Origin of the sequence: Companilactobacillus miaonis (genome assembly GCF_036913615.1) — a bacterium.
Classification (GTDB): domain Bacteria; phylum Bacillota; class Bacilli; order Lactobacillales; family Lactobacillaceae; genus Companilactobacillus.
Genome location: NZ_JAYKTX010000010.1, coordinates 57,672 through 115,342, shown reverse-complemented (window position 1 = coordinate 115,342; position 57,671 = coordinate 57,672). Strand labels below are relative to the sequence as shown.

Annotated in this window: 56 protein-coding genes (1 of these 56 only partly in view); 37 read left to right on the top strand and 19 right to left on the bottom strand. The window is 35.6% G+C overall.

Translation table 11 applies throughout. The annotated features are described in order from the left end of the window. The first annotated feature begins 154 nt into the window (after positions 1-154). From U8521_RS09800 to U8521_RS09775, 6 genes are all read left to right on the top strand, one after another. Entirely contained in the window at positions 155-1,231 is a 1,077-nt protein-coding gene (locus tag U8521_RS09800) for a HigA family addiction module antitoxin (protein WP_334333468.1), read from the top strand. Positions 1,232-1,504: 273 nt separating this feature from the next. Next, on the top strand, positions 1,505-2,383 hold the full coding sequence (locus U8521_RS09795; protein ID WP_334352600.1) for a hypothetical protein: 879 nt from the start codon (positions 1,505-1,507) through the stop codon (positions 2,381-2,383). Between the two features lie 22 nt (positions 2,384-2,405). After that, entirely contained in the window at positions 2,406-3,008 is a 603-nt protein-coding gene (locus U8521_RS09790) for a PASTA domain-containing protein (RefSeq protein ID WP_334352599.1), read from the top strand. 135 nt (positions 3,009-3,143) lie between these two features. Further along, positions 3,144-3,434 (top strand): type II toxin-antitoxin system RelB/DinJ family antitoxin, encoded by a 291-nt coding sequence (locus tag U8521_RS09785; RefSeq protein WP_334352598.1) that lies wholly within the window; start codon positions 3,144-3,146, stop codon positions 3,432-3,434. Then, positions 3,412-3,774 (top strand): toxin-antitoxin system, toxin component, MazF family protein, encoded by a 363-nt coding sequence (locus U8521_RS09780; protein ID WP_334352597.1) that lies wholly within the window; start codon positions 3,412-3,414, stop codon positions 3,772-3,774. Before U8521_RS09785 ends, U8521_RS09780 begins: the two co-directional genes overlap by 23 nt. A gap of 387 nt (positions 3,775-4,161) precedes the next feature. After that, positions 4,162-5,079: a serine hydrolase gene (locus U8521_RS09775; protein ID WP_334333463.1), complete on the top strand. Its 918-nt coding sequence runs from the start codon at positions 4,162-4,164 to the stop codon at positions 5,077-5,079. Positions 5,080-5,099: 20 nt separating this feature from the next. On the opposite strand, the gene U8521_RS09770 is transcribed toward U8521_RS09775, so the two are convergent. Together U8521_RS09770 and U8521_RS09765 are read right to left on the bottom strand one after the other, a co-directional pair. Further along, positions 5,100-5,612, bottom strand: a complete 513-nt coding sequence (locus U8521_RS09770) for a hypothetical protein (protein WP_334333462.1) — start codon at positions 5,610-5,612, stop codon at positions 5,100-5,102. 56 nt (positions 5,613-5,668) lie between these two features. Then, positions 5,669-6,253: a TetR/AcrR family transcriptional regulator gene (locus U8521_RS09765; RefSeq protein ID WP_334352596.1), complete on the bottom strand. Its 585-nt coding sequence runs from the start codon at positions 6,251-6,253 to the stop codon at positions 5,669-5,671. A gap of 158 nt (positions 6,254-6,411) precedes the next feature. Here U8521_RS09765 and U8521_RS09760 point away from each other — a divergent pair, with 158 nt between their 5' ends. From U8521_RS09760 to U8521_RS09750, 3 genes are all read left to right on the top strand, one after another. Beyond that, positions 6,412-7,092, top strand: a complete 681-nt coding sequence (locus tag U8521_RS09760) for an SIR2 family NAD-dependent protein deacylase (protein WP_334352595.1) — start codon at positions 6,412-6,414, stop codon at positions 7,090-7,092. Between the two features lies 1 nt (position 7,093). After that, positions 7,094-8,071: an SIR2 family NAD-dependent protein deacylase gene (locus U8521_RS09755; RefSeq protein ID WP_334352594.1), complete on the top strand. Its 978-nt coding sequence runs from the start codon at positions 7,094-7,096 to the stop codon at positions 8,069-8,071. A gap of 132 nt (positions 8,072-8,203) precedes the next feature. Beyond that, entirely contained in the window at positions 8,204-9,196 is a 993-nt protein-coding gene (locus tag U8521_RS09750) for a CAP domain-containing protein (protein WP_334352593.1), read from the top strand. Between the two features lie 86 nt (positions 9,197-9,282). On the opposite strand, the gene U8521_RS09745 is transcribed toward U8521_RS09750, so the two are convergent. Beyond that, the gene (locus U8521_RS09745) at positions 9,283-10,482 is read right to left on the bottom strand and encodes an ROK family transcriptional regulator (RefSeq protein WP_334352592.1); all 1,200 of its coding nucleotides are present in this window, start codon (positions 10,480-10,482) and stop codon (positions 9,283-9,285) included. Between the two features lie 231 nt (positions 10,483-10,713). Here U8521_RS09745 and U8521_RS09740 point away from each other — a divergent pair, with 231 nt between their 5' ends. From U8521_RS09740 to U8521_RS09725, 4 genes are all read left to right on the top strand, one after another. Then, on the top strand, positions 10,714-12,057 hold the full coding sequence (locus tag U8521_RS09740; RefSeq protein WP_334333557.1) for a PTS sugar transporter subunit IIC: 1,344 nt from the start codon (positions 10,714-10,716) through the stop codon (positions 12,055-12,057). A 9-nt stretch (positions 12,058-12,066) separates the two neighbouring features. After that, positions 12,067-13,833 (top strand): glycoside hydrolase family 35 protein, encoded by a 1,767-nt coding sequence (locus U8521_RS09735; RefSeq protein ID WP_334352602.1) that lies wholly within the window; start codon positions 12,067-12,069, stop codon positions 13,831-13,833. A gap of 16 nt (positions 13,834-13,849) precedes the next feature. Next, positions 13,850-14,071 (top strand): hypothetical protein, encoded by a 222-nt coding sequence (locus tag U8521_RS09730; RefSeq protein WP_135373671.1) that lies wholly within the window; start codon positions 13,850-13,852, stop codon positions 14,069-14,071. Between the two features lie 558 nt (positions 14,072-14,629). Then, positions 14,630-16,186, top strand: coding sequence for an ATP-binding cassette domain-containing protein (locus U8521_RS09725; RefSeq protein ID WP_334352591.1), 1,557 nt, complete (start codon positions 14,630-14,632; stop codon positions 16,184-16,186). A gap of 142 nt (positions 16,187-16,328) precedes the next feature. Here the strand turns inward: U8521_RS09725 and U8521_RS09720 are convergent, their stop codons facing one another. Genes U8521_RS09720 through U8521_RS09705 form a run of 4 tightly spaced genes read right to left on the bottom strand, consistent with a single transcriptional unit; the run spans position 16,329 to position 18,337 of the window. Continuing rightward, positions 16,329-16,775 (bottom strand): Rgg family transcriptional regulator, encoded by a 447-nt coding sequence (locus U8521_RS09720; RefSeq protein WP_334352590.1) that lies wholly within the window; start codon positions 16,773-16,775, stop codon positions 16,329-16,331. A 6-nt stretch (positions 16,776-16,781) separates the two neighbouring features. After that, positions 16,782-17,165, bottom strand: coding sequence for a helix-turn-helix domain-containing protein (locus U8521_RS09715; protein WP_334352589.1), 384 nt, complete (start codon positions 17,163-17,165; stop codon positions 16,782-16,784). Then, positions 17,152-18,009, bottom strand: a complete 858-nt coding sequence (locus U8521_RS09710; protein ID WP_334352588.1) for a DUF1129 domain-containing protein — start codon at positions 18,007-18,009, stop codon at positions 17,152-17,154. Before U8521_RS09710 ends, U8521_RS09715 begins: the two co-directional genes overlap by 14 nt. Further along, positions 18,002-18,337 carry a PadR family transcriptional regulator gene (locus U8521_RS09705; protein ID WP_334352587.1) on the bottom strand — a complete coding sequence of 112 codons (336 nt, stop codon included), beginning with the start codon at positions 18,335-18,337 and terminating at the stop codon, positions 18,002-18,004. The genes U8521_RS09710 and U8521_RS09705 overlap by 8 nt, the downstream gene beginning before the upstream one ends. 115 nt (positions 18,338-18,452) lie before the next feature. Here U8521_RS09705 and U8521_RS09700 point away from each other — a divergent pair, with 115 nt between their 5' ends. After that, positions 18,453-19,682: a DUF389 domain-containing protein gene (locus U8521_RS09700; protein WP_334352586.1), complete on the top strand. Its 1,230-nt coding sequence runs from the start codon at positions 18,453-18,455 to the stop codon at positions 19,680-19,682. A gap of 131 nt (positions 19,683-19,813) precedes the next feature. On the opposite strand, the gene U8521_RS09695 is transcribed toward U8521_RS09700, so the two are convergent. After that, positions 19,814-20,686, bottom strand: a complete 873-nt coding sequence (locus U8521_RS09695) for an AraC family transcriptional regulator (RefSeq protein WP_334352585.1) — start codon at positions 20,684-20,686, stop codon at positions 19,814-19,816. Between the two features lie 99 nt (positions 20,687-20,785). Between U8521_RS09695 and U8521_RS09690 the strand changes: the two genes are divergently transcribed. After that, positions 20,786-21,526 (top strand): sulfite exporter TauE/SafE family protein, encoded by a 741-nt coding sequence (locus U8521_RS09690; RefSeq protein ID WP_334352584.1) that lies wholly within the window; start codon positions 20,786-20,788, stop codon positions 21,524-21,526. 48 nt (positions 21,527-21,574) lie between these two features. Here U8521_RS09690 and celB read toward each other — a convergent pair whose 3' ends face one another. Then, positions 21,575-22,924 carry a PTS cellobiose transporter subunit IIC gene (gene celB / locus U8521_RS09685; protein ID WP_334352583.1) on the bottom strand — a complete coding sequence of 450 codons (1,350 nt, stop codon included), beginning with the start codon at positions 22,922-22,924 and terminating at the stop codon, positions 21,575-21,577. A gap of 326 nt (positions 22,925-23,250) precedes the next feature. Between celB and U8521_RS09680 the strand changes: the two genes are divergently transcribed. The 3 genes from U8521_RS09680 (at position 23,251) to U8521_RS09670 (ending at position 33,486) form a co-directional block, all read left to right on the top strand. Next, the gene (locus tag U8521_RS09680) at positions 23,251-23,790 is read left to right on the top strand and encodes a dihydrofolate reductase family protein (RefSeq protein ID WP_334352582.1); all 540 of its coding nucleotides are present in this window, start codon (positions 23,251-23,253) and stop codon (positions 23,788-23,790) included. A gap of 206 nt (positions 23,791-23,996) precedes the next feature. Continuing rightward, the gene (locus tag U8521_RS09675) at positions 23,997-33,074 is read left to right on the top strand and encodes an RHS repeat domain-containing protein (protein ID WP_334352581.1); all 9,078 of its coding nucleotides are present in this window, start codon (positions 23,997-23,999) and stop codon (positions 33,072-33,074) included. A 127-nt stretch (positions 33,075-33,201) separates the two neighbouring features. After that, positions 33,202-33,486: a hypothetical protein gene (locus U8521_RS09670; protein WP_334352580.1), complete on the top strand. Its 285-nt coding sequence runs from the start codon at positions 33,202-33,204 to the stop codon at positions 33,484-33,486. A gap of 35 nt (positions 33,487-33,521) precedes the next feature. Here the strand turns inward: U8521_RS09670 and U8521_RS09665 are convergent, their stop codons facing one another. Further along, positions 33,522-34,853 (bottom strand): dihydrolipoyl dehydrogenase family protein, encoded by a 1,332-nt coding sequence (locus tag U8521_RS09665; protein WP_334352579.1) that lies wholly within the window; start codon positions 34,851-34,853, stop codon positions 33,522-33,524. Positions 34,854-34,998: 145 nt separating this feature from the next. On the opposite strand from U8521_RS09665, the gene U8521_RS09660 reads away from it, so the two are divergent. Further along, on the top strand, positions 34,999-35,748 hold the full coding sequence (locus U8521_RS09660) for an alpha/beta hydrolase (RefSeq protein ID WP_442886153.1): 750 nt from the start codon (positions 34,999-35,001) through the stop codon (positions 35,746-35,748). A 44-nt stretch (positions 35,749-35,792) separates the two neighbouring features. Here U8521_RS09660 and U8521_RS09655 read toward each other — a convergent pair whose 3' ends face one another. The 3 genes from U8521_RS09655 to U8521_RS09645 are packed head-to-tail and all read right to left on the bottom strand — an operon-like array spanning position 35,793 to position 37,594. Then, the gene (locus U8521_RS09655) at positions 35,793-36,443 is read right to left on the bottom strand and encodes a nitroreductase (RefSeq protein ID WP_334352577.1); all 651 of its coding nucleotides are present in this window, start codon (positions 36,441-36,443) and stop codon (positions 35,793-35,795) included. 31 nt (positions 36,444-36,474) lie between these two features. Next, positions 36,475-36,705 (bottom strand): type II toxin-antitoxin system Phd/YefM family antitoxin, encoded by a 231-nt coding sequence (locus U8521_RS09650; protein WP_334352576.1) that lies wholly within the window; start codon positions 36,703-36,705, stop codon positions 36,475-36,477. Positions 36,706-36,718: 13 nt separating this feature from the next. Continuing rightward, a complete protein-coding gene (locus U8521_RS09645; protein ID WP_334352575.1) occupies positions 36,719-37,594 on the bottom strand; it encodes a LysR family transcriptional regulator in 876 nt (291 codons plus the stop codon). Positions 37,595-37,725: 131 nt separating this feature from the next. Here U8521_RS09645 and U8521_RS09640 point away from each other — a divergent pair, with 131 nt between their 5' ends. The 8 genes from U8521_RS09640 to U8521_RS09605 all read left to right on the top strand — a co-directional run bounded on the left by U8521_RS09640 (position 37,726) and on the right by U8521_RS09605 (position 44,862). Further along, complete coding sequence (locus tag U8521_RS09640; RefSeq protein ID WP_334352574.1) at positions 37,726-38,277, top strand: DapH/DapD/GlmU-related protein; 552 nt, start codon at positions 37,726-37,728, stop codon at positions 38,275-38,277. A 15-nt stretch (positions 38,278-38,292) separates the two neighbouring features. Continuing rightward, positions 38,293-39,033, top strand: a complete 741-nt coding sequence (locus tag U8521_RS09635) for an SDR family oxidoreductase (protein ID WP_334352573.1) — start codon at positions 38,293-38,295, stop codon at positions 39,031-39,033. Between the two features lie 40 nt (positions 39,034-39,073). Further along, a complete protein-coding gene (locus U8521_RS09630; protein ID WP_334352572.1) occupies positions 39,074-39,940 on the top strand; it encodes an aldo/keto reductase in 867 nt (288 codons plus the stop codon). Between the two features lie 205 nt (positions 39,941-40,145). Next, complete coding sequence (locus U8521_RS09625) at positions 40,146-40,802, top strand: GNAT family N-acetyltransferase (RefSeq protein WP_334352571.1); 657 nt, start codon at positions 40,146-40,148, stop codon at positions 40,800-40,802. Between the two features lie 219 nt (positions 40,803-41,021). Further along, on the top strand, positions 41,022-42,356 hold the full coding sequence (locus U8521_RS09620; protein WP_334352570.1) for a hypothetical protein: 1,335 nt from the start codon (positions 41,022-41,024) through the stop codon (positions 42,354-42,356). Positions 42,357-42,454: 98 nt separating this feature from the next. After that, positions 42,455-43,321: an aldo/keto reductase gene (locus tag U8521_RS09615; RefSeq protein WP_334333438.1), complete on the top strand. Its 867-nt coding sequence runs from the start codon at positions 42,455-42,457 to the stop codon at positions 43,319-43,321. A 172-nt stretch (positions 43,322-43,493) separates the two neighbouring features. Continuing rightward, the gene (locus tag U8521_RS09610) at positions 43,494-43,997 is read left to right on the top strand and encodes a cyclophilin-like fold protein (RefSeq protein WP_334333437.1); all 504 of its coding nucleotides are present in this window, start codon (positions 43,494-43,496) and stop codon (positions 43,995-43,997) included. Further along, on the top strand, positions 43,975-44,862 hold the full coding sequence (locus U8521_RS09605) for an alpha/beta hydrolase (RefSeq protein WP_334352569.1): 888 nt from the start codon (positions 43,975-43,977) through the stop codon (positions 44,860-44,862). The genes U8521_RS09610 and U8521_RS09605 overlap by 23 nt, the downstream gene beginning before the upstream one ends. A gap of 113 nt (positions 44,863-44,975) precedes the next feature. On the opposite strand, the gene U8521_RS09600 is transcribed toward U8521_RS09605, so the two are convergent. Further along, positions 44,976-45,854, bottom strand: coding sequence for a LysR family transcriptional regulator (locus tag U8521_RS09600; protein ID WP_334333435.1), 879 nt, complete (start codon positions 45,852-45,854; stop codon positions 44,976-44,978). A 111-nt stretch (positions 45,855-45,965) separates the two neighbouring features. Between U8521_RS09600 and U8521_RS09595 the strand changes: the two genes are divergently transcribed. Continuing rightward, positions 45,966-46,823: an aldo/keto reductase gene (locus U8521_RS09595; RefSeq protein ID WP_334352568.1), complete on the top strand. Its 858-nt coding sequence runs from the start codon at positions 45,966-45,968 to the stop codon at positions 46,821-46,823. Positions 46,824-47,141: 318 nt separating this feature from the next. On the opposite strand, the gene U8521_RS09590 is transcribed toward U8521_RS09595, so the two are convergent. Continuing rightward, complete coding sequence (locus U8521_RS09590; RefSeq protein WP_334333433.1) at positions 47,142-47,534, bottom strand: tautomerase family protein; 393 nt, start codon at positions 47,532-47,534, stop codon at positions 47,142-47,144. 94 nt (positions 47,535-47,628) lie between these two features. Beyond that, the gene (locus tag U8521_RS09585; protein WP_334352567.1) at positions 47,629-48,465 is read right to left on the bottom strand and encodes a LysR family transcriptional regulator; all 837 of its coding nucleotides are present in this window, start codon (positions 48,463-48,465) and stop codon (positions 47,629-47,631) included. A 121-nt stretch (positions 48,466-48,586) separates the two neighbouring features. On the opposite strand from U8521_RS09585, the gene U8521_RS09580 reads away from it, so the two are divergent. The 5 genes from U8521_RS09580 (at position 48,587) to U8521_RS09560 (ending at position 51,840) form a co-directional block, all read left to right on the top strand. After that, entirely contained in the window at positions 48,587-49,426 is an 840-nt protein-coding gene (locus U8521_RS09580; RefSeq protein ID WP_334352566.1) for an alpha/beta fold hydrolase, read from the top strand. Between the two features lie 71 nt (positions 49,427-49,497). Then, positions 49,498-50,166: an SDR family NAD(P)-dependent oxidoreductase gene (locus tag U8521_RS09575; protein WP_334352565.1), complete on the top strand. Its 669-nt coding sequence runs from the start codon at positions 49,498-49,500 to the stop codon at positions 50,164-50,166. A 74-nt stretch (positions 50,167-50,240) separates the two neighbouring features. Continuing rightward, positions 50,241-50,474 (top strand): cytochrome b5 domain-containing protein, encoded by a 234-nt coding sequence (locus U8521_RS09570; protein WP_334333429.1) that lies wholly within the window; start codon positions 50,241-50,243, stop codon positions 50,472-50,474. Positions 50,475-50,665: 191 nt separating this feature from the next. Then, positions 50,666-50,863 (top strand): antitoxin of toxin-antitoxin stability system, encoded by a 198-nt coding sequence (locus tag U8521_RS09565; RefSeq protein WP_334352564.1) that lies wholly within the window; start codon positions 50,666-50,668, stop codon positions 50,861-50,863. A 467-nt stretch (positions 50,864-51,330) separates the two neighbouring features. Next, the gene (locus U8521_RS09560; protein WP_334352563.1) at positions 51,331-51,840 is read left to right on the top strand and encodes a DUF2798 domain-containing protein; all 510 of its coding nucleotides are present in this window, start codon (positions 51,331-51,333) and stop codon (positions 51,838-51,840) included. A 214-nt stretch (positions 51,841-52,054) separates the two neighbouring features. Here U8521_RS09560 and U8521_RS09555 read toward each other — a convergent pair whose 3' ends face one another. Together U8521_RS09555 and U8521_RS09550 are read right to left on the bottom strand one after the other, a co-directional pair. Further along, positions 52,055-52,735 (bottom strand): dihydrofolate reductase family protein, encoded by a 681-nt coding sequence (locus tag U8521_RS09555; protein WP_334352562.1) that lies wholly within the window; start codon positions 52,733-52,735, stop codon positions 52,055-52,057. 68 nt (positions 52,736-52,803) lie between these two features. Beyond that, complete coding sequence (locus tag U8521_RS09550) at positions 52,804-53,238, bottom strand: hypothetical protein (protein ID WP_334352561.1); 435 nt, start codon at positions 53,236-53,238, stop codon at positions 52,804-52,806. Between the two features lie 276 nt (positions 53,239-53,514). On the opposite strand from U8521_RS09550, the gene U8521_RS09545 reads away from it, so the two are divergent. The 3 genes from U8521_RS09545 to U8521_RS09535 all read left to right on the top strand — a co-directional run bounded on the left by U8521_RS09545 (position 53,515) and on the right by U8521_RS09535 (position 56,666). Then, on the top strand, positions 53,515-54,225 hold the full coding sequence (locus tag U8521_RS09545) for an SDR family NAD(P)-dependent oxidoreductase (RefSeq protein ID WP_334352560.1): 711 nt from the start codon (positions 53,515-53,517) through the stop codon (positions 54,223-54,225). A 236-nt stretch (positions 54,226-54,461) separates the two neighbouring features. Continuing rightward, the gene (locus U8521_RS09540) at positions 54,462-55,631 is read left to right on the top strand and encodes an RNA-guided endonuclease TnpB family protein (protein ID WP_334352559.1); all 1,170 of its coding nucleotides are present in this window, start codon (positions 54,462-54,464) and stop codon (positions 55,629-55,631) included. Positions 55,632-55,793: 162 nt separating this feature from the next. Beyond that, complete coding sequence (locus U8521_RS09535; protein WP_334333647.1) at positions 55,794-56,666, top strand: LysR family transcriptional regulator; 873 nt, start codon at positions 55,794-55,796, stop codon at positions 56,664-56,666. A gap of 27 nt (positions 56,667-56,693) precedes the next feature. Here U8521_RS09535 and U8521_RS09530 read toward each other — a convergent pair whose 3' ends face one another. Beyond that, a complete protein-coding gene (locus U8521_RS09530) occupies positions 56,694-57,152 on the bottom strand; it encodes a nitroreductase family protein (protein WP_334333646.1) in 459 nt (152 codons plus the stop codon). 82 nt (positions 57,153-57,234) lie between these two features. Between U8521_RS09530 and U8521_RS09525 the strand changes: the two genes are divergently transcribed. Then, positions 57,235-57,671 carry the 5' portion of a GNAT family N-acetyltransferase gene (locus U8521_RS09525; protein WP_334333645.1) on the top strand. Its footprint extends 52 nt past the window's final position, so 437 of the gene's 489 nt are visible here — the first part of the coding sequence; the start codon lies at positions 57,235-57,237; its stop codon lies beyond the right edge, outside the window.

Sequence of the window (57,671 nt, the reverse complement as noted above, 5' to 3'; positions counted from 1 at the left end):
AAAGGGGATAAAGAAGGACTTTATGCTTTAGATATAGATGGAAGAAAGAGCTCCTACAGATTGCTAGTCGCATTTGATGGTATGACTAGCGAATGTATATTTGAAGAAGCCATTTCAATTGTTTCGATACAAATCGAGGAGGTTAGTAAACATTATGAGTAAAGAAAACGTGTATGAAGATTTGATTGCATTTCATCCGGGATCATATGTCGAGGATATTGTTGACGAATTAAACATCACACAAGCTGAGTTTGCTGATCGATTGGGAGTATCCGCAAAAACGATTAGTAAAATAATAAATGGTGAAGATAGAATTAGTAATGATATTGCTAATAAATTAGCAAATCTCACGGGAATATCTATAAAGACATGGATGAATTTACAAGAAGCATATGATATTAAATTTCTTGAAATAGAAAATAAAAAAACTGTAGATAAAGAAGAAAATGTTTGTAGATTAATCGATTTTGGATATTTTAAAAAAAATCATCTTGTAAGAAGTAAAAAATATTCTATTAAGGATAAGGTCGATATATTACATCAGCTGTTAAATGTTTCAAGTTTATCTAATTTAGAAAGTTTTAATCCTGTAGTAAGTTATCGGAATACAAAAGGATTTGAAGAAAAATCCATTATCAATTCAAATGTAATGCTAGAACTGGCTATGAATGAGGCCCGAAATGTCACCGATGTCAAATATACAAAATCGAAATTAAACAAGATTTTACCAATCATAAGGGAAATGTCTTTAGACTCTCCTGAGGTATTCTATCCCAAACTAAAAGAACTTTTATTAGGCTGTGGCATAGTATTAGTTGGGTTGCCTAATCTAAAAAATGCATATTTAAATGGAGCTACAAAGAAATTTAAAAATGGCAGTGTTTTACTATTAATAACAGATAGAAACAAATATTCAGATGTTTTCTGGTTTTCTTTAGTTCATGAATTAGGCCATATTTATTTCAATGATTTTTATTCGAACTATGAAAATGAAGAGGAATATCAACAAAAGGAAGATCGTGCTGATAAGTTTGCTGCGGATTTCTTCATACCTCAGGATATGTATTCAGATTTTGTAAATGAAGGTAAATTTGATAAAAAATCAATTCTGAATTTTGCAAAAATACTAGGAATAAATCCGAGCATTATTGTAGGAAGATTGCAGAAAGAGAAGTTTATTGATTATAAGGATTTACAGGAATTAAAAACTAGTTACAGCATTGTGATGTAATTTTCTAGTGAAACTATTAATAACATAATTAAAGATTGAAAATTAAATGTTCTTTATAGGGTTGAGTCGTGGTATATAGATTTGGCTCTTTTTTATTACAATGTATTCTATTGAATTAAGCTGTCAAGGAAATTATATTTCAAAACCATAATAAAAATGTTCGAATTTAAGGGATAGATAAAAAAACATATAAGTCATTTCCCAAGCTAACCCGTATAATAGAATTACTAGAAGTTTTGCAGTTGAGAAAGTAAAATCATTGGAGGAATAGGCTTGAAATTTACACAAAGCAGTGAATGCAAAGTTTTATACAATTATCCAGAATCAATATTAAAAGGGACAGTTGAAGTGTTGGGCCATTTCGAATTGTTCCAACAATGGAATGAAGACAATATTTCACAATTTTTAGTAATATTAAGAAACGCTTCTGAATTCGGTGATAATCCAGAAGCAGATGGAGCTCTATTAACTGTATATAATGCTGTAAAAGCCTATTTTAACTATTTGGTAACTGAAAATGAATTAAACATGTCACGAGAAGACTTACAATATTTGTTAGAGAATTTTGAAAAAGATAATGAACTCTATGTTTTTCCAAAATTTAGCAGTCTGGACGAAGAATCGAAGGAGTGGAGTTGGCAAGTTGCTTATGAGATCGATCAAATGATTGATAAGTGGATTAATGGCTACGTTGAGGCATCCAAACATCCAGAACGTATCGAACAGGCTGAAATTTTCGATTATATGAGAAACCTATCAAAACAAATTTATGATCGCAATCGACTGACTCCTAATAATTGGAATCGTGAAGCCATTGAGACGACGATAGTTATTAATGGTACCCAACTACCCATGAAAAAAGATTATTACCTAGCTAGAAATAAAGAAGTCGCTAGCTTATTGGGATACGTTGTTGGTCAGCATTGGATGAAGGGCAATCAAGCTGCTATTATTAATCAAAGTCTTAAAGCAAGCGTAGAAACTGCCAGTAAAGTACTGAGATATTTTGATGAACCTGGACCAGAAGAGAATTACGCGAATAAGTTTCGTAATTTCACTATTACAGATGAAAGCTTTGTCTTGAGACTTTTGTACGAAGTTGATAAATTTGCTGGAGTGGATGAAGACATGAATGATTTATTGCTATTTTAATTAGTGGAAAGGAGCGGGCTTTATGTCAGACAAAGAAAGCAAAACGGATAAGCTTTTTAAAGTAATCGACAAATTAGATAGTTCCAAGCTGGGTAAAGTTTTGGATGTTACGGGCAATTTGATTCAATCTGGAGCGGATGTGGTTAATCATCAGTTAGATGAGCACAATAAGCGCCATAGTGATGATGTCAGAGTACCCGATATTATCGATTTAAATTTGAATCAAACTAAAGATCTGTTAAATGACTTAAAGATAAAACATGATTTTGTAGTGATTGACCCTAGCCCTAAATTAGCAGCACATAAAGTTGATACGGTAATTAAAACCGTTCCTAAAGCTAAAACAGTTTTGCCAGCAAATGGATTCATTAAAATTTACTATATAAATAATGAAGCACTAGACCAAAGTAAGGAACTTTTAAAGGAAATTAATGCACGTAAGCAATCTCGAAAAGATTCCGCAAAGGCTTTGGCTAATAAAATTGGTCAGGAAACTAAGTCAGGTATCAGTGGAGCCGTGGAAGCATCTAAAAAATTGGTGCCACATTCTAAGAGAAAGAAAGCCAAAAAGATAAAAGCGACTATTATTGAGATTCCCAAAGAGTCTGATGATTCTAATGAATAGTAAGGTTGTATTTAGTTAATAAAAAGATTTTCCTAATTTAGAACAGTATGGCGTAATTAGAAATATTTTCGGAAACATTATACTCGTAATATACTCCTCTTATAAGTATAATAATGAATATAAAGAGGTGCGATTATGCAGATGAAAAGTAATGAGAAGAAGAAATTAAATGTCAATATTGATAGAAATTTAGCTGATGAAACGCAATCCATTCTAAATGAATTGGGCCTTAATCAAACTACAGCAATAACAATGTTTTATAAGCAAATCGTTGCTAGGGGAGAAATACCGTTCTCTGTTGGATTGACAGAGAAACAAAAAGCTTTACGGAAGCTTCATAAGAATATAAAGAATATACCAGTAGAAAAACTTGAGAACAAAAAACAAATAGAGGACTGGTTTAATGATGAATCGCAAGATTATTAAATCAGATGATATATTAATACTCTATGTTAGTTTTATTAACTCAATCGGAGGAAAGAAAAGACCTGTTTTAGTTTTAGGGTCTGATAAAACATCTCTTTCCTTTTTCTCGTTGACCTCTAGATACGAGAATAAGTCAGAAAGAATAAAGAAACAGTATTACAAGATTAAAAATTGGAAAACTGCAGGCTTAGTAAAACAGACGTATATTGATGTTGGTAAAGTTAGGGAAATTCAATTAGATACTGACGTTGGATTTTATCGAATAGGTCAATTAGACTTAGAGGACATAAACGGATTGAATGATTTCTTAGAAAAATTCGGGTACAATAATTTAAAATAAATGGAAAAAACATTTCTAGTTCAAGTCACGATACTTGATTAGAAATGTTTTTTGATATTATGGTTTCCCATATTCAGAGTCGTTAATGATTTTTTGATAATGTTGAGCATAATCTGTTAGTTCATCTTTGTTTAAATAAAATGTACCACTTAAACTTTAACGTTAGGTTAAAGTCAATGATAAATTATTATTTGCCTTAATTCAAAATTCCAATCACACAATCCTTAAAGAAATATTAAAAAAAATAACCATTAGTGAATAATACTAAACTGTAAGAATAATGTAATAGAAATGTATAAATCTTTTTCTGTGGAGACACTTATAATTGTGTTAATAAATTATTTGTAATCACGGAATGAGGGTAATCACATTAAGAACAAACGAGGGATGTATAAAAAAATTCTTATCAATATTTTGGTTATTAGTGCGCTTATCGTAGGATTAAGCTACTATTTCCATAATAATTCACAAGCCTCGACGGATAGTGAGGATAGTCCGAAAAAAGTTTTGACGATCAAAAAGAAACAGTCGATCATCAAAACTAATTTGACCAATTATTTGAAAACAGTCACTAAAGACGGTACTGCCAGTGTCAGTTTTTATAATTTGGGAAATGATGGATCTTCTAATAATCAGTACGCCAAGGTTCATCAAAAAGGCGCTTTGGAAGTTGAGTCTAATGCCACGGCTGTCATGACTGCTGCTAGTACTTATAAACTATATCTCACGGCGTTTTTAATGCACCAAAAACAAAATGGTGATTTTTCCTGGACTAGTGAGAACGAAACAGGTTTCACCAAAATGATTGTTAATAGTGAAAATGATTTTGCGGAAGAGCAAATCCTCAATAACGGTGCCGATACAATCAGCTCGTTCATTGCTAGCCAAGGTTGGTATCCAAAGGTTTTCCAAACTGATGAAGCTGCTCAGACAACAAGTTACAGCCTACAACTATTGTTGGAAAGTTTAGAAGCTGGAACTGGAGTTTTCCAAGATCCGTTTGATCAGTCGATGATTTTGAATTTGATGGGCAAACAGATTTATCGAAGCGGAATTCCAGCCGGAGCCGCTGCCGCAGAAACAGGTACGACTGTTCAGGATAAAGTCGGTTTCTTGGAAGATACGAATAACGATGCCGGAATCGTAACCCTACCCAATGGACAAAAGTATATTCTAGTAATTATGACGAATGGCCATAACCAAAGTGGTCTAAGTGGTTTTTCGCGAATAGCTAAAATCACTAAAAACGTTCAAAAAATTGTTTACGGATCTCATGCTGGAGAAAAACTGGTTAACTACTCTTAAACAAAAGTTCGGATTTCATGTTAGATGGAGTCTGAACTTTTTTTGATTTGTTGAAAATCGCCATACGGCGGTAGAACACCTCGTTTAACATAATGATCTTGGTAAATAGAATATATGTGATTACATATTTCGTGATTCTCCTCCTCCCAAGGCGTTCTTATTTGTTTGGTTACTAACGTAATTTTTGAAGGATGAAATATTCTGTAATCATCTTTTAAATTTTGAATGATTTCCGGACAATATCCCTGATAATCGGTTTTGTATTTATATAATTTACTATTGAATTGTACTTTGTCACCTGTCTTTAATATACCGAGACTTTGAAATCCTTTAGTTAGATTGATCCAAATTGGTTTAGGCAAAGAAATACCATAATTAATTATCTGAAGATTTGATAGTAATATTATTGGAGTTGCATTTGCCCAAAAAATATTATTGTACTTGAACCCATATTTCATAAATTCACCACGAAAGGTAAGACGCTTATCTGAACTAATATTTTCTAAAGTAATTTGTTTTTTTATAGTCATCATAAAATCTCCTTTAGCTTGTTAACTATAAATTACGAAAAAAAGACTGAAATTACGGATTAATTATCCATAGTTTCAGTCTTTTTTAGTGCTTCGTAACCGGCACTGGTGAATTTGTTGAACATTTGCAGGTCTTTGTACCACGAATCATCTTTGGTGAAATGGTGCCGTTTATTGATGGCAAATGAGCCGTGGATAGAGTAAATGAAGAGTAATTCGGCTTCTTTTTCACTCAATCCGGCTCGCTTTTGAATCGAAGGTACGATAGTGTCACGTTCGTGAGCGATGATGCGGCCAATGATGTAGTCACTCAAACTGGAATCCATCAAAAGATCACGGTATTTTTGTGAATCAGCGATTCTTTGGCAAGCCGGCAAGAGTGATTCGTTTTCTTTCAAGACGTCTAAACTTACTTTGGCCGGGTCAATGGTAAAGCTCGATTCGCCTGTGAAAAGTAAGGCGTCATCCAAAACGGCATTCAAGACGTCGGTCAAGTTGTCGAAGTGTAGATAAAAGGTTGAACGAGTGATGTCAGCTTTACGGCAAAGCATTGCCACGTTGATTTCTGGGTACGATTTTTCTGATATTAAATCTAAAAAAGTATCTTTAATGATATTAATGGTGTAAATAGTTCTGCGATCCATAAAAATCTCCTTAACGCTTTTTAAAAACTGTCCATAATTGGATGATTTTTGAAAATGTGTACTTAATTTTGGTTTCGTTATCCGGTATTTTAAAAGATATTCAATACACTGTGTACATAATTGTACACCATGACGACAAAAATTAAAAAGGAGTTCTAATGAAAACAGAGATCAAGCAAGCTCAAGCGATGATTCATAACAGTGATGCAATCCTCATTAGTGCCAGTAATGGGCTTTCGATTGCTGAAGGTTACAACATTTTCGCTGACGATGAGAATTTTGAGAAATATTTCGAGCATTTTCGTGTATTATACGGCATCAACAGTTTATTGCAGGGCGTGATGGCACAATTGCCAACTCCCGACCACCAAGAGTTTATGCGTCAAGTGCATAAGTATTTAGTGAGTGATTACCAACCTACAGCTGTTTTTCAAAATTTGAAGCACTTGTTGCGGGGGAAAAATTATTTTGTGGTAACTTCAAATGTCGATTCACACTTTCAATTAAACGGTTTTGATAAGGATAAGCTTTGGGAAATTGAAGGCAATTTTGAGGGTCTGGAGATGAAGACATCTCAATGGCAAGCTCAGGAAAAAAACTTCTTGGAGTTTGTTCAAACTAATAAAGATAAGAAAGTTTTACAGCTGGAATTAGGTATCGGGGCCAGAAATCAAATGATCAAAGCTCCATTGATGGAGTCCGTGGCAAAATATGATTGGCAATTTCTAACTTTGAATTTGGCTAAGGAAATCAATATTGCTCCAAATATTCAAGCGAACTCTTTAGCTTTGCCAGGTGATATTAAAACAACTTTGACGGAATTATTGGAGGATTTTTAAAATGGACGATTTAACTTTTTACGAGAAATTAGTTATGAAGACGCAGACTAATTATTCTAACTTCTTTAATGTTTACGCTAGTGGTAGCACACCGGTGAAATTGACGGATAAACCAGCTTTGCCATACGATGAGCAGATTCAAATTTTGGCCGATAAAATCAAGCAAGCTGATCACATTATCGTTGGTGGAGCTTCTGGTTTATCAGCTGCCGGTGGTGGTGACTTTTACTATGAGAACAATGATTCTTTTAAAAAATACTTCGGTAAATTTGCTGAAAAATATAACCTTAGTGGAGCTTTTTCTGGGATGCAATATCCTTGGCCAACTCGAGAAGAGTATTGGGGTTATTTAGCAACTTTTCTTTACACGACTCAACATGCGGAAATTAGACAACCTTATCGTAACTTGCAAGCTATTTTGAAAGACAAGGATTACTTTATTTTGACGACTAATCAAGATACGCAAGCGATTAAAGCTTTTCCTGAAGAAAAAGTGGCTCAAATTCAAGGTGATCATCGATTCTTTCAATGTTCACAACGTTGTAGTGATGAAGTTTGGGATGCGGTAAAACCAGTTGAAGAGATGGTCAAAGCTATGGGGGATGATACTAAAGTGCCAACCGATATGATTCCTAGATGTCCTAACTGTGGTGCTGAGGCTTTCCCTTGGGTGCGTGGTTATGGCAACTTTCTAGAAGGAACTCGTTATCATCAAGAATATCAAAAAATTTCTGATGACGTTTTAAAGCATCTCCATGACGACCACTTATTATTGATCGAACTAGGTGTTGGTCGAATGACACCAATGTTTATTCAAGAACCATTCTGGGGTTTAACTGGAAGTTTAGAAGGTTCGTACGACGTGATGATCAATCGTGATTACCAATTTTTGCCAGAGGAAATTGAGGACAAAGGTCAAGCTATTAAGGGTGACATCGCTAAGGCTTTGAGTGATGTTCGTCAAATTCTCGAAAAGTAAAAGAAGATTTTTAGTATTTCACATTCTTTCAAATTAATCTTAAATTGTTTCCAAAATTCTGATTCCTTAAGTAAGGAAAGAAGTATAATCACTTTGGAAATATAAAAATATTTGTTTAGAGGGAGTGTGTTTATGAAAATTTCTTTGAAAAAATCGGCGACACTGATTGCTGCTCTAACAATGGCAACAACAGGGGTCTTGTCACTGAATTCAACGACAGCAAAGGCTGCAACCGTAGCGACTGTAAAGCCTGGCGTGACAGCTAGACTGTATACTTCACAAGGCTACTTGATCACTAATCGGGCTTTGGCACCTAATACACCTTGGCGTGTTGGTAAAATTGTGAAAATTAATGGCGAAACTTTTTACCAAGTTGCTACCAACGAATATTTGCAGGCGTCAGATTCGACTTTAAACGATGGTAATAGTCAGGCTATCGGTACTATCGTCAATGGGAGTGCGCCAATTTACTACACGATGACAAAGGGTGAAATTCCAGCTGCTAGAAATCTACCAAATGGTTCGACTTGGAAAGTTGATCGTGCTATCAAAGATACAACGGGCGCAGTTTATTACGAAGTTGCTTCTAATCAATGGATCAGCGCTAAAAATATGACAGTCAATAAAGCTGTTGAGACGGTAAATTCTAACACGGCTTTTAGCACCTTCTCATCAAAAGGAAAGGTTGTCGCCAATCCACAAAAACCAACTAATAATCAAACTTCGAACTCAAATCCAGATACAGCCAGTGTAGCCGCCGCCGTACTCAAATCAATCAACGACGAACGTGCTGCCAAAGGGGTCGCTCCATTGTCACAAACCGCCGCTTTGACAAACACCGCCAACATTCGTGCCAAAGAAATTTCCGTGAAATTCGATCATCAAAGACCAAATGGCTCAATGTGCTTCTCAGCCTTCCCAGACGGATGGGGTACCGAAGAAGAGAACATCGCCTACAGATACAAACGTCCCGCAAATGAAATTGCCGCTGATATCATGAACAGTTTCAGAGCGGAAAACTTTGCTCCAAGTCACTATACAAATGTCCTATCACCCGATGTAAATACAGTCGGAGTTTACCGTTCAGGTGACAGATATTACGTTGCTGAAGATTTCATGGGTTAATGAATTTTAATACAGACTAAAAAAACTGAAGTCATTGGGAAAAATCCCAGTGGCTTCAGTTTTTTTACATTCAAGGAGCATTATCACTATATTTCAACATTCTTACCAAAATAATTATGTTGAACAGCCATCATTGCTCCAGCTATGGCACCGTCAAATTGGTCGTAAGCCTTCACTTGGATTGGCTGAGGATCAACACCATTGATGACGAATTGATTTTGAACCAAAAAGCGGCTCAGAATAGTCTTCAATGGTGGAAGTTCGAAAATTTGTCCGTGCAAGATAATTTTATCCGAAACAATCATGACAGAAAGATTGTTTAGCGCAATGGCCAAATATTTCATCGCATTAGTCAAAATAGAAATCACACCATCGTCGCCCATCTTGAAAGCTTTTAATAACGCCTCGATTGAGATTGAATCCGCATCAGGAACCAGTTGGTGCAAGTAGGTTGTAGCGTTATTACGATATAAGATCTTGGCTTTTTTGATCATCCAGGTTTCGCTGGCATATGTCTGCAAGCAACCACGACGACCACATTCACAAAATTCTCCATCGGGATTGACAATCATGTGGCCAATCTCACCAACTAGAAAATCATTTGCTCCGTAAACTTCACCTTGGTAGACGTAGGAAGCAAACATGCCCCGGCTGACGTGGAAGAAGAGATAGTTCTTGTTGCTGAGATTGTGAGTAAGTAATCGCTCAGCACTGCCCATTGTGTGAACGTTATTTTCCAAGTAAATGGGAATTTCTGATTGCTCTAAAAGCTTGCTCCAATCAAGATCCGTCCAAAGTTGGTTGTTGCTAGATATGCGTTTGGTTTTGCTATCAAAATGTCCGGGAATCGAGATACCAATCGCCTTAGGGTCGTATTTCGAACAATCATTTAAAAATTCCGTCAAATTTTGTTGATAATTTTCCATCGTGATGGCGTTACTAGTGTTAATTTCAAAATTTATCGCTTTTTTCTTGATAACTTGGCCAAGATTGTCGATCAAACAAAAGCTGAAAAATTTTTCTGACAATTCGCTGCCGACATAATAAGCTTGTTTGCCACAGGGAGCTAACAAAATTCTTTTTCGTCCGGAACCAGCGGTCGTGGGAGTTGTTTCGCCAACTTCTTTGACAGCGCCTTGCTTGATTAACTCATTAACGATGTCACTAGTAATGGCGGCGGTGATACCGGTTTGGCGAGAAATATCTACTCGGGAGATTGAACCCGTTGTGTAAATTAAATCAAGAATTTGATAGCGTTGTTCAGTTCTTCTTTTGCTAACTTTCATATTTAATTTCTCCTTATCAAGAATTATTATAACAATTAATTATTAAAAATAAACAAAAACTGTTAAAAACACTAAAAATAGCGTTGACAAATTACTTTTAAGAATATATTCTATGATTGTTAACAGAAATAAATAATTTAAAAGCATACATGTAAACGCTTACTTCGATATTTAAATTATTAAAAATAATCAAATGGAAGTAGAGGGGTTTTAACTGTGAATAATAAGTTTATGGATAGTTTGCAGAACCATCTGTTGCCGATTGCGACAAAAATTGGTAATCAGAAGTTCTTAGTTGCACTTCGTGATTCGTTCATTGGTACTATGCCTGCTGTTATGACAGGATCAATTGCGCTTTTAATTAATGCCTTTTTAGTCGATATTCCAACTCAATTCGGTTGGGATGCGATTGTTACCAACATGGCATGGTTGGCTGGAATCAACAGTTTAATTTTTCGAGGCACAGTTTCCGTTGTTTCGCTAATCTTCATTTTCTCCCTAGGGGTCAATGTTGCTAAAATTTATAACACTGACAGATTATCAAGTGGTATCGTAGCATTCAGTGCGTTCATCATTTCAATCGGTAACTCAGTCAGCTCAACTTTTGACATTTCAAAAGTAAAAGGTGATCTAGCCGGCGCTCTTAAAGGTGCTGAAGGAATCTCAATCCATGGACATCAAATGGAAGTTACGATTTCTGGTTTGATTCCAGGTTCAGATATTAGTTCTAATGGTTATTTTACAGCTATTTTAATCGGTTTCTTGTCAGCAATTATTTTCTCAAAGATCATGAACAAAAATTGGACCATCAAATTGCCTGACTCAGTACCACCTGCCATCGCTACACCGTTTCTATCAATCATTCCAGCTTTCATTTCACTATATGTAGTCGGAATCTTCATTACTGTTTTCAACAATGTAACTGGTCAGTCACTACTAGACTGGATCTATAAAGTATTGCAAATGCCATTACTCGGTATGTCACAAAATATCTTTGCCGTGATTGCCATCGCTGTTTTGACCCAATTGTTCTGGTTCTTCGGAATCCACGGTGGAAACGTTATGGCACCTATCATGGAAGGGGTCTTCGGAGTTGCCTTACTAGCTAACCTTGACGCCTATCAACACCATGAAGCAATTCCTTACCTTTGGACAAGTGTTTCCTACAGTGCCTTTGTTTGGTACGCAACGCTAGGTTTGCTCATCGCCATTTTCTGGCAATCACACAACAGTCATTACCGTGAAGTTGCTAAACTTGGTCTAGCCCCAGTACTATTCAATATCGGTGAACCAGTTATGTATGGTCTACCAACTGTTTTGAATCCTTTACTATTTATTCCATTCTTGCTCTGCCCAGCTGTATTGTCTGGAGTCGCTTATGGAGCAACATATCTAGGTTTAGTAAAACCAGTTACTCAAAATATCACTTGGGTTATGCCACCAGTTCTATACGGATTCTTTGCTACAGCTTTTGACTGGCGCTCTATTATTTTATCACTTGTCAATTTAGCTTTAGCTACATTTATTTATCTTCCATTCGTTAAGATGGCAGACAAGCAAGACGTAGTTGAATAAGAGAGGGTAATTATGAAATTCGAGATTAAAGATCAATTCAGATTAAACGATCGGCCATTAAAAATCTTGTCAGGAGCAGTGCATTATTTCCGACTTGATCCTACCCAGTGGCACGACACATTATTTAACTTAAAGGCAATGGGCTTCAATACAGTTGAAACGTATATTCCCTGGAATGTGCATGAACCCGATGAAGGTAAGTTTGATTTTAGTGGCCGATATGATCTGGAAAAGTTCTTAGGAATTGCTGAAGATCTCGGATTGTATGTTTTACTTAGGCCCACTCCGTTCATCTGTGCCGAATGGGAATTTGGCGGGCTACCAGCCTGGTTATTAAATTATGATCTGCAATTGCGTTCCAGTGATCCAGAGTTTTTAAAGAAGGTCCAAAATTATTACCAAGCGTTAATGCCGCGCTTAGTATCACACCAAATTACACACAATGGTTCGGTTTTGATGATGCAAATTGAAAATGAATACGGCTCCTATAGCGAAGATAAAACGTATTTAACTGAAATCGTCAAAATGATGAGAAGCTTGGGAGTTGACGTCCCACTTTTCACTTCTGATGGAACTTGGATTGAAGCCCTCACTGCCGGAACGCTGATCGATAAAGATATTTTTGTGACAGGTAATTTTGGATCACACTCGATCGAAAACTTTGATGCTTTAGAAAAATTTCACCAACAACACAATAAGAAGTGGCCATTAATGTGCATGGAGTATTGGGATGGTTGGTTTAATCGCTGGGGTGAAAAAGTAGTTCGACGAGATGCTTCTGAAATGGTTGAAGACGTTTCGAATTTATTACAACGAGGCAGTATTAATCTATACATGTTTCGCGGGGGGACGAATTTTGGTTTTATGAATGGCTGTTCTGCTCGAAAGAACAAGGATTTGCCACAAGTTACCAGTTATGATTACGATGCAATTTTGAATGAGGCGGGAGAACCAACTGAGAAATTTTTTGCAATGCAAAATATGTTGAAACAAAACTTCCCTGATGTCCAACAACATATCCCCATTTTTCCTAAAATTAACTCCTATCCAACACAACTAAGCACGGGATGTGCCGGTTTGTTAGATAATGCTGAAAAATTTGAAGTTGTCAAAAGTTCTTACCCTAAGTCATTTGAGAAATTGCATCATTATTATGGTTATGTTTTGTATCGGACTGAAACTAAGAATTTTGGTCACGACGAAAAACTGAAAGTTATCGATGCTAATGATCGAGTTAGTTTGTACGCTGATAAAAAATATTTAACAACCCAAACTGCTGAGACAATTGGCGACGAAGTTACTATCAATGGTAAAGATTCTCAGATTCAATTAGATATTTTAGTTGAGAATCAAAGCCGCGTTAATTATGGATACAAGTTGACGGCACCTACCCAGAAAAAAGGTATCAAAGGTGGCGTGATGGTCGATCACCAATTCCAAGTTGGTTGGCAACAATACTTGATACCATTTGATGAAACACTAGAAAAATTGTCATATCAAGCCTCACCAAAATCGACGCAACCAACTTTTAATCGATTTACGATGAAATTAGAGGATATTCATAGTACTTACATCGATTGTTCAAAATATGGCAAAGGCTGCGTGGTAGTGAACGGAATTAATATCGGACGTTTCTGGTCTAAAGGTCCAATCCATACGCTTTATGTTCCTGGTGGGATATTAAAGAAAGACAATGAGATTATTGTTTTTGAAACTGAAAATGTTCCAATTGAAGAATTAAGATTTAGTGACCACGCGATTATCGATAAAATGTAATAGATGGAGAAGAAAAATGATTTTTTTAAACGTACCTGCACAACAAGATAAAATTATTGAATTGCTAAATAATTATGATCAAGATGGATTGACATTTGATTTTGTTGATAAGAAGGGTTTGAAATTAAGATTTAAAACCAACGCAACAGATTTAGATGCCGCCGCCAAGACAGCTAAGGCAGCTGTAAAAGCCGAAGTCTGGGGAAGTATGTTATCCTTCCAAGCGGGCTTTGAATAGGATTAAGTAGAACAAAAAGACAGGATGAATTACATGTCCTGTCTTTTTGTTTGTCGTTTAGACGCACTTGAATGTACTAAATGGGAAACCAAAATTCATATGATGATTTAATATGCTTGTTCTTTTTTAATCAAAAGTTAATATTATGGATTTATTTCTGTAAATCAAGAATTGAATTCTCGTAATAAGCAAATAAGCAAAAGAGATGATTCTATTTACTTTTATAATGGGGGTTCTGTTTAAAAATTAGGAGTGATTTAGTGGTGGAACTAGTTCTTACGACGATAATCAAGTGTGGCCCCCCTTCTTTCTATTTTAATTTAATTCTAATTAATATCTAATTATTTTAAACTATTTTATTGAAAAAAAACAGTCTTTGTAGATTTTGGGACAAATATTGAATTTTTGATTATTTACCTTGTGTTCTTAGTACAAAATAAAAAAGTTGTATATTTGCAAATTTCCAAACATATTAATTTTTTGGCATATAATTTAAATATTTGTGGGAGAGTAGAACTTGATTGAAATAAAAAATACTAGTGAATTCAGGTGAAATAAATGATTTATAAGAATTTTTCGCATTTTAAATATTTTTGGTTGAATGTTTTTGGCTTAGTTTATAGCGCTGAGAATATTATTATGGCCTATATTGTCGGAAATCTTACTAATATGGCGACAAATAAGGAATTTAATGCTATACCAAGTTTCTTATTTCAAATATTAGTAGCACTGTTATTGGTATTAGTTTCCAACTTATCCTTTAACTACTTAAAAGCAGATGCTATTAAGCAAACAAATATAACATTAAGAAGTAAAGTATTAAAAGGAATGCTGACGCGAAGTAAAGAAAATAGTTCGGATTTAGGATTTTTAACTAATGATTTTAAACTTTTGGAAACAAATCGTTATGAAGCAGAAATACAAATTCTGATCAATACTTATACAGTTATACTGGCATTGTTATACGCATTCTATCTAAATTGGTCACTGACATTAGTATTTTTAGTAGGATCAATATTGCCTTCTGTTGTATCGAATTTTTTTCAAAAACCAATTCAAAAATCATCTAATGAATGGTCTAAGGCAAACGATAACTATGTTAATCAGACCAAGTATACATTAGCTGGAACAGAAACCTTCAACTTGTATCATAAACAAGGAAATGCGGTTAGACAGAATAGTCGATCAATAAATACTTTGGAAGAAAAGCTTGCTCGTATGAACTTGCTAAAAAGTAATACAGATGCTTTTCTCAATGTTATTGCAATCGTCGGGACATTTTTATTACCCTTTTCTATCGGAATTATTCTGGTAATTAATGGAAAGACGAGTTTAGGAGCATTGTTTGCGATTGTACAGCTATCTAACTCATTTACGAATCCAATTTTGCAAATTTTGAACGAACGTAATAATTTATCCACCACAAAAGATATTGTTAAAAAAATAGATGGTTTTGTACATGAAATAAATTCACGGGATGATTCTACAGTAACAAATTTTGATGAATTACAAATACATGATATTTCCTTGTCTCGTCAGGGAAAGAAATTAGCTAATGAAATTGATTTATTAGTTAAAAAAGGCCAAAAAATTGCAATCGTAGGGCCATCAGGGTCAGGAAAGTCAACTTTATTGAATTTCTTATTGTATGGAACTTATGGTAAGGCTCAAGATGTTTTTTTAAATCAGTCAAAAGTTGATCCAGGATCATTTACCAATTTGTTTTCTTGCGCTAATCAGAAAACTGTTATTTTTCCAGATACACTTTGGTTTAATTTAACGTTAGGAGCAAGAGTTGATAAAAACAAAGTGATAGATTTGTGTAAAAGCTTAGATTTGACGTCTTTAATTGAAGAGAAAGGGTTTAATTATCAATTAGGAAACAATGCTGATCAGCTTTCAGGGGGACAATTATCTAGGATAGGTTTAGCAAGAGCTATTTTAGCTGAACGTCCAATTTTATTACTCGATGAAATAAATGCATCGCTCGATAAAAAGACTTCACAAGATATTCATAGATATTTATTTGAATCCAAGTTGACATTTATGGAAGTTAATCATCATTACAGTATAGATGAATTGAATAACTATAATTCAGTTATTGATTTAAGTTAATCCATAAAAAAAATTGGAACATAACGTAGCCTTCTTTAATTAAAATAAATAGCACTTCAAATTTGAAGAACAATTTGAAGTGCTATTTGCTTTAATGCCCGAAAGGTGATTTATCAGTTTTTTTGTTTCACTCATTAATAAGTTATTTTGGCAAATTTTGTATAAAATCACCGTAACCGGCTTGAGTCAGCATGGAAAGTATACTCTCTTGCAAACTCTTATCTTTCTTAAATAAACTATCAAAGTATAATCCCAAAATTTTATACATTAGGAGATCGGGATTTTCTGATAAGGCTTTTATTAATTGTAAAGTCTCGTTCAAATATGTATAATCGTTTTCTTTATAAGATCTATTTAAATAATTTATACAGATACCAGCAATTCGACGCTGTGCAACAAAAGAATGTTTATCAATAGTATTTTCGTACACAGAGATTATTTTCTTCATGTAAACGTTCAATCTGTCTAAACTAAAGATAAGCATTGAACTGCCAAATAATTGTAGAAAAACTTCATCATTTGCCCAATCTTCACTTTTATTTAATTCGTTTGATAAATCTTGTTTAAATTTCGTCGAAAGGTTTTCCATATTGTTCTATAGAATGGCAATTATTATTGTGACTTTTAAATATAGTAAACGATTGTCGGTTAATTTTGAAATTTGCTTTTCGATTTTTTTTGCTTGACTGAGATTGTGATCATAAAAAGCCTGTGCCAGTTTTTCTGAAATCACTTTTTTTAATTCCATTTCAGAGACCGGAGTACTTTTGTTTTCTAATACTTTAGTGAAGAAATCCTCGATATTAATTTTGTTGGCTATCAGAATGGCAATTAAGTCCTCGGATTTTAAATCTTGTTCACCATTCTCAACGCGTGAATATTGCGATACTGATAATATGTTCTTAACAAAAGCTGACTGTGTTAAATTCAAGTCAGTTCTTTCCTTATTTAAAAAGCTACCTATTCTAATCTTTTTCATTTACTTTTTCACTACTTTCTTTGTGACCATCTCGCCAAAACCAAACGAAGAACCAAGTAATACTAATCAGAGCTAATACAGCGGTCCAAATTAGGATTGGTTTGTTCATGTTCGTGGGTGCGTATAGCTTAAAAATATTGGAAAGGGCAATGACCCAGATGATTGGTTCAGAGGCAATTACGATTGGCCGCCAAGTTTTTTTGATGACGAACATGGTGATGAGAGCGGCGATGATGACTAGTGCATTGATGGTAACGACTAAACCGTCAGTTAGGGTGAGGTTGAGAACTTCGGGTTTGAAAAATTGAATGCCGGTAAAAATTACAATTGAAAATATCGAGACGATCCAAGTTGATAGTAAACCTAATTTCTTATTTTGAATTAGTTTGGGATAGACGCTTTGATGAATAAACCAAAGAATGCCCCAAATTAGGAAGAGTAAGAAGATTCCGTTTAACAAAAAGGGTGCTAAATTTAATTGCCGGTTTTGACTGTTCATCTGGAGGATCAAAGTCCAAATGGCACTGATGCCGAAGATGATTCCATAAAATTTTAATTGTTTTTTGGGAGTTATTTTCGGAAAGTTACTGATCAATTGATCGGCGACTTCGTTAGGGTGCTGGCCAAAATACTCTTTAGCAGTGGAACCATCCTTTTGTGCGTCGAGGATGTCTTGCAAAATTTCGAAAAGCCGGCTTTCTACTTCGTAATCGTCGTACAAAATACCAGCTGTCCGTACGTAAACGAGTAGGTCATCGTAATACTTGGCATTTTCGGGATTCAAGTCTTTTCGTAAGACGTTGTTATTTGCAATTAGTTGTTGTGTTTCGTCTGATTTACTCATCTTGTCCACCTTTTTGAGAAATAATTTTGTTGACGACTGATTCTAGTGCCTGCCACTGACTGACAAATTCGTGTAACTGTTTTTGACCTTGTTTTGTCAGTGAATAATACTTGCGCATGGGACCTTCGGATGAAGGCTTTTGCTGGCTGGTCAAGTCGCCGCGTTTTTCCAATTTTTGAAGTAACGGATAAACGGTTCCGCCGATCACATCGGTAAAACCGAGCTTATTTAGCTTTTGGACTAATTCGTAGCCGTAAACTTCTTCTTTGGAGACGACGATCATTACGCAACCTTCGAGTACTCCTTTGAGTAATTGGGAATTATTCATTTTTTTGACCTCACTATTATGTAATACATACTACTAGGGTCCAACTAGTATGTAAAGCATAATAGTGAAATCTTTGGTAGAATAGTTTTGAAATAAAAATTGTGGGGAAGAAATAATGGATAATGAGGAATTATTAAAATCAGACATTATTGACCGACACGTTCGACAAGGACTCGGATTAAGCTGGGTCAATTTTGCCGTTTTGTTTTGTGCAACCTTGATTGCCAGCGTCGGTTTGAATATGAATTCAGTCGCGGTCATCATTGGAGCCATGTTGATCTCGCCGATTATGGATCCAATCATCGGAATGGGGTATGGCTTCGGGATTCGTGATACTAAATTGATTCGTAAAGCTGCCACCTTGTACGTGATCGAATTGGTAGTTGCGCTAATTGCGGCGACGATCTACTTTGCTTTGTCACCAATCAAAGATGCTAGTGAGCAAATAATCGCTCGGACCCAACCAGCCATTTGGGATGTGTTAGTGGCTTTCTTCGGAGGTGTCGCCGGCATTATCGGTTCAGCCAAGAAAGACCCCGGCAATATCCTACCTGGAGTAGCGATTGCGACTGCATTGATACCACCACTTTCAACCGTCGGTTATGGTGTCAGTCAAATGAACTGGTCGATTGTTTTCAGCGCCGGCTACTTGTTCTTGATCAATACCTTCTTTATCGCCCTAGCCACGATGATCTGCACCTTGATTTTCAACTTTAAGACGAAGAAATCTTCGTCAATGCCTTTGAAAAATCAGATTTTAATCTTCGCTGCCGCCATAGTAATCACGATACCAAGTTTGGTGTCGGCTTCAACGTTGGTTAAACAGACTTATCATGATACGCAATTAACGAGTTTTATTACTAATGAATTACCTGGCGTTTATGTCGTTAATAAAGAAATTAATAATAATAAAATTGAATTGGCTGTCATTGGTAGCCAATTTAGCGATTCAGAAATCACTAATTTAGATAAGAAATTAAAAAACTACCAGTTAGGTGATTATAAGTTACAGATTCAGCAATTATCCAAAGGAAATTACTTGAGTGTTGATGCCTTTAAGAAATATGTCGATCAAGAGAAGACTAAGACCACTCAAACAGCGACAACAGATAATTCGGATAAGAATCTTTTGAAATTGAAACAACAATTATTGAAGAAATATCCAGATGAGGTTGAAAAAGTTTACGTTGGTCAAATGGCTTCGAAGAGTAAGACTAAAAAAGCTATCATCTTAGTTCAACTAAAAGACGATACTAAAGAGAATCAAGATAAAGTTAAGAAATACGTTGAGAATGCGGCTGACAAGTTAGACATCAATCCATCGATTCATTTTACAAAAGAATAAATGAAGACACAAAAAGAGCACTAGGTGACCACACCTAGTGCCTTTTTGGATACAGAATAACCGAGAATAGTTACCCTTTGTTTGATGTATCAATTTTATTGTACCAATAAAGAATCGAAAGTTACAGTTCATTATTGTAGATCACGAAATTGTTTAGGTGTTTTACCGATTCTTTTTTTAAAAATGGCAATGAAATGACTCGGTTGATTGAATCCAACTTTATTCGCAATATCAGTAATATTGAAGTCTGAATTTTGTAAAAGCATGATTGATTTTTGAAGCTGATAATTAAGTAAGTATTCATATGGAGTGACATTGAGTGCTGAATGAAAGCAACGTAAGCATTCAGATTTGCTGACGTGGGCACTACTAGCGATGGTAGTAATCGTTATCTTTTCTGCAAAGTGGTGATGTATGTAATTTAAAAAAATGTATATTCGTTCTTTAGTTAGGTTGTTACTAGGAGTATCAGTTGGTAAATCGATGTTTTCTTGCATTAACAGCCAAATATTGTGTAGATTTACTAGAACTTGGTAGGGATATAAATCGGATTTCTTATCCTCAAGAGTGATTAGTTGTTTTAATAATTCCAAGATTCTTCTTTGCCAAGGGTTACTGGGCAATAAATGAACAAAATTAAAATTTTGATTATTGATCAGTTTATTGACTGTTATATTTGCGGGACTATTTAGATAAAAATCCAAGAATTCTTCGGGGAAAATGAAACTATGGTAATTGGATTGGGTAGTGGGTTCAATGAGGTGAATTTGGTTTTTATTTAAAAATAGTCCTTCGCTTGAATTTAAAATGATGTTTTTATTTTCCAATGTGGAGAAGATAATGGGACCCTTGGAAATAAAAATGAATTGTAGATCTTCATGCCAATGCCAGTTTCGAAAGCCAGGATTATGTGGGAAAGCGGCTATCCCTTTGACATTCAAAACTAAATAAGGAAAAGGATTTTTTTGATATAAATTAACAGAATTGATGATTTTTTCAGTCATTAGGTAATCACCTTGAAGATATTGTGATATTTTTTGGTCTTTTAATGTCACTATAACATTGAACGATTGAATATGATAATAGAAAGAAAGGAATTTATTATGTTCAATTTTATTTTAATTTTAGTTTTTTTAGGTGGAATTATCGGTGGCGTGATTTCTTCAGTTGCAGGCGGGGCTTCAATAGTTTCTTATCCGATTTTATTGATCAGTGGAGTTCCACCAATTTTTGCTAACATAACTAATCATGGAGCGCTGATCTTTGATTATATGGGGGCAATTTCTTCATCGACTAAGGAATTAAAGGGACATTGGAAGCAAGCAATTTTCTACGCTATGAGCGCCACAGTTGGGGCAGTATTTGGTACGTATTTATTATTGGCTTTTCCTTCGAAGGTATTTGAAAAAGTAGTTCCCATTTTTTTAGTTTTATCCGGAATCCTTTTTTTAATTGGAAACAAGAAAAAATGCTCGACGAAAGTAGTTCCTAAATCTTTGATTATTGTCATCATGTTCATGATGGGATGTTACACAGGATATTTTGGTGGTGCTAATGGGGTCATTCTTTTAGCTGCATTACAATATTTAACCAATGAAAATTTTTTAGTTAATAATGCGATTAAAAACGTCATTTGTGGGATAGCTAATGTTGTTGCCTTCATTATTTTTATCTTCAGATCACAAGTTTATTGGCTACAAGGTATTTTTTTAGCAATGGGGATGTTGATAGGCGGATTTTTGGGTCCTAAGCTATTACGTCATATATCAGTTGTTAAATTACGATGGATCATTGCTATATTAGCTTTTATGCAGGCAATTTATTTCTTTATTCAATCCTATTAAGGGTATAAAAAAACTCCCATTATTGTAATGGAAGTTTTTTTTAAGCTATTATGCGGCAGCATTTTCTTGTTCTTGTTTGAGCAATCTTCTGTCGTAACGTTTGATAAATGGATACCAAACAAGGAATGCGACGATAGCACAAACGATTGAAAGAACGGCACCTTTCCAACTAGCTGTTCCGATAAATCCACTCAAACCAACTGGTGTAGGCCATGGTTGTTGTGTAATGATCTTAGGAACTAACTTCGTAGAAATAGCGAAGTAACTAACTAGTCCTGATGCTAATGGTGCAGCGATAAATGGAATCATCAAGTCAACGTTATAAACAATAGGTAGACCGAAGAGAATAGGTTCATTAATGTTGAAGATAGCAGGAACAACTTCAACTTTACCAATTTCCTTCAATTGAACTGATTTGGCACAAGTTGCTAACCAAATGGCAACACCTAGTGTAGCACCAGCACCACCAATGATAACGAATCCGTTCAATGGGTCACCAGCAAAGAAGTTGTTGGCACCTTTAACATTGGCAGCCATATTTGCCAAAACGATTGGTGTGTAGAATGAACTCATGATTGTTGAACCATGAACACCGAACCACCATAGGAAGTGGATCAAGAAGATGATGATTAGGAATCCCCACCAAGTATTAGTAATATCACTAATAAATGAGAATGGGACAAATAGTAATTTGAATAAATCAGTTCCGGCGAAAACTAGAACTAAATTGATTGCACCGACTACGACAGCCACGCATAGTCCAGGAATCAATGAACTGAATGAGTTAGAAACACCAGCTGGAACTGAAGCTGGCATCTTAATTTGCCAATTATGTTTTACAGTGAAGCGATAAACTTGCACTGTGATCCAACCAACAACTAAACCAGTAAAGATACCAACTGAGGCAATTCTAGTAATACCTGAAGTTGATACAGCAATACCAGCACCGATAATGTTATCAGGCTTTAGTGATTGTTGAAATTGAATAGTACCACTCTTCCAGATCAATTGTGGAACAGTGATAAAGAATGCCATCAAGAACATGAACAATGCGTTGATAGGAACTAAATTCAACTTTTCTTCTTGTTCATAAATCTTTGTGTAAGAGAATGTAAATTGTCCCGCAAAGATTAGGGCTAAAATACCCATTGTGGCGTTATAGATAACTTGGAATAAGTTCGTAAAACGACCTAAACTATTTGCATATAATGCTGCAAACCCGGGAATTGGGAATGCTTGTGGTAAAACAGTTAAAATTAAGAAAATGGCACCAATAATTGAGAATGGGATAACACTGTAACCAGCATCCATGATAGCTCTAACGAATCTAGAACCAGCAAACTTACCGGCAACGTTGATCATCTTATCTTTGAAGGTACCTGACTCCTCATTTGCCATATATATCCCTCCTTCAAAAGAATACAGTGATTATAATAGTGCAACCGTTTCCAAAAGTAAACCAATTATTTAAATAAATTTAAACCGCTTTCAAGCTCATACACCTATCAAATCAAGATGTCAAGACTCATTCGAATCTGTGTCACACAAAAAGTGGTATACCTCATTTTATTTATTTGAGGAAATATCCCCAAAGTTTCCATATAAGAATTTTGGTTTCTACCAATCAATCTATAAATACTTTTTGTATAGGAACCCATACATTTGTTTACTATTTTTATTGTGATGGTTATATAATTATAGAAAATGTATCGGGGGCTGGTCGTATGGCACGTAAAGTTATCCTTTTTATTACGCAAACTTTGGACGGTTATATCGCCAATGAAAAAGGGAAAATCAATTTTTTATGGAATGATAAATTTGCATCAGGGAACGCAGTTGATCGAGAGTATGCCAAACTTTCCAAACGAGTCAACACGGTGGTGATGGGAAGACACACTTACAATCAAGTCGTAAATGAGCTTTCCCCCGACACTTATCCGTATGCCGACTATGAAAATTATGTGATGACGACACATCCCTTGCCCGACGAAGATAATATTCACTTCATCAACGGCGACGTTGCCCAATTGGTAAAAGATTTGAAGTCAAAATCATCACGAGGTGATATTTGGGTCATCGGCGGCAGCAACGTCATCGCTCCATTAGTCAACGCCGATTTAATCGACATCTATCATATCGGAATTGTGCCGATCGTCTTGGGAAAGGGAATCCCATTGTTTTCCGAACGTGTGTCACCCAAAGAATTAACACTAGATTCTGTAAAAAAAATAGACGAAATTGTGTATTTAGAATATATAAGATAGGTAGATAAATAAATACTATAAAAAATAGAGATATTGATTAAATTCAATATCTCTATTTTTTATATGTTCTAAAGTAATATTTCTTTTTTTAAATAAAAATTAACCTAAAAATATATAAAAATATTTTTTTGAAAGTGCTAAAATCAAGGTAATTGATGTAAGGGATTAACGTTGTGTTTTAAAAGTCCGGAGAGGGGTTTTTAGCTATGAAGAAAAACGTTAAATATATAGGCAGTGCAGTCGCCGTGGCCTTACTCGCCGCCGGTGCGCCTGTGGTTATTCCTATGATAGAGCCAGTACAAATAGTTCAAGCTGATAGTGTAACTAATGATCCTAATTATGATGTTAAAACTGCTTTGACAAGATTTAAGAGCCAATTCGGAGATATTTATGTTGCTGGATATAATAGTATAAAACTGATATTAAACACTTTATCTGGTTATTCGGCTGATAAATTTTATTATTTCAATCCAGGACACCCACAATCTATACATGACATTCAGAGCGATCAAGATTTGAAGAAAATTAAACTTAATCCTATTGAAGGTCAAAATGGTGATTTTAACGATGATATATTTGAAAATACAAATAGCCAGGTTTTATTTAATGATGAATTATTGGGATATATTACATTTAGTGATGCGGTTTCAGGAGATATTGATTCCTCAACGGGTGATAAATTAAAAGATTATGCGAATAACTTAAATAATAATGAATTTCCTATAAGGGCTACAGTACATGTAACTGCTAAGTCTGATTCACTTCTAAGGGATATTGATCCTAGTTTAACTACTTTTTCGTTTAATATTTATTTGAGTAGATTTGACATAAAAAAGGATAACTCAGATATTATTGTGAGCTCTGGTACGACATTAACTGATTCAATTTTGAATGAAGTAGGTACGAATTCTTTATCAGTAACTGATAACTATTCACAAAATGGTGGAGATACGACATCTATGTCAGCTCCTCATTTTGGTAAAAGTGTTTTCTCTAGTGAAAAAGATGCTCAAAATTATGCTGAATCAGATGATTTTGATCCAGAATCTACATTGGCAACTGGTGGTTCTAAATTGGATAATGGTAAGATTGAAACTCCAGGTACTTATTGGCAAACAGTTTCTTATAAATTAAGCGGTAATAAAGATCAAGCAATTCAATATATGCTATCAGGTGAAAAAGATCCAAAAACCAATGGTGTAATAGATAACTATGAAACGTTTATAAATGGAACAAAGCCAACAAAAAGTAATAATTTTATTTTAAACAAAAATTCTGGGTATATAACGGTTGTACGTTCTTTCAAGGTAATTGGTAATTTGAATGCAAATATAAATCCAGTTCAGGCATCGGTGAATAGTAAAACTAGTGATCTTCCAAGTACAGGGTTAGGGAAGCTTATAAATGGTAGTAATGATGTCTCTAGTACATCATCAACAGATGGAGTACTTTATACAGATAAAGAAACACAGCATCAAGCAACGACGAATGAGATCAAAGATGGTACTTTTAAAAAAGCTCGAACATATTATCGTAGAGTGGTTTTCACGCTAGATAGTGGAAATGCTAGTGATTACAATATTTCGTCAGATGCTTATGCTCATAGCGGTAATACTATTACTTTTGTGCAAGAAATTGATGTTAAAGATTCAGCTACACCAAATATAAATTCAGTCAATCCTAAAGTTGGAGATTCTATAAATTCAAATACAGGAGAAAATACTGATAATACTGCCAATAACAATACTTTAATGAATATAGATGGTTCTTTGGTTGATACAACTAAGGGGCAATATAGTGGCGTAAGTTTTGGTACGAGTTATTACAAATACGATCCAGATTTGTACAATTCTGATTCAGCGTATTCTAATGCGCTTAATAAAGAAGTTATTAATAATGAAGGAACAACAACTGATGTTGTAGATACAAATGGCAACTTCATTAAATCGGGTGATTACTTAAGAACAATTACTTTCTATCTAATTGATGGTGCAGTGGATACTAATACGTTTGGAACGGATACTAGTTCTTATAAAGTGGGAAAAGATGGTGAAGGAAACAATACCGTTACTTATATTCAAAAAGTTCATATAGCTCCTGTACCGACTGTAACAGCAACTGTTAGTTATGATGCCCCAACTATATATAAAAATTCTGGTTCTGATAAAATAATTGCTGCATTGAATAATACGACCAATGATACTTTGAAAATTGGTAGTGGTAATGAAGAAACATCAATAATTGATATTGATGATCAAGGTGAAAAAAGGATTGAATTTGGGAAAACCTATTATTCAGATATCAACTTAAGTACACCGGTCATGGGTTTATCTGCATTAGGAACTTATTATCGTACGATAACTTATTATTTAACGGAAAATGTAGATACTTTAGATTTTACTGGTGCAAATAAACTTTCAACTGATAGTAAGGATAATAGTGTTACATTTGTACAACCATTTACTGTTAAAAATTTTGGAAATGTTACAGTAAATGTTCCCGATGCGACAGTGGCAGTTGGTTCAACAATAATAAATAGCCCTGAACCATCATTAACAGCTGATATAAAACCAAACATGTATTCAAGTTATTGGCCAATTGATGAGCTTTATAAAAATATAGATGATGCAAAAAATAATAGTAATTCCTTTGAACTCTCTGAATCGACCCCTGTAGGGGTATATTATCGTCAAATTCGTATTAAGTTCAATGGAAAGATAAATGCAGATGATTATAAATTCCCAGAAGTAAATGGTGTTGCCGCAATGATAAGCAGTGATGGGACTAGTGTAGGATACTATCAAAAGGTCATAGTGGCTAATCCAATAACAGCAACTGTTCCAGATATTACTATTGGCGAAAATGTACCTACAACGACAATTGATGATGATTTTTCTGGGATTAATTTTGTGGATAGTAATACTAAAGAACCTTTGAAAGTTGATGTTGGTCTTGTTGCTCCTATGTTAGATCCTCAGATGCCAACTCTTTATTTTAAAACGGCTGCTGGAGCAATGGCATTTTTCAGTGGTGATACTAGTGGACTTGCAAATATTGACCAACAAGAAATTTCATCATTTTCCGAAAAAGGTACATATTATCGTATAATTGGATTTACTTTAAGTAATAATGAAATTTCAAATTATGAGTTTGATAGCACTATAAATGGTGAAAAAGCATATATTTTGCCTATGGATGATAAAACGTATGTTTTTTATATTCAAAAGATTAACGTAACTGACGGCTTTGTTGAAAATATAGATACGGTATCTGCTCACGTAGGCGATTCTGTCGGTTCAATAAATAAAGGTGAAAGTACTATAGAGGCAAATGGTTCATCTATCATTAATGATGATCTGACAACAGTCGGTGATAAGTATTATTCTAATAAGGAAGAAGTTTTGAGTGATGATGGAAGTTCGTCAAACTCAGAATTTACAGCCCCAGGTACGTATTATCGGACAATTACATTCACCTTAAAAACAGGTTCAACGAGTGATTATACGTTTGATGGTGTTCAAGGTACTGACTATAGGATTGATTCAGATAAAACTGTAACCATGGTTCAACCGGTTCAAGTTAGATATGCCGTGGTTCCTGTAATCGGTAGTCCAAATGTAAGTAGAGAATCCCTGGTTAGTGATTCTAAATTAAATAAACCTACATTAACTGCCTATGATAATTCAGTTGTAAGCGACATTTCATATGGTGATAATTATTATGATATTTCTAATACGAATAACACAGTTTCAAATATTCTCAATGGAAACGCAGAAACTGATGATGTAGTAGATAAAGATACACAAAGTTTCATTAAATCTGGTAGTTTTTATAGAACGGTAACATTCACATTAAATGGTGATATAGATGACTTTGATTTCTCTAAGTTATCGAAGGATTCATATAAGGTAGATGGAAATAAGGTTACTCTTCTTCAAAAGGTGAATATCCTTTCCGGCAAAGCTGTTGCTAAAGTAGATAACTTAATAGTAAATGTTGGCTCATCAACAGATATAACAGATACAAATGGTGATGATTTGGTTGATAGTGACAGTGATAAATCATTATTAGTTGATAATTCTGATAAAGATAGAATTACCTTTGGTACAACTTATTACACAAATGCTAAAAGTGCTTTGAATGATGATGGTAAAACTGATGTGGTTGATGTCGGCAGTACCTTTATGACACCAGGACAAACTTACTATCGTACAGTTACTTTCAAGCTAAATGACGCGGCTAAGAATTATGCCTTTGATGATTTTGTAAATGGCGTTGGTTCTGTAAGAAATGCTGACTATATTACTTATGTTCAATCAGTAACTACAACAGCAAATTCTACAACAGCAATAATTCCTGATCTTGATGTGGCCTATGGAACAAGCTTTGATTCAATCATAGGAAATACTGACGGAATTGAATTGAATGATAATAAGACAAATGATACATTGATTGTTAAAGATGGTATATCGGCAGATTCGAAGATTTATGCGACTGCTAATGATGCTTATGAAGGGAAAGTTTCAAGTGATACTGGTGAATTTACCAAGGATAAATACTATCGCAGAATAACGATTAATTTAGGCGATGCTGCATCCAATTATGATTTTAAAGATGTTATAAATGGCTTTACACCAATTAAAGATGGAACGAAACTAACATTTGTCCAACAAATCAATGTTAAATCGGTTGTAAAAGTTGCTACAGTTTCAGGAAAAGTTGGTGAGAAGGTAGAAGATATTGGATCAGACACGGCTAACTTAACTATAAATGATGAGGGGCCTATGAAAGATCATGTTACAACAGGGAATAAATTATTTACTACAGCTAAAAATGCAATAGAAAATGATTCTACTGGATCAGAAGATAATTTAACAGCTGGAATACGTTATCGTAGAATTACTTATACTTTAGATGAACCAGCTGATCAATATATCTTCAATGGCAAACCCGGAGAAGATTATGTAATTGATGGTAATAAGGTAACATTTGCTCAACAAATCATTATCGAGCCTGTTGAACCAATCACAGTGACTGCTTCAGTAGGACCATTGGATATTGATGATAAAACAAAAGTTAATAATCACAAAGTAAAGGATAATCAAAATTACACATTAACAGGTGCTGAGTTCGACAAAATTGGCACTACATACTATAAGACCCTTAAAGGTGCGCTAAATGGTGTTAATGGGGATGACTCAGACGAAACCGATTATTCAAGTAATGGTTATTTCAAAGCGGGTAATTATTATCGTTTGGTTTACTTTAAGATTGACAGCAACTTTTCTAAGAATTACACCGTACAAGAAGACAATGTCAAAGTATTTCCTGACAAAGGATTTGCCGTATATGTTCAACCCATGAATGTTCATTCTGCTAAAAAAGAAGTTAAGGCATATATTTCATCTGGTGAGACTAAGGTTGGACAAAGTAATATCAAATCTGGTCAAGTTGAATTACGTGATAGTACTGGGAATATCATTAAACCGGTGGCAGTTTCTTATGGTCATGGTTATTATGTAAATAATAAAGATGTTTTTGATGATAATGTAAAGCCAGATGTAGCTAATGGAGAAAGTTTTAAAAAAGCCAAATTGTATTATCGTGCCGTAACATTTGAATTGACCAATGCTGATTTTGCTAATTATAATTTCGACAATGCTGATTATGTAAATGCAGAGGAAAATGAAGTTTCGTTTATTCAACCAATTTATGTTGAAGCAGAGGATACTCAAGGCGTTATAGTTCATGTTGATCCTTTGTATATTACAAGCGGCACCTCTGAAAGTGATGTTGCTAAGGTTAATGGAACGTTAGAAGCTACTGAAGATGGCGATATTGGCGATATTTCTGAGGTTGGAACTACTTACTATAATTCAATTAATGCGGCGTTAAATCAAAGTACTAATGCAGATGATTTGGCAACGGACGCTGTAAGTAGTGGTACCTTCAATCAAGGTCATTACTATCGTTTGATTACTTTTGAATCTTCAAAGGACTTAAGCAAGGGATATCTTTTAAATGAAGATAATGCAAAGCTGATTTCTAATAATAAAGTTATCTATGCTCAAGAAATCAATGTTAGTGATAATCCAGTAGTTAAAGCTAATATCACGGCTGCCAGTGCTAAGGTCGGTGATAGTACTGATCTTAAGGACACAGCTGGTAATGAACTATTTACTCAAAGTGGGATTCCAATTTCTGCAAAGATTACCTTTGGTTCTGATTATTACAGTAATTCTGGGGATGTCTTTGATGATAATGTTAAGCCAACCTTTACAGGTGGTAACTTTACAAAAGCTGATACATATTATCGTGAAATTACCTTCCATTTAGATACTGATGATGCAATAAACAGTAATGAATTTGGCACTAATGCTAAAATCGATAAGGATAGTAAGACTGTTTCTTATGTTCAAGCTGTAGTAGTTAGTGCTAATGAGACAGCAACTTTCAAGGTTGATCCATTAAACATTAAAGCTGGAACACCAGTTAGAGATTCAGCAGTAGGAGCCTCAAGTGGCACTTTAACCGATGGTACTAAAGTGTTGGCTACTGGAACTCCTGATAACTCTAGGTTTTATCGTAATGTCGATGATGCTAAGAATAACGCAAGTATCTTGGCAGATGCGATAGTCAGTGGCAACTTCAAGAAGGGAACTTATTATCGAGTAATTAGTTTTAAACCGACTGATCCAAACTTTAAGAGTGATTATGTGCTACATGATTCAAATTATTGGACGGACGCAAAGGGTAACCTCTGTTATGCCCAATTGATCAACGTTGGTGCAACTGGCTCAGTTGATGCTGATATTAAATTGGTTACAGCAAATGTTGGAGATAGTGTGGATGGACTTGATAAGACTGGCAACAATTTGACTGATGACTCAGGTAAACAAATTACCGCTAATATCAGTTTCGGGGATATCTTTGATGACGATGATTCAGTCTTTGCAGTTGGGGCTAAACCTACTAGTGATATTGTTAATGGCAAATTTACTAAAGCCAAGACTTATTACCGGGCCGTGATTTTTAATGTCGATCCACAAGTTTTAGCTGATAATAATTTCAGTGGCGATGCTCGAATCGATACTGATAAACATACAATTTCATATATTCAAGCTATCAGTGTTAGATCAGATAGAGCTGATGTTACAGTTAACGATTTAACTATTAATGCCGGTACTTCAACAAAAGATGTGAAGTTAACTCAAACTAGTGGTTATGTTTTGAAAGCTGCTAGTGGGGTTATCGACAGTAAAGTCGCAGTGGGTGACAGTTATTATGATTCGGCTGAATCTGCTTTGGCCCAAGGCAGTGATTTGAGTAAAGCAGTTGTTAATGGTAAATTCACCAAGTCAGGGGATTACTATCGTCTAATTACTTTCACACCTAGTGTAGCTTTGGACGCAGATAGTTTTGCGGATGGTAATGCACATGTGAATAATGATGGTACAGTAACTTACGTTCAAAAGGTACATGTGGATAAAAATGAGGCTAGTGTCAATGCTTCAGTCAATGATTTGGATGTTCGAGTTGATTTGGCTGGTGAGAATCCTGCCTTGATAAACACCAAGAACTACATGTTGAAAGATGTCTATGGTCAATCTCTAGTTGATAAGACTAGGGGAACTTATGGTGTTTCACTTGGTAGTAAGTACTTCCTCAATAGTGATTTAACTGGTGAAACTAATGATGCTAGTGGCGCTAAGATCAACAAGGCAAATACTTATTATCGTACAGTTAAGTTCTATCTAACGTCCGGTGCCTATGATGCCAATGATTTTGCACAGATTGGTGGAACTTATAACGAGAGTGATAACAGTGTAACCTTTGTACAAAAGATTATAGCAAGTAACTATTCAGCCATCACACATGTCAATGGCGTTACAATTGACCAAAATGTCCTGGCCAATGATGCAGTTTTGCATAACGCTTCGGATATTTCAGTAGTAGACCGTGATAATGGTTCAATTATTGCTAATAATGGCGTCAAATTTGGAACTGACTTTTATACTGATAAAGCAGCTACAAATAAGACCACAAACATCGACAGTGATGGTAGATTTACTAAAGCCGGCACTTATTATCAAAGAGTGACAGTTAAATTAGTTGATAACGGAACTAATGCTTATACATTTAGTGGTGAAAATGTTTCAGTTGATCCAGATAACAATACGGTAACCTTCATCCGTGCAGTCACCGTCAAAGAAGCTTCCTCAACTGGAGGTTCGACCGGTGGTAATACTGGTGGCAGTACTGGTACTGGAGGAAATTCTGGTAACAGCGGTTCAACGAGTGGAACAGGTTCATCAACTGGTACAGGTGACACTTGGGCTTATACCGATAACTCTGGTGTTGTTACGACCAAGACAGATCGTCAAATGTACGGTTTGAACAATCAAAATAATGATCGAATCACTAACCGGAATTTGGCTGAAAATACTTCTTGGAAGTACGATCAAATTCGGACTAACGAATCCGGTGTCAAACAATATCGTGTTGCTACTGGTGAATGGATTGACGCAAATGATGTTTATCTAGGATATCCACAAACCAATCAAGATGATGATTGGATTTACACTGATGTTTCGGGAATCGTAACGACTAAGACAAATCAAAGACAATATCAATTAAATGATCAAGCCAATGATGTTATTTCTAGTCGTAATTTGAAGAAGGATACGTCATGGAAGACTGATCAATATCGGACTAATAAAGCTGGTGTTCAACAATATCGTGTTGCTACTGGCGAATGGGTCGATGCGAACGATGTTATCTTTGGTCAAAATCAAGTGGCTGTTGACGATGCTTGGACATATGCGAATATTGATGGCATTATTACAACTAAGACCGATCAAACGACATATGACTTGGATAATCAAGACAACGAATTGATCAAAGGTCGTCAATTGGTCCAAGATACGTCATGGAAGACTGATCAAGTCAGAACTAACCGCGCTGGTATCAAACAATATCGTGTCGCTACTGGTGAATGGGTCGATTCGAATGCTGTCTTTTTTGAAGAACCAGTTGAGACAGGTGTCTTCAAGAATGCCGTTGGCGTTAAGGGAATTATTAATCTAGATCGCACAAGTACGGTTTATCGCTTGTATTCTAAAGAAGATGAACTGATTGACGATTATTCCTTAGCTCAAGAAACATCTTGGAGAACTGATTATCGTGTTGAAGATTCAAACGGTGATACTTATTATCATGTCGGTAATGACGAATGGATCAAATTAGTTAAGGGGGTTCATTTCAATACTTACGCATGGTATTAGAGAGTGGAATAGGCCAAGGCAATTAGAAAACAATTACCTTGGCCTATTTTTTTGTAAAAAAGTGCTTGCTATAAAACGCGTTCGAGGGTCTATCTTATAGGTGGATTCAGAAAGGAACGTGGAAGAAATGTTTGCGTATATTAAAATTTTTGACAGTCAAAATAAAGTATCACAAGGTTATTTCAATTTTTCTTTCGTTAATAGTAAGTTAGTAATCACGCATATTAAAGGTGATCAGAAACCTTTATACCAAATACCTACTTCAGAAATTACGGATATTTTTGATGGTAAGTATAAGGGTTGGAACAAAATGCAATTCAAATGCCATCAGATGACCTTTATCTTTGTATATAGTGGCTACGGTGGTGCCGATTATATGAAGGAACACTTGGTATCATTGATGGATGCATGAAAAAAGTGGAACAGGAATTTTCCTGCTCCACTTTTTTATGCTCGATGCCAAGCTGCGTATCCGATTGATGGGAAGATTCCGATTAGACGGCTAACTTGTTCACGGTCGAATTTAAATTCGATAGCTGGAAGTAGTGCGTTGACAGCGTCTTGGGCTTGATCGCTGATTTCAGTGACACCTACTAAGTGACCGTCTTTGTCGTGAATCTGTTTACTTTCGGCGATTGGTTCCTTATCAACTTGATAGTACCAGTAGTTAGCTAGGTCGTTGGTACTGATTTCGTAACCCTTAGCTTGTCCTGCTTCAACAGAAATTCCGGCTTGGGCAATTCTTGGTGAAGTGAAAACGACTGAAGGGATAACTGGATATTTGATTGGGTCACTCGTTTGTTTGGAGAAAAGTTTCATCAAATATTTTGATTCGAAGTAGGCGGCGGGAGTAACTTTTGGTAGGTCGTTAGAAACAACATCGCCGGCAGCGTAAATATTCTCAACGTTAGTTTGTAAGTACTCATTCACAAAGACACCGGTTTTATCGTACTTAACTCCAACTTTATCTAAGCCGAGGTTGTCCAGATTAGGAATCCGGCCGGTCGCATCGAGAATCCAATCGGTTGTCAGGCTTTGGTTATTGCCATAAGTGATTTCTAGTTCATTATCCTTTTGAGCAAATTTTTGTACATTAGAATTTTCAATAAATGTCACGCCACGACTTTTGAGGCCATCGACAACTTTTTGAACGTAAGGCTGGTAAAAGTTTCTGAGGACTTTGTCGGTATGCAACATCACAGTCACATCAGCACCTGAGGCGTTGGCAATCGTTGCAAATTCCATCCCAATATAGCCAGATCCAATAATAGTGATTCTCTTAGGTAAGTTTTTGAGATTCAGAAAGTCTTCACTATCATGAGCTAGCTCAGTTCCTGGAATATCTAAGCGATGGGGACGTAATCCGGTTGCAATGACGATTTTTTCAGCAGTGATTTCTCTTTTGCCATCAACCACTACAGTGTGTTCATCCTTGAATTGAGCGTGTCCGTGAATCACATCAGCGCCTGCATCGGTCAAACGGGCGGTTAAATTGTCGGGTAATACGTCGATGATTTCTTGTTTGTGTTCGATATTTTTAGTCCAGTCAATTGTTAAATCACCTTTTAAAATACCATTCAAACGCTCTGCTTCACGGGTCATTTTGACGGGTTCATCAATGGCAATTTTTGCATTACAACCACGGTTTGGACAAGTTCCACCGACCAGACCACTTTCAATAACGCCAACTTTAACGCCAGTTTCAGCCAAAGGTGCGCCACCGTCAAAAGTTGCGTGTCCAGCACCAATGTACAATACATCATAATCAAATTTAGACATAAAATCCCTCCAATAATTATTCTATATACCAAATGTAAACCATTTCGTATATCATGACAATTTATTTGATATGGCGTTTTTATATAACTGTTGTCGAAATCGACAATAAAGGATTAGAATAATCAAAAAGATGAGGAGAGATTTGATGGATGTTCAAATAAAAAGAGACGGTCTAACTTTGCGTGGGACTTTAGTTAAACCGGATAAAAAAGAATTTGATTTAGTAGTTTTGATGCACGGTTTTACGTCGGATCGAGGAATGAATCCTGATCAATTGTTGTATCAACTAGCTTTGCGATTTGAATCTGAAGGCTTGGCAACGTTACGTTTTGACTTCAATGGTCATGGTCAAAGTGACGGAGCGTTTAAAGATATGACGGTTTTAAATGAAATCGGTGATGGCAAAGCTATTTTGGACTATGCTCGCAGCATTTCTGGTGTCAGAAATTTGTATCTTTTAGGACATTCACAAGGTGGAGTTGTTGCTAGTATGATTGCTGGCTATTATCACGATAAAGTTGATAAATTAGCTTTGTTAGCTCCGGCCGCAACACTAAAAGATGATGCCTTGAAAGGTGATACCCAAGGATATACTTATGATCCACAAAATATTCCTGATGAGTTGCCAATCAAAAAGGGTTTAACTTTAGGTGGTTTCTATTTGAGAACTGCTCAGACTTTGCCAATCTATGAAGTGGCTAAGACTTATACTGGTCCGGTTTGTTTGATTCACGGGCTCAAAGATACGGTCGTAGATAAAATTGCCTCAACTCGTTACGACGATGTTTATCAAAATGATCAATTGCATTTGTTGGATGATGCTGATCACGGTTTTTCAATTGGTAACTCACGAAAAGAAGCTTTGGATATTACAACTGATTTCTTTCTAAATTAAAAAAGATTGCTTCAACTGCTTAAACAGTTGAGTCAATCTTTTTTTTAGTCTTTAAACTTCGTAATATCATCAACATCTTCACGTTTCGAACGGAAAGTATTGATTGTTGCGTCCTTCGCATAGCCTAATGATAAGCCAATTACTAAAGTTTCATTATCAGGGATATCCATATTTTGTCTGATGACATCAGGAAATCTGACACTGGTGTAAGTTGGGATGGAATCCAGTCCTTTATCTTTAGCGGCTAACATTAACGTTTGACAAAAAGCTCCGGCGTCGAAAACTGACCATAAGGATGAGTTCTTCGGAATAGTCACGAAAACAATGGCCGGTGAATTGTACAGGTGGGTGCTAGCACTGCTCATTTTTTCGTGAGCTTCGTCAAAATTTTCGAAGTGGTGGACAATTTCGTGACGCCACTGTTGCATGTTCTTTTGGGCTTCTACACTCCAGTCATCTCGGTGCATGACCGGAAAATCGGGATAACCTTTTTCAGCATCTTTTTTAACGTAAGCATCTTTGATGTTTTGAAGAGTTTTGCCAGTGGCGACATAGACTTTCCACGGTTGGGAGTTGACCCATGACGGTGATTTTTGCGCTAGAGCGATTATTTCTTTGATAGTTTGATGATCGATTGTTTGGTCACTGAATTCTCTAACTGAGTGACGGTTATTGACAGCTTCTTTGAATTCCATTTTTTCTCCTAATTAATTTTTTCAATGTATTTTAGATTTCGTTCCATGTTTTCCAGAAATCTTCGGTTGTATCATCTTTGCTGATATCTTTTGATAAAAGTCTTTCTTGGATAGCGTCCCAATTACTTTTTTCGATTACAACAACATCATTGGTTTTATCACTAGTGGATGAGATTGTAATTGGCTTTTTTTCTGAATTTACTTCTTTCATTATTTTGAATAGATTTTTTTGAGCATCTGAGGGTGAATAAATTTTCTTCATAAATATTTCTCCTCTATTTATCCAGATTCTCTTTGAGCGTTTGTAAAAATAGTTTAGCCGTTTCAGGCATTTGGCGATTCTTACTCCAAATCAAAGTATTTGGGTCGGTCAATTCTGGTTGCAGAGGGATGAAGGTAACATCGTTGTTCGTCATATCGGTCAACCCTTCGTACGTCAAGGCCATGCAGGCACCGGTTTGGACGAGGAGAGCGGCGTTAAAAATCAGATTGTAAGTTCCGACGAAGTTGAGCTGGTCCCACAAATCCTGACTCCAGTCTTGGAAGAGCTGCTTTCGGCGGACTTGACGAGATAACAACAACGAACGTCCCAATAAGTCGCTAGGTTGAATGAAGTCTTTTTTTGCGAGCGGCTCGTCTTTTCTCATAATGACACCCCAACGATTTCTTTCAGGCAAAATTAGTCGGTGGTAGTTGTCGAGTGGGCGATCACCCATGATGATACCAAACTCCAAAATGCCGCTATCTAGTTCCGATAAGATATTTTCGGAATCACCGCTGCGGAAGTTGATATGGATTTCGGGATATTTATGCATGATCTCTTTGATCGTTTTCATCACACATTGTAAGGCGATACTTTCACCAGCACCGATGTCTAAAGTACCACTGATCAAGTCTTGTTTTTGGAGAGTGTAGGTCGTCTTATTGACCAGTCCGACGATTTCCTTGGCTCGTTCTAATAAGTAGTAGCCATCAGGAGTCAACTGAAGTTGTCGTTTGCCGCGAATGAACAGTTTTGTGCCTAAGGTCGTTTCTAGTTCGGCGATTTGACGTGACAGTGCCGGTTGCGAAACGTGCAAAAGTCGGGCAGCCTTGGAAATGTTCAATTCTTGAGCGATGATGATGAAATACCTTAAAACACGAATGTCCATTTTTACACCTCAACTATGTTTAAAAGTTATAACTAACCATTATTAATAAGTATTTAACATTATAATAATTCGTCCGTATAATAAAATCAATCGACAAATTAGAATAATGAGTTAGGAAATGAGGTTTTCAGTTGGAAAAGAAATTAAATTTAGACAGTCAGGCTTATGAACAGATTGAAAAAATTATCCCCGTCAATTTGAAACTAGTTCAAGAATTGAATACAGGTGCCCATGACGGAGATGAGGTTCGAAAAGTAGTCAGTCAAATTACCAATGAGACGATTGATCCGTCGACGGAAATCCGTTTACCTTTTTATACTGATTTTGGACGTAATCTGCATTTTGGTAAAAATAATTTTATCAATGGTGGCGTGATGTTTACTGATTTAGGCGGAATTTACTTAGGTGATAATGTCTTGATTGGACCTAAAGTCACGATTGCTTCAGTTAACCATCGCATTGAACCGAGTCAACGACGTCATTTGGATTTGAAGCCAGTTTATATTCACGATAATGTTTGGTTAGGTGCCAATGTCACAGTAACTCCGGGAGTTGTGATTGGTGAAAATGCCGTGGTAGCAGCCGGTGCTGTGGTCACGAAGAATGTTCCTGCTAATACGATTGTCGGTGGGGTACCAGCACGAATTATTCGAATGATTAAAGAAAATAATAAAGAGAAATAATAAGAGGAAATATAAATGTCAGAAAAAGTAGTAGTTATTATGGGAGCTTCTAGTGGTATTGGAGCTGCGACAGCTAAATTATTAGCTAGTCAAGGTAAGAAAGTCACGATTGCGGCTCGCCGAATGAGTCGTTTGGAAGAAATTCAAAAAGATTATCCCGAAAATATTTTTGCGGTTGAAGCCGATGTGACTAAAAAGGATGAAGTCCAAAATGTGATCGACAAGACAGTTGAAAAATTTGGTCGGGTTGATGTCTTATTCAATAATGCTGGAATCATGCCTGTTAATAATTTGGACCAATTAGCTCATGATGAATGGGAGAATATGCTTAACATCAATGTTAAAGGTGTTTTGAATGGAATCGCTGCAGCTTTACCAGTTATGAAGAAACAACAAAGCGGCCATGTGATTTCTACTTCATCAGTTTTAGGTTATGAAGTTTTACCCGGCTATGCAGCTTATTCAGGTACTAAGTACGCTGTTCGAGCAATTATGGAAGGTCTTCGTCAAGAGGAACATCAAAACAATATCAAGACGACTATCATTGCTCCGGGTTCAGTCAAAACGGAATTATTCGATTCCATCAATAACGATGAAGTTAGAAATGGTTTGAAAGATGCCATGAAACAACCTGGTTCGGAAATGATGGCTTTGAATCCCGATGAAATCGCTCAAGCGGTGGCCTTTGTGATCGATACGCCAAAAAATATGGCTGTTAATGAAATGGTAATTCGTCCTACGGGACAAGAAGTATAAATTAAATATATAATGTAAACGATACAAAAGGAGGGCTTTTATGTCTATTTTTGATGAAACATTCACAATGAATAATGGTTTAAAAATTCCTAAGTTGGCTCTAGGTGTTTGGGAGATTCCTGATGATCAGACGGCTGATGCAGTGAAGAATGCAGTTAAAATTGGTTATCGTCACATCGATACTGCCCAAGCTTACGGCAATGAACGTGGTGTCGGTGAGGGTGTTAGAAATTCCGGTATTTCCCGTGACCAACTTTTTGTTAACTCAAAGGTTGCAGCTGAAATTAAGGATTACGACGAAGCTAAGAAATCAATCGATGAAACATTAGACAAGATGGGCTTGGATTACTTGGATATGATGATCATCCACAATCCACAACCTTGGAAAGAAGTTAACCAAGGCAATGACCGTCATTTTGAGGGTAATTTAGAGACTTGGCGGGCAATGGAAGATGCTGTTAAAGCTGGTAAATTGAAGACTATCGGTGTTTCAAGTTTCCAAAAAGAAGACTTGGACAATTTAATCAAGAATTCTGACACTAAACCAGCCGTTAACCAAATTCAAATCCATATTGGTGACACTCCAAGTGAACTTATCAAGTATTCCCAAGATAACGGAATCGTCGTTGAAGCCTTCTCACCAATTGCGCACGGTGCTGCGATGAACAATGATTTGATCAAGAAGATGGCTGCCAAGTACAACGTTTCAGTTCCACAATTGTGTATCCGTTACGATTGGCAATTGAACGTGGTTGTTTTGCCTAAGACCGCAAATCCTGACCACATGAAATCTAACGCCGATATTGACTTCGTGATTTCCGATGAAGATATGGCAACTCTAGCCAAAATTGACCAGATGGAATACGGCGATGCTAGTGCTTACCCAGTCTTTGGTGGCAAAATCTAAATTAACGTGTTATCTTAAAGGTAATAAATTTTAGGAGAAATACCGGATGATTGTGTCTAAGTAAGGATAAAAATTTGAACAAAGAAGCTTTCTTTGTTGTACCCAAATTGCCTTACGAATGCCGTCGGTGTTTCGATGTAAGTGCAGTTTGTCGACTGCGCTTTTTTTGTATTCTGTAGGTAAATTATGTAAAAAGGAATATAAAATGACTAAAAAAATTAAATTAAGACAAGAAAATAAAATAGATTATCAAAAAACTGAATTAATGTTACGCAATGCTTTTTGGAATGAATTTCAGCCGGGGTGTGTGGAGCATTTCCTGATGCATAAAATCCGTAACCATCCCCATTTCGTCACCAAACTAGATACAGTTGCAGTATTAGATGATCAAATCATCGGTTGTGCTGCCTTTTTGGAAGATTCTATTCAAGGTGATGACGGAAAAGTTCATCAAGTGTTGTGCTTAGGACCTTTAGCAGTCGCCCCAGAATTTCAGCAACAAGGACTAGGTGGAAGACTAATTGAACATTCAAAGAAATTAGCTAAAGATCTAGGTTATGCGGCGATTATTTTGTATGGAGATCCGAATTATTATAGTCGACAAGGTTTTGAACCGGCTAAAAATTATCAGATTCGGATGGCTAACGATAAATTTGCGACAGTTTTGCAAATAATGCCTTTGTTTGAGGGTGCTTTAGATGATTGTGCAGGTCGATACGTGGAAGATGAAGTTTATTCAGTTGACCAGGCGGAAGTTGATCGGTTTGACGCACGATTTCCATATAAAAAGAAAATTGTTGGTAATGCCTCACAGTTGAAATTCCAGAAATTAATTGAATCCCAAGATGTGGAGTTGGGGTAATATATTGATAAAAAAATTACACCTGAAATAGCAAATAAATTGACCAAAGTATTTGGTATCCCAGCTGCGTTTTGGTTAAATATGGAAGCCCAATACCGTAATGATCTTAAGCAGATTAAATTAGAACGAGAAGATTGAGTTAATTAAGATGGAATTTGAGTTAAAAATTCCATCTTTTTTTGATATTTTTCGGTATCATATCGTTACGGAGTAAAAAAAATGAAAAAAAGACATTTGTCAGATATAACAGCAGATTTTTTGAAGAGTGATGAATACTTGAATTTAAGTAATCAGGCCAAAGTAAATGCTCGCAATATGATAAAGAGTATTGGCGACACAGCTGGGTATTCAGGTAATGGTGACTATACGAAATGGGATGAAGATTTTATCGTTCCTTTCGTACTCGCAATGATTAAAGAATTGGGTGATGGGAATCAATATTCCTTAGATTTATTCGACTTAACATTTGAAACTTTACAGGCAGTTTTGTACTTCTTGGCAAAAACTAAGCAAATCAAAGTTTCAGTAGCAAAGTTAGATAAAATATTTGATATGTTGAAAGCAACATTTTCGCTTAAAGAAGCAACCAATTTTATACATGAACCCGATGATCAAAATCCGTATTTACCACAATGGCAGCCTTGGGTCGCAGAAAGTGTGTCTAAGTACGTTTTGGAATGGTTACATTTTTATGAGGAAAGTGCGGCTTGGAAGAATCGTCCTCAAGGTGTAGACGAGGCTTATATTGAGACCTTGATGAGAGCAATGACGGAATTTGCTTATAACGTTTATCGTAAAACACCTAAGAATTGGACTAAAACCGCTATCTGTGGCGTAATGGAAAATCAATTGGTCGCAAAACTGGACTTTAGTGCCGACGAATATAAATTGGTTGTTCCGGCAATGACAGCGATGTTGAATTTCCTTAGTATGCGGGGTTTCGTCAATTCTAAAAAAGTTGAAAATTATAAGCGCTATTTTGCAGCTGGTGAAAAAGCCATGTTAGAGGCAGCTAAAGACCCTGGTAATTTTGATCCTGCCAAATTGATTTATCAAGAAATGAAGCGACGTGGACTTGATCCTAATGATCAAAAAACGGTTGAAAAATTTCTTCAAGAACTAGATGCCAAAGGTGTGGACATGCTCAGTAGTCTATTTTCAAAATCCATGGAAGAGATTGCGGATGAACACATCAGTTCACGTAACAATCATCGTTGGAGTAGAAAGCAATTCGACAGAATTGAACGTAATGGAATAAAAGACGGTATCAGATTGTGGCTCGATCGGGACAAATATAAATTAGTGCCTAAACACTTGAAAGCTATCGATGCTATAGCACTAGTTGTTTCACTTGAAACTAGGATTTATTCACGAACTTTGGAAATACCAAAGAATTGGTCGGTAGAAACTTGGCAAATGATTGCAGATTCCTTTGATGCAAGTATGGTCAGAGAAAAGACAATCGTCAAAACCTTGACACAATTTAAAGTTAGTGAAAAGGTCATTACGCAAAAACAGGCTGATGAGTTATTAACAGTTTTTGAAGAAAAATAGTATGCGTGATGGGTATACTGCCATACCATTTTAGTAATTTTTTTATCCGACAGATGGTTTTATACTAAAGTCATCAATTAAGAGATAGAGGTAATTACATGACAATTCCAACATTTAAATTAAACGATGGCACGAATATTCCATCATTTGGATTCGGCGTTTTCCAAATTCCCGCTGACGGTACAACTTACAAGGCAGTTAGCGATGCTTTAAAACTGGGCTACCGTCACATCGATACAGCGGTCGCATACTTTAATGAACAAGAAGTCGGCAAGGCTATCAAGGACAGCGGTATTCCTCGTGATCAAATCTGGGTAACTTCTAAAATGTGGCTTCAAGATTATGCTTATGAAGATGCTAAAAAAGCTATCGACCTCTCACTGAAGAAATTAGGTTTGGACTACATGGATCTTTACTTGATCCACCAACCATACGGCAAGGTTGACGAAGCTTGGAAGGCAATGGAGGAGGCTAAAAAGGCTGGCAAAATTCGTTCAATCGGTGTTTCCAACATGACACCTAAGATCTGGAACAAGTTTGTTCCTAAGTTTGCGACGATGCCAAGTGTCAATCAAGTTGAATTTGACCCATATTTCCAACAAAAAGAATTGCGTCAAATTATGGCTCAAGCACACGTCACACTAGAAGCCTGGGGCCCACTAGGTCAAGGTAGTAAAGAATTGTTCGCTGAACCATTGTTGAATGATTTAGCTAAGAAATATGGCAAAGACGTTGGACAAATTATTCTTCGCTTCGAACATCAAGAGGGAGTCATCGTCTTTCCTAAATCAGTTCACGAATCACGCATCAAATCAAACAAAGATATCTTTGATTTTGAATTAACATCTGATGAAATGGATTCAATCAGAGCCTTGGACCGTAATGGTAAAGGTATGCATGATCCAGATGCAGATGGCGTTGAAGATATGTTGTTGAATGCTTTCGACGTTCATGCTAATGATTAGAGAGTGAAACATCAATCATTAAGATTAATAGATCAAGGTAATCAAAGTACGGTTACCTTGGTCTATTTTTATCCATAGAAAAAAGTAATAGTTGATGATAGATTATGAGTATTTTACATAAGATGATTTTGCCATTAAGATAGACCTAATTTCAGAAATTGGGTGAATATTAATGAAAAGATTTTTCAAACTAATTTTGTTTACAGGGATTCTATTTTTATTAGCTGGCTGTGGACAACATCAACAAGCTAAGACAACTACTAGTCATAATCACGAACAAGTCAGTGAAGTGACAACTTCGGAAAAAAATGAAACAACCAAAATTAACATCAATATCAATGGAACTGAATTGAAAGCTCACTTAAACAATTCTAGTGCTGCAAAAGCTTTTGCCAAAGAATTGCCAACGACCTTGAGTTTTCGTGATTTCATGGACATGCCTGAAAAAGTAGCTGATTTGAACCATTCTCTGACTACTAAGGGAATGCCAAGTGGACACGAGGGGACAAAAGGTGCCATTGGTTATTGGTCACCACAACAAAGAATCGTTTTTTACTATGGCACGGAAGACTACTACGAAGGAATTCATATTATAGGTGCATTCGATTCCGATAATTATCACGACGTCGTTAAGAATATGGGGAATAATGTTAATGTCAAAATTTCAAAAGATTAAGAAAATTGTATTGTTTTTAACTATTTTCATATTTGCTTTTATAGTTACTAGTTGTACCAGACACCAAAATGGTCCTTCAGCGGGAAAAACTACTAATACTTCAAATGGTGCAATTAATGATTCAGTTTGGCATGTCAAAAATGGCCATGAAAACATCTACGGGCACATTTACACTGCAAAAAATCATCCTAAAAAGATGCCAATCGCCATCGTGTCACATGGTTTGGGTGGAGATTATCAGGAATTAGGGGCTTATGCGCGTGATTTAGCCAATTATGGATATTTAGTGTATGCTTTCGATTTTCCAGGAGGTAGTTCTAACGAACAAAGTACTGGTTTAAAGCAGACTCAAATGTCCTTAGCAACAGAAGTGAGTGATCTCAAAGCCGTAAAAGTAGCGCCGCAAAAACGAACCGACGTTAAAAAACACCAAGTATTGTTAGTTGGTGGCAGTCAAGGTGGGGTCGTTTCAGCAATGATGGCTTCTCAAAATCCGGAAGATATCAAAGGCTTAGCATTAATGTATCCCGCTTTTTCCATGAGCCACGATGCACGCAAACAATACTCGACTTCGAACCAAATACCAGCCACGACTGATTTAATGGGTTTTACAGTTGGTAGAAATTATTATCGAGATTTACTAAAAACAGATGTCACGCAAGCGGCTACGAAGTACAATGGGCCAGTCTTGATTGTGCACGGAGACGAGGATGAAATAGTTCCAATCAAGTATGTTGGCCAGGTAGCAGATAATTTTTCCAATGCTGAGATGGTTATACTAAAAGAAGCTGGACATGGATTTGAAGGAAAAGCCCAGAAACTTGCCATAAAGAAATTGAATAAATTCATTCGATCGGTGAATTAGAATTCCAGCTCATCACAGGGCTTGTGCGGAAGACGGCATCTTAAAGAACCAAAGAGCGATTACCCGGTGTTATTTGTTTTGATGCTCGAATGACCCTATTATGTCTCGCTCTTTTAGTTTAAAAATTCTTGCCAAGCTTGCGACATCTTTTTGAGAGTTGGTGTGATGAGCTTTTTATTCGATTTTAAGTAAGCTGCATAAAAATCCATCTTAGCAGCATCATCTTTGATCGGAACGTTGATTTGGTCATGGTCGGTAAAACCAGTATCGTCAATTTTAGAAATATTCGTCGTGAAATATGGGAAGTCGGAATATTTGGTGATCTCCGCAAAGGCCTCTCGTTGTTCTTGATATAAAAATTTTGCTCCAGGAATTTTTCCTTCAGCGACTTGTTTCCAAACGCCAATATCTGATAGAACAATGAAGCTTAAACCCTTCAGATCTTGAAAAGAGACGGATTTTTTATTAGCTAGTAAAGTGAACTGATTGAGATTGACGGAGAGTCTTTCGGTGCCGATAAAAAAGGATTCGATTTTCTCGGTCATGATTTCCTGATTGGTTAGAATGAAAGAATAATTATGATCCAAAAGGTTGTTGGATACGTGATGGGAATCTAATAAGTTATCATCTATATCAATTTTTTCATTAACAGAATTAAGTTTTTTTAAATGATGCAATAAAATCAAAGGTCCTGGAGCGACAGCCCCAACGCGGATCTTCTTGTGATTGTAGTCATATTTTTGAATTGTTTCCACGAAATTTAAATTTGTGGCAATGACTTCTTGAGCTTTTTTTGCGGCTAATTCACCAGTTTTAGTCAAAGTGATGCGATTAGGTTGACGGTCAAAAATTTGGACACCTAACTCGTCCTCTAATTTCTGCATTCCACGGGTGACAGTTGGTTGAGTCACTAATAGGTGTTGAGCGGTGGCAGCTAGAGTACCATATTTCTTGAATGCGACTAATTCTTCCAATAAGTAATTATCTATCATTTTTTCACCTCGAAGCATACGTTGAACGTATAGTAGCATATCAAACAAGTAATTTTCAAACGATAACAACGATTATAAAATGTAATTATCATCTAAAGAAGAGGTAATAAAATGCAAAACGTTAAATTAAATAATGGAATGGAAATGCCCCAATTAGGATTCGGCGTGTTCCAAATTACTGACTTAGAACAATGTAAAAATGCTGTTTTGACAGCTATCAACAACGGATACCGCTTGATCGATACGGCAGCCGCATACCAAAATGAAACAGCTGTTGGTGAAGCTATCAAAGAAAGTGGTGTCGACCGCAAGGATTTATTCATTACATCAAAATTGTGGGTCTCAGACTTCACTTATGATCGTGCTAAAAAAGGAATTGAAACTTCTTTGAAAAATTTAGGCTTGGATTACCTTGATTTATACCTATTACACCAACCTTACGGCGATACGATTGGTGCTTGGAGAGCTTTGGAAGAAGCCCAAAAGGAAGGCAAGATTCGTGCCATCGGAGTTTCAAACTTTTACGCCGACCAACTAAAGAACTTGGAATTAACCACCAATATTAAACCAGTCGTTAACCAAATCGAGGTTAATCCTTGGTATCAACAACCTTCAGAAGTAGATTTTGCCAACCGAGAAGACATTCGCGTCGAAGCTTGGGCTCCATTTGCTGAAGGAAAGCACGACATTTTTACTAATGAAAAGATTGCCGAAATTGCTAAGAAATATAATAAAACTAACGGTCAAGTAATTCTTAGATGGCTCTTGCAACGTGGTATCGTAGTTATTCCTAAGTCAGTTCACGAAGATAGAATTAAAGAAAACATCAATGTCTTTGATTTTGAATTGAGCGCTGACGATATGAAAGTTATGAGTAGTTTGGATAAAAACGAAAGTCAATTCTTTGATCACCGTGATCCAGTTACAATTGAACAAATCTTTGGTTCCAGTTTGGCTAAATTGAAGTAATAGTATGAAAGCAGTTAGATTTTTAGCCAATTAATATAGATAAAAAGAAGTTAAAGTGAATTCTTCAACTTCTTTTTTAATTTCATTTAAGATTAATTAGCAATTCTATCTTTTAGAAAAGAGATAAAAAATTGTTTAAATTTAATTCTATTTTGTTTTCAATAACATCGTATCTTGGTCTGATTATAGGAGTTAGCTTTGGAGTATCTTTCAATTGTGTTCTTGATTTTAGTGATTGTATTGCTAATTATCAAGGAAACAAAGCGTTAGATATAAAGAAGAGTTTAGGACTTTTGTCCCAAACTCTTTTTGATGATTCTAATTTAACTTTCCATTGATAAACTGCGCTTCACCATTACCAAAGCTCCAGTCTTCTTTAGTATTTGGCGTGATATTAATCATAATATCTTCTGGTGAGATGCCAGTTTTTTCATGTAGTTCTTTAACTAATTCACGATAAAAATTTTCTTTGTCAGCTAATTTTCTAGGGCTGGAAGTTAAACTAAACATCAAGAAATCTTTCGTTCGAGTAAATCCTAAACCAACATCCTCAATAATCATTTCTTCGGGATCATGTTGGGTTACGATTTGGTATCTATCTTTAGGTAATAGATGAAACTCTCTGGAAGCGACTTGATAACTGATATCTAAGATTTCTTTGATTTGTTCTTTAGTACGTCCTCTAAACATATCGACTCTCATTAATGGCATAACGTGTTCTCCTTTGTTTTTTCTTAACTATAACAACTGATTATCCGTTTGAGAAATATTAGGTTGCGAAACTTGTTATCTGAATTTGAGATAGCTAAAAGATTTTGGTAAATTCTTGAAATGATTGGGTCATGATGTGGTCTTTTCGATAAATAAAGGAAACTGGTAAAGTCGAAAAGTTTTCGGGTAACGGAATTTCCTTAATAGTTCCTTGATCTAAGTAAGGCTGAACTACTTTTTTTGGTAGTAAGCTGATACCTAATCCAGCACTGACACTGGCGACGATAGCGTTGAGATAATTAAACTCGATTGGATGGTGAATCATGATTTGCTTAGAATCAAGATAACTTTCCAGCGTTTTACGGTATGCACAGCCGACTGGAAATACTAATAGAGGTGCATTGCCTATATCTATATCAGTATTAGGAGCGACCAAGGATAATTGTTCGTTCATTAAGGGAATAGTAGTGAGGTCATTTTCGCTGACACGGCCGCCGATGATAGCACCGTCTAATTCATAATTAAGAACTCTTTTAGCACTTAATAGTGTTGTCCCCGTAGCAATTGATAATTCAACTTGGGGATTTTGTCGGTGAAATTTGGAAAGTATTTCCGGTAGAAAAGTTGAAGCGGCGGTCTGAAGAGTACCGATTTTTAGGTTTCCTTGAATGTTTTCGGGATGTTTTAATTGATCGATAGCATCGTTAGTCAAACTGATGATCTTGATAGCTCGAGTGTAGAATTCTTTGCCAGCATCGGTTAACGTAATACCACGATTGTTTCGGTAGAATAATTGCGTATTTAAGTCAGCTTCTAATTGGCGAAGTTTGGTGGAAATATTGGATTGAGCATAGCCTAGTTTTTCGGCAGCACCAGAGATACTGCCAGTTTGGGCAATTGTAATGAACATCTCTAAAGTATTAGTATTCATAATTCACTCCTGATATCTGTTTTTGATATAGCAAAATTCTTATTATCATAGTTTATTATATATCCAAATGACCATATACTGAACCTGTAAGTTAATTAAAACAAAAACGAGGTCAGTAAATATGAAATTTTCAATGGTTAAAGTAAATGGATTGAACGTCTTTTATCGTGAAAGTAGCGACAAGAATAAACCAACATTTCTACTATTACATGGTTTTCCGACAGCCAGTCATATGTTTAGAAATTTGATGCCACTCTTAGAAAATAATTTTCACGTCATCGCACCAGATTTCATCGGCTTTGGTCAATCGGATGCACCAGTTCATACGGAATTTGATTATACTTTTGTCAATTTGACGAATTACGTTGATGGTTTCTTAGATGCAATGAAGATTGATAAATTCTACATGTACGTTTTTGACTATGGAGCACCAATTGGTTTTAACTTGGCCGTGAAATATCCGGATAGAATTCTTGGTATCGTCAGTCAAAATGGCAATATTTATCAAGAAGGCCTTGGTTCAAAGTGGGAAGGTCGCAAAGTTTATTGGAATAATCCGACCGAAAAATTGCGTGATAGCTATAAGTCAGCTTTCAAACCAGAAACAATTATTGGTCAATACACTGGTGGCGAAAAAATAGGTAGTGTCTCTCCAGATGGCTATACGCTAGACATTCACTATACTGAATCACCAGATTATGGGGAAAGACAGTCGGACTTAATCTTCGATTATCAAAATAACGTAGCTAATTATCCTAAGTATCAGAAATACGTTCGTGATTACCAACCGGAAATTATCGCTGCTTGGGGTAAAAATGATCCTAGCTTTGTTTATCAAGGTGCCCAAGCCTTCGCCCAAGATGATAAAAATGCGGAAGTTCATTTGTTAGATGGTGGACATTTTGTTTTGGAAACACATTATCAAGAGATTGCTCAATTGATTTTGAACAGATGGGCATAAATAAAAAAATGACATTGTAATGATGTCGTTTTTTTGTTTTATAATTATAATCGAAACGAGGGGGCAATAATATGACAACAGTAGTAATTGGCGCAGATAGTGGCGTTGGTTTAGAAATTGCTAAAGTATATGGAAAGCATGATCAAAAAATAATTCTAGTTTCTCGTGATCAGAAAAAGTTGGATGCGGCAACGAAATTGTTGAATAAAGAACATATTGCAGCTGCTAATTATGTTTGTGATGTTAATGATTTTGCTAGTACAGATAAAATGTTGCAGAATTTAGTTAAGCAAGATCAAAATATTAATAATTTAGTTTTTAATGTGGGCAATAAACATCTAGACAACGCTTTATCTAGTACGGTGGATTTAATTGAGGAAATTTTTGAAACTAATGTTTTGAGTGCTATTAATGCGGCTAAATCTTTTATCGAGAGCAGCAATCCTAATTTACCGCGTTCGATTATCTTCACTGGTGGTGGAGCGGCAATTCGACCTTCTGACAAGGCTTCAACGTTGTCTTTAACTAAAGCAGCCTTGAGAAGTTACGCTTATACTTTGCATGAAGACGTTGCTCCAGATGATATTTTTGTTGGTCTAGTCACAATTCAAGGTATCATTGGTTCGTCAGATTTGATGGCACCGGAAAAAATTGCGCCAATATATTGGGACTTGTTAAAAGAACGTGATAAAACTGAAGCTTTCTATCCAGAACACGTTTCTCAGTCAGAATTTGAGTGAGCAGATTACATGTAACTTTGTGCAGTAACATGTCATAATAACAGTGAAACCAGAAGGAAAGTGAGGTTATAGATGTGCCAGAAAAGCAATTTACATTAGATGAATTAAAAAAATTTGATGGAAAGGACGGTCGACCTGCCTATGTTGCAATTGATGGGATTATCTATGATGTTACTGACGTTGATCCTTGGCAAGGTGGTAAACACCACGGTAATGTCGCCGGTCAGGATCTCTCGGAAGTAATTAATCACGCACCACATAAACATTCAGTTTTAGCAAAATTAAATGAAGTTGGAAAGTTAAAATAGATAGAGAGTGGAATAAGCCGTTTAGACACAGACAGATAGCCTAATTTCACGAATTTCACGCTGATTTTGCGTGTGATTTGGAGAATGTAGCTATATGGCTGGGTCTGGCTTGTGTAACTCGTTTTAATAAGTAAAAAAATCATGTTAATAAAAATATTAGCATGATTTTTTCGTCATGGAGGATTGGTAAAATGAGAAAAATTTCAGTTCCTAAAAGCATAAAGGCCGAAGATTTGGCATACGATGTTTTCCAAGGGCGGTTTGGTGAATTAACTTATTTAAAGAAAATCGCTGATCCTTTTGAAAATGAAGAATTTCTCAGAACTCATAATCTTACACAAAAAGAAACATTCATTGGTCCATTAGTGGGAAAAGAAATTCTTGATTAAGTACATTTAAAAAAATAGCTCTAATAAATTGTGATGGACAATATTGCAGTTTATTAGTGTTATTTTAAAAAAATCAATATTGTGCAATTATCCGTTTCACCTCGGTTAAATATGCGTTTTGGAGTTCTTGAAGATAGTTGATTTTGACGTTATTTCCAAGACTAATTAAATATTGCACCATATAATTAAATTCTTCTTGATTGTAGCTACTATATAAATAGTAGATTTGATTCACTTTTTCGAGATGCATGTTGGGATAATTGTTCTTATAAAACAATTCCATACCAAGTTGAGTTAGTGATTTGGATGATAAGTTTACTAATTTTTACAAACAAATTGGATGAGTGCGTTTTCATCTGAAAATGCAAGCGATTTTTTGAATTTGTAATCAAATTGTAACTTATGAAGAAATTTTTAACGTGGTATATTTGTATTCGCTGATAAAAAATAGGAGAGTGGGAATATATATGCCACGTAATTTAAAAGAAGAAGTTGTATTCACAGCCATTATGGCCGGATTGATGGTTTTAGTAATGACAGGTTACAACGTTGCCATGGCTCAAGGCTTGAGTAATGGTCTAGTTATAGAAATTTTGAAGGGTTATCCACTAGGTTTGATTGTTGCAATCATCTTAGATTTGTTGATTGTGGGACCAATTGCTAAAGGATTAGCTTTCAAGTACATTATCAATGATTATATGAAGAAAAATACTGTTTTAATCGGTATCACAATTTCAGTTATGATGGTTCTTGGAATGGTTACATTCATGTCATTCTTCGGAATCGCAGTTGAAGGAAAGTTAGCTCAAGGACATATCTTAGCTACTTATGGTCACACTTGGATTTTTAACTTGATTGTCGCTTTACCATTGCAATTGATCATCGTTGGACCTATTGCTCGTGGAGTTTTAGGTAAGATGCAAAGTGCTGCTGCCAAGAAGGCTGAAGCAGAAGAAATCGTTGAAGAAGAAGTTTAATTTAAAGATTAGGACTGTGTTCAATCGACATATTTTTAATTACGAATGCAACAACTAATGCCCATAGTGCCATGGTTAATAGAGAAGTGAACTTACGCATATTATCGCCTCTTTTAATAGAAATATTTATAATTTAAATATACAGGGATGTTATGGATAAAACTAACATACAAAAAAATTACCGCTGACAATTAAGCAGCGGTAATTTTTTGTATTATTTTTGAACTTGATAACGAATCCAAATAGCACCATCATCGTAACTTTGAACACTTTGTAATTTCAAAGGCAACGGATGACTATCATTTGCACGTCCATCAAAAACAGAAGGTGCATTAGTTCGACCATCAACGCCCGGGCCCATTAAAATACTGATTTCATCGATCAAACCAGCATCCAAGAAACCACCGTCGATTTTTCCACCACCAACGATAGCTAGTCTTTCGACATTGAATTCAGTAGCTAAGATTTCAACGGCACGTTTTAAATCAATATGTTCTTCACCAGTAGCAATCCAAGAAATGTTTTTAGAATCAAGATATTCTAAATAATCTTTCTTTACTTTTTCACTAGTAACAATCAGGTGAGGACGGCTGTATTGTGAATCTTTTTCCCAAAGTAAAGTTCCTCTCGTATCCATGACAATATTAAAATTATCGGCGGCAACTTTTTTAGAGAAAGATTCTGTGCCTAGGGATTCGTTAACCTTAGATTCAAATTTGCCACTTTGAGCTAGCTCTAATTCAGCAGTTACACGACCGCTGATAGTATTTGGAGCTTTCGTAGCTTTCAAAGTGTCGTAATATTCATTTTGGCCTTGTAAGTGTTCAGTCATATTGCAATCGATACGACCATCAACTGAAGTCATCATGTGACAAATAATGTATGGCTTTTTCATAATTTCCCCCATTTTTCTTAATGACTTTAGCTTATTACTTGAAGTCGACTTTAGGTCAAGTTGATTTTTCACTTTTCTTCCAATTGATGTTTCTTTAATAAAATAAAACGAGCAAAAGGTTGTGCTAGAACTGCTTCAACAAAAAATGAAATAGCGAAGTTTCTAGGCCATTTATAAAAGAATTGGATAATTGGTAGCCAAGAAATGTGTCTGGTACCGATCCAACTTCCAATGACGGTCAAAAAAACTGACATCATTAGAACATTTACTAAGCAATTAATGATCATATGAGCGTTGAAGCTGTCTTCTTTAGCGAGTATTTGATTAGTTACTTTCGATGCTGGTGCGTTAGTGATTAAAACAAATGCGACTACTACTAGCCAAATAAAGGGTAGAACTTGTAAAGTTTGTCTCCAAGTGTGAAAACTAAATCCTACTTCAAAGCAAGTAATGAGTGGAGCAATGATATTGACCGAGAGAACTGAAACAATTGCAATAAACAATGTGAATTCTCCTTTATCACGTGGTAACTTCATGTAAAAATCCAAAATATTAAACCGCTTTCTTTGTCTTTGCACAAAAAAAGCGCAAAGACACTTTTGTGTGCTTTACGCTGAACCATTATACGCAGTAAATACTTTAAAAGAATATCACTAGAATTTTTTTAAATCAAAGGAAAATTTTTGATTATTACTTTTAGTCATGGATAATCATCCGATATAACTATTTTACGCAACTAACAAAAAATATTATATTTGATATTAGAAGAGGTAAGTAAAATGGCAAAAATATTTATTACTGGTTCGACCGATGGATTGGGTTTCTTAGCTGCTAAAAAATTATTGGCAGATGGAAATGAAGTAGTTCTACATGCTAGAAATGAACAACGAGCCGCAGATGTTCGTCAAAAATTAAACGTTAAGAATATCGTCATTGGTGATTTAGGCAGTCAATCAGAAGTCGAGGATATTGCCAAACAAGTAAATGCGTTAGGAAAATTCGATACGGTTATTTACAATGCAGGCGTTTATACTTCTGATCGTGAACTGACTTTTAAAGTAAATGACGTGGCATCATATTTACTAACAGCTTTGATTAATAAACCTAAACATAGTATTTATGTTTCTTCAGGGATGCACGTTAATGCAAGATTAGATATTAATAATTTAGTTAAAACAACAGATTACTCATCATCTAAATTACAAATAGTGTTGTTAGTAAAAGCTTTAGCCAAACGTTACCCTGAAATGATTTCGACGGCAGTTGATCCCGGTTGGGTACCGACAAAAATGGGTGGTCAAATGGCAACCGATGACTTAACGGCCGGCTATATGACGCAAGTAAAATTGGCTACTTCGGATGATTTAAGTCTGAATGGTGGATATTTCCATCATCAAAAACCAAGTCATTATGATAAACGAGCTGATGATGGAAAACTACAAGCTGATTATTTAGAGCAATTAGCCAAGATTACGGGAACAATAATTTAGAAATGAAAAATCAACTAACCAATGACGATTAGTTGATTTTTTAGATTAGAAATTAATTTTTTTGATCCATTTGTCGATATTTTGATTTAACAATTTATAAAAATCGCTAATTGAGAAAACGCGGTAATTTATTGCCGTGATGAGTCAATGATTTATGCAATTTTAGATGTTTTTACAAACATATGTTCCCCTATATGTGATATAATTACGATACCAAATCATGGGAGGGGGTTCATATGGTCTTAAAGGGTATTAAATTACGCATCTATCCAGATGATTACCAAAAGGAACTGATTGAATATAACTTTGGCGCTAATCGTTTCGTTTGGAATAATATGTTAGACATGATGATCAAACGTCATGAAAATAATCCTGATTTGAAATCTTTGAAAGCATTTGATTTGAATTACATTTTAACAACTTTCAAAAAAGAACACAGTTGGTTAAAGAAAGCTGAAAGCACTAGCTTACAAGTTTCTAATAAAGACTTATTTGAAGCCTACAAGGGATTCTTTAGTAAGAAGCGTAAATTTCCACGGTTCAAAAGTAAGAAGTTCCCAAAACAAAGTTATCAATGTAAATTTGTTAATAACAATATTGAAATTATCGATAATTCTTACATTAAATTGCCTAAACTTGGAGTAATGAAGTATAAGAACAAGAAGGCTATCCCTAGTATTATCAAGTATGTAACGATTCGTAAATCATCTACTAACAGGTATTACGTCGTTTTAACAGTTGATGAAGAAATTGTTCAATTGCCAAAAACCAATAATGTTGTTGGTCTTGATATGGGAGTCTCAGACTTAGTCATCTGTTCAGATGGAGATAAGTATAAAACTATCCGTTTTGATAAGAAACTTGCTAAAAATAAACATTATTGGGAAAAACGATTAGCTAGAAGACGTACGCAAGCTCTAAAAGATATCCAGTATAAAAAGAAATTTGGATTGATTGATCCAAAACCTTTAGAACAATACTCAAACTATGTGAAAGCTAAACTTATGGTAGCTAAGTATAGTGAGAAGATAGCTAATCAAAGAAAAGACTATCTCCATAAAATAACTCGTGAATTAGTCGAAAATAATGATTTGATTATTATTGAAGATTTGAAAACCAAAAATCTTCTTAGTAATCATAAATTATCACGTGCTATCGCTAATCAATCATGGAGAACATTGAGAGTAATGCTTGAATATAAATGCGAGTGGTATGGAAAGAAACTTCTAATTGTTAATCCATTCAAAACTAGCCAAATCTGTTCTAACTGTGGGTACGATGATGGTAAACATGAGTTAGATATTAGAGAATGGGATTGTCCTAGTTGTGGTATTCATCATGATCGTGACATCAATGCAAGTAAGAATATATTGAACAAGGGCTTGGAACAAGCCTTAGTAAAATAGTTCTAGCCTCTACCAACTGGTTGAAATACTAGTTGGCAAGTATGGAATGTTCCTAGAAGCTCGGTACTTTAGTGCCGATGTAGTTCACAATATAAGTGCTAAAGCTTATGATGTAAAACAGTTATATTACAATACTAGTCATGACTAAAAAGGATGGATAAGATGGAATTACGGGTATTACGGTATTTTATCGAGATTGTAAATGATAAAAGTATCACTTCGGCAGCGGAAAAATTACACATTTCGCAGTCAACTTTGTCACGACAAATTAAGGATTTGGAAATAGAATTGGGCACAGTACTTTTTGAAAGAGGACCACGAGAAATTTCTTTGACTGATGATGGTTATTTCCTATTAGAACGGGCTAAAGAAATTAATAGTTTGGTTGAATCGACCACTTCTGCTATTTTGAATAAAAAAGTTTTGTCAGGAGATCTGTATGTTGCAGCTGGTGAGGGTGAAGCTAATACGATGCTGACGGAAACTTTTAATAAGTTGATCAAAAAGGGCGAAAATATCAATATTAATTTTGAAACCCAGGATGCGGATCAAATTTTTAAAAATATCGATGCAGGAATTTTGGATTTCGGAGTCGTTTATACAAATGATTCTTTAAATCGGTATAATAAATTGTCATTGCCGATAGATAATCAAACAGGAATCGTTTTGCCTAGAAAAGATGATAACTTTAGCAAGGATAATTTGGTTGCGACAGATTTAAAGGGGATGAACTTGCTGATTCCGCGACAAATAGATGTTCATTCACAATTGATTTCATATTTGGATGAATATGTGCGTGATTATGATATAACAGGTACTTACGATATGAATTACAACATGCGTGCAATGGTTATGTCAGGAATGGGATATGCGATTACTTTTAATAAGCCAGAATACCAAAGTGGTGATTTAGTTTTTAAGAGTTTGAACTACTTAGATCCTATTAAGACTGTGTTGATTTGGAAAAAGTCACGAACCCTATCACGTTTGGCAGAGGAATTTTTAAAAGAAATGAGAAATGAAAAAAGTGAGTAGACTGATTATTAATCTACTCACTTTTTCTTATTTAACGATATTAGTTTTGATCCGATTCATTGGGATTTCACGTGGAACAAATTTTTCAGAAGTTTGACCGATAGTCAAAGCAAAGACAGCTTTAAAACCATCAGGAACAACGCCACTAGGAATTGAACCAACACTTGCCATATTGTAGTTGGCACCTAATCCTTGATCTTCGGCAGCAAGTTCCATGTTGTGAACGATAGCTCCAGCAGAAACATCTTCCATCGCACCAGGATTTTTGGCAGAAAGTACGATCACAGTTGGTGCATCGTAAATTCCATTCATTTGCTTGAGAATGTCAGCTTTTTGAATGACAGTCAAGCGATAATTATCATATTCACCCATGCCAACCGGACCAGCGTTACCAGCTAATAAAATTTTGTGAAGTTGTTCGTCAGTAATTTGACCAGTATATTGACGAACCGCCTTACGAGAACTAATCATTTTTTCAGTTTCCATAACAACAACACTCCTTTTTAAACTCTATGATTATGATAGTATAAAATGATGAAAAAATTAATTATTAAAATTGGAGTCACACATGGAAATAACTAAGGCAACATTAAATGATTTACCAGAAATTATTAGAATTGAAAAATTAGGCTTTACACCGGAAGAGGCGGGCACAAAAGCACAATATCAAGATCGAATCGAAAAATTACAAGATACTTTTTTAGTAGCCAAAATTGATGGACAAATTGTCGGATTCATTGTGGGACCGGCGGTCAAGGAAAAGTATGTTGAAGACTGGATGTACGAAAGAACACCTAAAAATTTACCAACAGGTGGCAATCAGATCATCTTCACCATCGCCGTTGATCCAAGCTATCGAGGAAATAGTATAGGAAGTAAATTATTGAAGGCCATCGAAGATAATGCTAAAAAATCACAACGGAAAAGTATCTCGTTAACTAGTTTGGAAAAGAACTTACCATTCTATTTGAAAAATGGCTTTAAGAATTGTGGAGTAGCCGCTTC

Coding starts and splice junctions, on each gene's coding strand:
- U8521_RS09765 (WP_334352596.1), bottom strand. CDS start 6,253: ATGGATCGCAGAACTATTTACACCATTAATATCATTAAAGATACTTTT.
- U8521_RS09605 (WP_334352569.1), top strand. CDS start 43,975: ATGTCAAAATTTCAAAAGATTAAGAAAATTGTATTGTTTTTAACTATT.
- U8521_RS09770 (WP_334333462.1), bottom strand. CDS start 5,612: ATGATGACTATAAAAAAACAAATTACTTTAGAAAATATTAGTTCAGAT.
- U8521_RS09780 (WP_334352597.1), top strand. CDS start 3,412: ATGATGAATCGCAAGATTATTAAATCAGATGATATATTAATACTCTAT.
- U8521_RS09530 (WP_334333646.1), bottom strand. CDS start 57,152: ATGGAAACTGAAAAAATGATTAGTTCTCGTAAGGCGGTTCGTCAATAT.
- U8521_RS09565 (WP_334352564.1), top strand. CDS start 50,666: ATGAGAAAAATTTCAGTTCCTAAAAGCATAAAGGCCGAAGATTTGGCA.
- U8521_RS09725 (WP_334352591.1), top strand. CDS start 14,630: ATGATTTATAAGAATTTTTCGCATTTTAAATATTTTTGGTTGAATGTT.
- U8521_RS09665 (WP_334352579.1), bottom strand. CDS start 34,853: ATGTCTAAATTTGATTATGATGTATTGTACATTGGTGCTGGACACGCA.
- U8521_RS09760 (WP_334352595.1), top strand. CDS start 6,412: ATGAAAACAGAGATCAAGCAAGCTCAAGCGATGATTCATAACAGTGAT.
- U8521_RS09680 (WP_334352582.1), top strand. CDS start 23,251: ATGGCACGTAAAGTTATCCTTTTTATTACGCAAACTTTGGACGGTTAT.
- U8521_RS09655 (WP_334352577.1), bottom strand. CDS start 36,443: ATGGAATTCAAAGAAGCTGTCAATAACCGTCACTCAGTTAGAGAATTC.
- U8521_RS09800 (WP_334333468.1), top strand. CDS start 155: ATGAGTAAAGAAAACGTGTATGAAGATTTGATTGCATTTCATCCGGGA.
- U8521_RS09535 (WP_334333647.1), top strand. CDS start 55,794: ATGGAATTACGGGTATTACGGTATTTTATCGAGATTGTAAATGATAAA.
- U8521_RS09575 (WP_334352565.1), top strand. CDS start 49,498: ATGACAACAGTAGTAATTGGCGCAGATAGTGGCGTTGGTTTAGAAATT.
- U8521_RS09635 (WP_334352573.1), top strand. CDS start 38,293: ATGTCAGAAAAAGTAGTAGTTATTATGGGAGCTTCTAGTGGTATTGGA.
- U8521_RS09720 (WP_334352590.1), bottom strand. CDS start 16,775: ATGGAAAACCTTTCGACGAAATTTAAACAAGATTTATCAAACGAATTA.
- U8521_RS09610 (WP_334333437.1), top strand. CDS start 43,494: ATGAAAAGATTTTTCAAACTAATTTTGTTTACAGGGATTCTATTTTTA.
- celB (WP_334352583.1), bottom strand. CDS start 22,924: ATGGCAAATGAGGAGTCAGGTACCTTCAAAGATAAGATGATCAACGTT.
- U8521_RS09750 (WP_334352593.1), top strand. CDS start 8,204: ATGAAAATTTCTTTGAAAAAATCGGCGACACTGATTGCTGCTCTAACA.
- U8521_RS09695 (WP_334352585.1), bottom strand. CDS start 20,686: ATGACTGAAAAAATCATCAATTCTGTTAATTTATATCAAAAAAATCCT.
- U8521_RS09745 (WP_334352592.1), bottom strand. CDS start 10,482: ATGAAAGTTAGCAAAAGAAGAACTGAACAACGCTATCAAATTCTTGAT.
- U8521_RS09700 (WP_334352586.1), top strand. CDS start 18,453: ATGGATAATGAGGAATTATTAAAATCAGACATTATTGACCGACACGTT.
- U8521_RS09625 (WP_334352571.1), top strand. CDS start 40,146: ATGACTAAAAAAATTAAATTAAGACAAGAAAATAAAATAGATTATCAA.
- U8521_RS09775 (WP_334333463.1), top strand. CDS start 4,162: ATGTATAAAAAAATTCTTATCAATATTTTGGTTATTAGTGCGCTTATC.
- U8521_RS09540 (WP_334352559.1), top strand. CDS start 54,462: ATGGTCTTAAAGGGTATTAAATTACGCATCTATCCAGATGATTACCAA.
- U8521_RS09595 (WP_334352568.1), top strand. CDS start 45,966: ATGCAAAACGTTAAATTAAATAATGGAATGGAAATGCCCCAATTAGGA.
- U8521_RS09690 (WP_334352584.1), top strand. CDS start 20,786: ATGTTCAATTTTATTTTAATTTTAGTTTTTTTAGGTGGAATTATCGGT.
- U8521_RS09600 (WP_334333435.1), bottom strand. CDS start 45,854: ATGATAGATAATTACTTATTGGAAGAATTAGTCGCATTCAAGAAATAT.
- U8521_RS09585 (WP_334352567.1), bottom strand. CDS start 48,465: ATGAATACTAATACTTTAGAGATGTTCATTACAATTGCCCAAACTGGC.
- U8521_RS09580 (WP_334352566.1), top strand. CDS start 48,587: ATGAAATTTTCAATGGTTAAAGTAAATGGATTGAACGTCTTTTATCGT.
- U8521_RS09675 (WP_334352581.1), top strand. CDS start 23,997: ATGAAGAAAAACGTTAAATATATAGGCAGTGCAGTCGCCGTGGCCTTA.
- U8521_RS09755 (WP_334352594.1), top strand. CDS start 7,094: ATGGACGATTTAACTTTTTACGAGAAATTAGTTATGAAGACGCAGACT.
- U8521_RS09560 (WP_334352563.1), top strand. CDS start 51,331: ATGCCACGTAATTTAAAAGAAGAAGTTGTATTCACAGCCATTATGGCC.
- U8521_RS09555 (WP_334352562.1), bottom strand. CDS start 52,735: ATGAAAAAGCCATACATTATTTGTCACATGATGACTTCAGTTGATGGT.
- U8521_RS09730 (WP_135373671.1), top strand. CDS start 13,850: ATGATTTTTTTAAACGTACCTGCACAACAAGATAAAATTATTGAATTG.
- U8521_RS09785 (WP_334352598.1), top strand. CDS start 3,144: ATGCAGATGAAAAGTAATGAGAAGAAGAAATTAAATGTCAATATTGAT.
- U8521_RS09630 (WP_334352572.1), top strand. CDS start 39,074: ATGTCTATTTTTGATGAAACATTCACAATGAATAATGGTTTAAAAATT.
- U8521_RS09790 (WP_334352599.1), top strand. CDS start 2,406: ATGTCAGACAAAGAAAGCAAAACGGATAAGCTTTTTAAAGTAATCGAC.
- U8521_RS09740 (WP_334333557.1), top strand. CDS start 10,714: ATGGATAGTTTGCAGAACCATCTGTTGCCGATTGCGACAAAAATTGGT.
- U8521_RS09645 (WP_334352575.1), bottom strand. CDS start 37,594: ATGGACATTCGTGTTTTAAGGTATTTCATCATCATCGCTCAAGAATTG.
- U8521_RS09710 (WP_334352588.1), bottom strand. CDS start 18,009: ATGAGTAAATCAGACGAAACACAACAACTAATTGCAAATAACAACGTC.
- U8521_RS09650 (WP_334352576.1), bottom strand. CDS start 36,705: ATGAAGAAAATTTATTCACCCTCAGATGCTCAAAAAAATCTATTCAAA.
- U8521_RS09545 (WP_334352560.1), top strand. CDS start 53,515: ATGGCAAAAATATTTATTACTGGTTCGACCGATGGATTGGGTTTCTTA.
- U8521_RS09590 (WP_334333433.1), bottom strand. CDS start 47,534: ATGCCATTAATGAGAGTCGATATGTTTAGAGGACGTACTAAAGAACAA.
- U8521_RS09660 (WP_442886153.1), top strand. CDS start 34,999: ATGGATGTTCAAATAAAAAGAGACGGTCTAACTTTGCGTGGGACTTTA.
- U8521_RS09670 (WP_334352580.1), top strand. CDS start 33,202: ATGTTTGCGTATATTAAAATTTTTGACAGTCAAAATAAAGTATCACAA.
- U8521_RS09715 (WP_334352589.1), bottom strand. CDS start 17,165: ATGAAAAAGATTAGAATAGGTAGCTTTTTAAATAAGGAAAGAACTGAC.
- U8521_RS09620 (WP_334352570.1), top strand. CDS start 41,022: ATGAAAAAAAGACATTTGTCAGATATAACAGCAGATTTTTTGAAGAGT.
- U8521_RS09705 (WP_334352587.1), bottom strand. CDS start 18,337: ATGAATAATTCCCAATTACTCAAAGGAGTACTCGAAGGTTGCGTAATG.
- U8521_RS09615 (WP_334333438.1), top strand. CDS start 42,455: ATGACAATTCCAACATTTAAATTAAACGATGGCACGAATATTCCATCA.